This window comes from Antarcticirhabdus aurantiaca (genome assembly GCF_009765365.1).
Lineage (GTDB): Bacteria > Pseudomonadota > Alphaproteobacteria > Rhizobiales > Rhizobiaceae > Antarcticirhabdus > Antarcticirhabdus aurantiaca.
Genome location: NZ_VTOM01000035.1, coordinates 1 through 46090, shown reverse-complemented (window position 1 = coordinate 46090; position 46090 = coordinate 1). Strand labels below are relative to the sequence as shown.

Below are 46090 nucleotides of genomic sequence, written 5' to 3'. Positions count from 1 at the left end.
AAAGCATCGCCCCGATCGGCGATGATCCCCTCGTCAGCCTGCCAACCCTCGCAGTCTGATCTGCCCGGCCCAAGCCGGCAACCGTGGTGGCCCTTCGCGAGCTACACCACGCCAAGGGACACGACCCTCGGGATCAGTTACGCACCGGTCAGCTGGCAAACTATGACTCACGACAACTGATTGCCCGCCACCGGCGTGGCCTCGAGCGTGCCGGCTTCAACAAGGCGCAGATGTTCTTGATCGGGGGCCTCGATGGGGAGTGGGACGCCGGGCGGGAGTCGTACCAGCTGCATCATCATCTGATCGCCTGGAACGTCCCCGACGACGTTTTGAAGAAGGTGATTGCGCAGTGGCCAAGGGATGCTGATCGCGTCCGCGTGCGTAAGCGCGCCCAACCGATCACGGACCTACCACGTGTGATTGCGTATCTCGACAAAGCCTGGTGGCCTCGCATGCACCGAGGAAGCGCAGACGATGGGCGGCTGTTCACGCGCAAGTGTCGGCTACCGCCAGAAATCGAATGCGAGTTCCTGACATGGATGCACGCCAATCAAAGTCGTGACCTTCGCCTTTGGCTTGGTGTGAAGTCCTACAAAGGAACGATCCGCCGAACTTGATCTGTTCACACTAGATCGCTCGAAATCACCCACACGTAGGGTGAAATCATAGCCAAGAGGCGCCTTGCATAGCTTAATGGTGCCTTTTGGTAGAATTTACTGTAGCTACAATGACAAAACTAATAAGCCTCGAGAGCCATGATCAACATCAAATCAGGAGAATATACATGGAAGAGAGTGTGAAAGTGCCCGCCCGTTCACATGTGCAGAAGCAAGGCGACCCAACGGTCGTGCCGGTTCGCCAGCGTCACTCAACCAAGTGCGCAGTGCGCGGTGCGCAGTTGCCGGATTATGAACTGCGCACCGGTCACAAGCTGACCGACATGGAAGCAGAAGCCCAAATCGGCGCTTCGCCGGCGTCGGCGGTGAGCGTCATTGAGTTCATCGAGGACATCGACTTCCCTGCATATAGCTCCAGCCCGAGCATCGACGTCGTCCTTCGGTTCCGCCACTACAACGGTCGCGACGAGACCCTGCGCTTACCGCGAAGCGAGCTTGCGAGCCCGAGCAAGCTCATTCCGCGCTTGATTGATAAGGGGGCCGCCCTCTCCAGCAGCGACAAGGATGCCCTCGCCAACCTCGAGTCCCAGATCCCGCTCGCTCGCCGAAAGGTCACGCGGGAAACTGGTTGGCGCAACGCGTTCTCCTGCTTCGTTCTTCCGCGGCGCACGATTGGTCAGGATCGCAGCCTCACCTTCGATCTGGACAGCTTGATGGAGCCGAGTCACCGCGGGAGCGCTCGCGGAAGCCTGAAGGCTTGGAAGAGCGAGTTGGAGGAACCATTCGCGGCGTCCTCCTATCTCGTCTTCGCGGCGGCTCTGGCCTTCGCGGCGCCGGTCGTAGCCCTCCTCCAAATCGATGAGACCGCCGTTTTCCATGTGTTCGGCGAGAGCAACGCGGGCAAGACCCTCATGCTTCGGGCTGCCGAGTCGGCGCTGGGCCGGGCGTCGGAGGACGATCTCATCCGCTTCAACCAAACTCATGCCGCCTTCAACGATGTCATATCCCGATACAACGGCACCTTGGCGCCGATGAACGAAATGAAAACGGTCGCTTCCGCTGACCTTCGCAAGATGCTCGTCAACATCGCCCATGTTGTCACGAGCGGGAGCGGTCAGAACCGCTCCAATTATGCCAAGCGTGATCGCGAGTTGCGGCTGAAGAAGTGGCACGTCATCGGCATGACGAATATGGAGCAGTCTCTCGATGCTTTGATGAGCGGAAAGCGAGACGCGGGAGAGCGCGCGCGCCACGTCGACGTGCCAGTGCCGTCGGTGGGCGAGGGTGGCATTTTCGACCGGGCGACGAAAATGAAAGGTCGTCCGCGGAATGCCTCGACTTTAGCGCAGCAAGTCGAGCGTGCAATCGAGCACAACTATGGCGTCGCCTTCCCGGCGTTCCTCTCGTTTCTCATCAGGTATCGAGGCACGAGTAAGCCTCGCTTCCAGAAGGATACTGAGACCTTCATCAAGAAGTGTGCTGTCGCCGGAGGTGCTTGGGAAGAGCGGTTCGCGCGGAAGTTCGCCTTCGCCTATGCGGGCGGTCGCGTCGCTATCCGCGCCGGCGTGCTGCCGGTGTCGGAACGCCAATTGGCGCATTCCTGCCGCTCCCTTTACAAACGGGCGAGAGCATCCTTCACCACCCCCTCCGAACAGGCCGCGAAGGCGATGGATGAGCTGCTTGGGTCGCTTGATGACGGCCGGCGCTTTCCCGTCCTTGAGAAAAGCTCGGTCTTATCGCCCGACCTCGCGTCCTCCTGCTGGGGGGTTCGGCGCACGCTGCCTCGTCTCGGACCTTGCCTCGTCGTGCGGCCCGAGCACTTCCAACGCCTCGCAGGCAGCGATGAGGCAAAAAAGTTGATGCTGGCGGAGTTGGCTTCTGGAAACGCTTACGTGCCCGGTCACAATGGGAAGTCCACGCGCAGCGTTGAGCTCAAGGGCATGGGTCGGAACCGGCATCTCGTCTTCGTGATGGCTGCCCTCCGGGCTCTTGCCGAACGGAGGACGAGCGCCGGCTGACAGGTCGACTGAATCGCCTGACCTCGAGGTGGCGCATCACGGCTCGTTCGAGGTCAGGCAGCTCTGAGGAGTCGCCTTTTCAGTTCGATCATCGCCGGCGTAGGCAAGCGCCGCCGTCGCTGCTTCCAACCATGAGCGACGACAGCCAATGCGAGGCCGTCGATCCCACGCCCAGTCAGGGGTGCGACATGCAGCCACTCGTATAGGGATCTACATCCTCGAAAATGGCCATAGAGGCTTTTAGGAGCGCGTTCGACGTTCGGGAGGGCCCATTCGAGCTTTCATCGCTTCTCGCCCGTCAGCACCTCTCAGAAGCCTTCCAGCTACGCCGTGGCTGTTGATGCGGCTGGGCGGCGCTGCCACTGGCTCGGGAGCGAGGCATACGGGTTGGGGCGGCGTTCCAGGGCGGAATCGCCTTCCGCCCTCATCCGGAAGCGGCCGCGCCGGCTGGGAGGGCAGCTGCAGGAGAGCGAAAAGATCGTGAAGTGCTTGGTCGCTCTCCTTCCCTGCCCATGCCCTCGGACACCCGCTACGAAAAGCCGCCGTCAGCATCCTCGGCGTCCTCTGCCTCGCCGCTTTCCCTGAATGGATCAAGCGCGCTTGGGCCCTAGCTGTCTCCCACGGAGGTGCTACACTCACTCAAAGATGTGGCTGGCGCGATCCTGGGGTAGAAGCAGGATCTGATCGCCGCTGACGCGTCCTCGGCGGATCGATTTCAGCACATACTCGGTGGCGGTTCCGGGGGTCCGGAGGATCGGTTCGGCGTGAAGCCGGCAAAGCGGAAAACCCGGTCTGACATAGAGTGCTTGATGTGCGGCGAAATGCTGATCCAATCCCCCGGTCAAGCGGGAGGTCGGCGGCAGGAGGGCGATGGCGTGCATGTGAAGTCCTCCGTTGATGGTGACGTCGCCGAGGCTGGTTTTGGCATGCTTCGGCACGGGGAAGTCGGGGACCACGATCCATCGGGGGAGACGGTCGCGCTCGCACCGCTGTTGCGGCCGGCGTACAATTCGCGTGAGGAGGGTGCGATAGACCCGGACGACCTCCTTCTCCATCTGATCGATCTGAGAGGCCGCGCGCCCTGGAATGTGATCAAACATGAAGGTGATGATGTAGCCCTCCCATCCCTTGAATATGTGGTCTGTGACCCATGTTCCCCAGGCCTGGTGCATACGCGCAGTATGGCTGTGGCTATGTAGTGGTGATTTGGTGTATTTGGTTGAATGATGTCTCATTTGGCCATAGCCTCTTCATATGCGCGCCATGGAATGGCGAACATCTGTTTGCGATGAGGCAGCGGCAGACAACAATGGCACCTCCAAAGTTCCTGCGCTTGCTGCGATTATAATTAGTATTTTATCGGACAGGTTTTTCGCTGCGGAATCTCGAAGCGCCCACACGGACCACCGGCGGAATACAAAGGCACTCTTCGGATTGGCTCGATAGACACTTCGTCTACGCTGGGCCGGCACCAGGACGCGGTTCCAATCGCCTTGGGGCGCCTCATCGTGGTTGGGGACCTCTCGCTCCCGCTCCCACCTTCCGGCCGTCGCGCGTGAGCGCCCAATCGGGCCCAGACGGGACGATGTCGACGTTCGCGGCGCGAGCCTATGGCGCAAACAATCGCGCCGGCCCTCTCGCCAGCGGCCACGCCACGCGGAATGAAGCGCCCTCCAACATGGATGCTGCGCCGAGGTCGCCGGCCGGGACGCAGCGTGCGGCAGCCTCTAGGAACGGCTCTCGGTGCGGCCGGGGCCCTACCGGGTATCCTGCTCCTAGATCGCGCCTGTCGAGAAGAGCCGGGAGTGCCGTCAAGGCGGAGGCTCCGGTGCTGGCGGTCTCCAGCGACGGCGAACACCGGTCCAGCGGCTCGCATTGGGAGGCGTCCAGCCGGTGGAAGAACGGTGCGTCGAAGGTGGCGCCCCTGTGGGCGGGACGGAGCATCACCTCTCGCGCGTGCGTCGCAACCCGAGGTAGCCAATCCTGCGGCATGGGCACCTCATCCATGCCGAGCCTCTGGTGGAGCTGGCCGCCTTGGATTGTCGCGGTCCTCCAGGCCGGCACGTGCCTGCGCCTTGACCCCAAAGTGGGAAAGAGCTGAGGGGGCTTCGTAGCCCCTGGTTCAGATCAACTGCTTCTAGGACGGACGGTGGGCGAACTGGTGCACAAGGCTGACGTCGTGGGGCCGGGAAGGCACGGCGCTGCCGGGCGACGGCATGCATGTCGACCTGCCGATCCCGCCCGCCGAGTGGTTGCAGCCTGCTTGAAGAACAGCCTCATGCCGCTGAGGCCCGGCAGCTGCACTGCCTTGAGACCTGGAATTGATTTCGACTTTCTGGCAAGCAGGGTCATGAGCGCGCCCGACCGCATCCTTCGCGTGAAGATCCAGCTTGATGACTGGCGGCCTGTCATTTGGCGGCGCGTCGACGTGCCAGCGACCGCCTCACTGAAGGCCCTACACGACCTCATCCAGGCCGTGATGCCGTTCGAGGGATATCACCTCTTCGAATTCCGCGCCGACGACAGGCGCTACGCCATCCCCGATCCCGAGTGGGACAGCTTCGGCACCAAGACCGTGTCCGCCAAGAGCATCAGGATCGGCTCGCTCGTCGAACGCGGCATCTCGCAACTCGCATACACCTACGACTTCGGCGACGATTGGCGCTTCACGATCATGGTCGAAGCCGATCAGGAGGCCGACCCCACGCTCGAATACCCGCGCTTCCTCGACGGCGAAGGACGTGCGCCGCCTGAGGATGTCGGCGGCCTATCTGGTTTCGAAACATTCCTGGAAGCCATGGCCGATCCGCAGCACGAGGAGCACGAAGACGTCCGGCGCTGGTACGGCGGCCCCTTCGATCCGGCCGATATCGGCCATGCCGAAATCCTCAAGCGCGTGGACAAGCTCGCCCGGCGCAGAGTCCTCGGCAAGGCAGGATTTGCGAAAAGCCGCGGCCTCATCCAGTAGCCGATTTGCATGCGGCTCGAAGGAAGGGTTTTTGCCGCTGGTACCTCACCGAAGAATGGTCGACGATTGCATGCTGTGGGCGTTCCCGCCTGCCAAACCAATGGATGGCTCATGCCCGTCACACTCTACGATCTCGTGGGATCCGACGCCTCTCGCCCGTTCTCTCCGCACTGCTGGAAGGTCCGGTTGGCGCTCCTCCACAAGGGCCTGCCGTTGCAAGCGGTCCCGACCAGCTTCACGGCCATTCCGGCTGTTGAAGGCGGAGCCTCAACGATCATCCCGGTAATCCGAGACGGGGACGCCGTCGTTTCGGACTCCTTCGCCATTGCCGAATACCTCGAGCGCACCTATCCGGATCGTCCCACCCTGTTCGGCGGCGAAGGCGGCCGGGCGTCCGCGCGCTTCGTGGAAGCCTATTCGAACACGATGCTGCATCCTTTGATCGCCGTCTGCGCGGCTCCGGACATCCACGACATGCTGGATCCTGCCGACCAGATCTATTTCCGACAGAGCCGCGAGAAGCGCTTCGGCCGGCCACTGGAAGCGTTGCGGGACGGGCGGGCGGAGGCGCGCGAGGCGTTACAGGCACGGCTCGGGGTCGTTCGCGAGGTGCTGAAGCGCCAGCCCTTCCTAAGTGGCGACGCTCCCTTGTTCACAGACTACATCGTCTTCTCGGCGTTCCAGTGGGCGCGGATCACCACCCCTTTGGAGCTTTTGGACGCCGATGATCCTGTCTTCGCATGGTTCGAGCGCTGCCTGGACCTGCATGGCGGCGCTGGGCGGAGCGTCGACGCCGCGCAGGACCGAGAGGCGGCTTAGCTCCCCACCCCCGGCCGGCCGCTCCAAGCCTCCAAGACTCTCGTTCCATCGTCGCAGAAGCCGTTCGGCATCTGGAGCGGTCCAGACGGTGCGGCTCGCTGCCTCACCCGACGGAGTTTGAAAGAGGTGGGCATCCTGCAGCGGTACGCGCTTCAAGCGCTTCGTTCAGGTTGGCGGACAGATCGGCCATGCGCGTCTGGTGAGTGGGATGGGTCGAGAGGATCTCAGGCACCGATTGGGGCGCCTCCTCCATTCTCTCCCAGAGCTCAGGTGCAACACGCGGGTCGTAGCAGGCCCTTGCCATTAGCAGCATGCCGATGCGATCCGCCTCGCTCTCGTGGCTGCGAGAGAAGGGCCGCAGAAGGCCGAACTCCGTTCCCAACCCAAACGCCTCCAGGATGAGCACCTGGGCCGCCGGATCGATGTCGCCCACCAGAAGAGAGGCGGTGAACTGACCGAGCCTGGCAAACTCCTGCTGCGTCAGGCGCTCTTCGGGGTGGCGGGCAATGACGTGAGCCATCTCATGGCCGATCACGGCGGCAAGCCCGTCATCCAGGCCAGTGATCGGCAAGAGTCCAGTTTGAACCGCTAGGTTGCCGTTGGGCAGAGCGAATGCGTTAGGGGTTGGGTCCTCCAGAACGGCGAAGTCCCAGTCGACCTCCTGGTCCATAAGTTCCTTGGCGTGAGGTGCGAGCCGGACCAGCACGCGCTGAACGGCATCGATGTCGGGTCCTTGCGTGAGGGCAGCCTTGTTGGTGAGCACTTCATCGAAAGCCTGCTCTCCGAGCGTGGCAGAGGTTTTGGCATCAACGCCGATCAGCTGCCAGCGTCCGGTATGGGGAACCGTCTGCCACCCTGACACCAGCGTCCAAGCTGCGCTGAGAACGGCAATGATGAAGGTGATGATGTACACGGTCTATATCCTGCCAGCGACGATCATGATCGAGGAGGGATGTACATCCAGCGGGACGCGGCGTCCCCGTTAAAGTGCTGCAGGACGACATCGTCCCGTGCCATCCCAGAACACCAGCTTGATCCGGTCGGCCCGCTTGGCGCGGAACACGTAGACCGCGCCGGAGAAGGAGTCGGAGCCCATCGTCTCGCGCACCAGGGCCGCCAGACCTTCGGCGCCCTTGCGGAAGTCGACAGGCCTGGTCGCCACCATCACCCGGACCGCACCCTACGGGCCGATCACGACGAGCCCTTCACGGACGATTTTTCTGCCCCCCTAAGGGCACGTGCGAAGCGTTGAAGGCTTAGGGGCTAGCGAAGGCGCGACAGGCGTTTGGAAAGTGCAACGGCAATTGCGGTCAAGCCCATTCGCATGTCCTCGTTGCCGTCAGGCTCGAGGGCGTCTCTCAGCTCTCCTTCGAGCAATCCATAGAGCTCACGCACCTCCGCCTGCATCCGCGATCCTTCCTCCGTCAGATGAAGGACCGTCACGCGCCCGTCCGCCGGCGATTTGCCGCGCAACACCAGCCCCTTCTCGGCCAGCTTGTCGGTCATCTTGGAAAGGGTCGAGGGTCGAACATTGAGCTGGTCGGCCAGCTTGCTGACCAGGTTGGAGTTCGTCTCGGTGATCGCCAGGAGAAGCTGATCCTGACCGACTTCGAGTCCGATGCTCTGAAGCTTGAGGTCCATGAGAGCGCGGAAGTTCTTGCCAAGCGGCAGGAGCGTCGGGACGAACTGGAGGCCCACGATCTCAAGGGATACGATCTTGGCATCAGCGCTCGTCATGTAGATGACCCATCCGGCTCAATCTTAGTTGAGTGGCAGGCTAGCAACCCTCATGCTCTTCGCCAAGGCTCAAGTTGCTGGCGGCCGCCAGTCAGCGAACCGCTTGTGCGCATGTGGAGGCGATCCTGTGCCGCAGGTGAAGCGTGATCAGCCCAGTGTTGATCCTGGCAACCATGCCTCGTACCGGCCGCACGACCAGAAAGGAGAGGCTGCTCGCCCGTTGGCGCGCCATGAGCGAGCCGCGGATTATTTATCCCGAGGCCTGCTCACGCGTGTTAGCTCGACGGTTGTGCGAGCCGAAACGGGATGGTCTTCGCGCGATGAGGATCCAACGAGCGAGCTGGAGTGATGTGGTTGTTCCAGCGCAAGCCTCTCAGCCGCAGCCCATGAGCTCGTGAAGCGCCTGGATGACCTCGGCGTGACGATAGGGCTTTCCAAAGAACCGAGCGTTGCTCGGAAGGTCTCCGCGTCCGGGACGTCTGCGCCCCGACATGACAATGACCGCAGCGTTAGGGTATCTCTCGTTGGTGATGCGAGCCAGGGCCACGCCGTCAACTGAGCCGGGCATCTCGATGTCGGTGAGGATTGCCTTCAGGTTGGGATGGCGCTCGATCTCGCGCAAACCCTCGTCGCCGCTTTCCGCTTCCAAGACATGGAAGCCTGCGTCCTCAAGCTCTTCAACCATGACTATGCGAACGAGTGCCTCGTCCTCCACGACGAGAACCGCCGGTGCACGTTCCTTGCTTCCCGTCATCATTGGATCGCTCCCGCAGTCGCCACGCGCACCAACTGCGCTGCTCACGTGCCAAATGCCTGATCTGAGTGACCGTTCCTAATCCGGTGCCACCTGCGAGCCTCCAGACATCGAGCTCGGGCTGCTACGGACGGTTTGTGAACGACGGAGGAGGTAGCGTCCACGTTGGTGGTGGAAATTGGTGCCGCTGAAGCGGTGTAGGAGAAGGTGGCCATCGAGGTGGTCGGATAAGGTGGGGTGCGCGGACTTCAACCTTGCCGACACGAAGACCGCGATGGGCAAGGGCAGCACCTCAAGAGACGCGGTGGGCCTCGAAGCTGGAATGCTCACGCGGGAGGAGCTCGCATCGTGCTTTCGGCTGGTCAGCCGCCGGCTTGCAAGGGTTGATCTCGGCTGGCGCCGATCAGTCTGGTTCCGGTTGATCGCACGAGGTTGGACATTGCAGGCCAAGCTGAACAACAAAGACGGCTGACGCCAGCTCAGGGCACAGCTTCGCTTAACCAAGCACGAGCATTATCGCGGCGCTTGGGTCATCGTCGCCCATTTCCAAGCTTGTTCCGCTCTTTTGGAGCCTCCATGCGCCTCACCGTGACAGCCAAGATCCTCCTTGCTGCCGCCGCCAGCATCACGTTGACGGTTGGCGCCACCATGGGCTTCATCGCGTACCAGGCGGCCGGCCAAGCCAAGCAGATGGTCGCCACGGCCACGCACTCCGAGGCGGAAGCAATGGCCGGCCTCGTGACGACGCCAGTCGTGGAACTTGCCGGCGCCGCCCGCTTCATGGCCAACTCCATCGGTGAGCGCCATGCATCGGGTGACCAGGACAGGAAGCGGCTCGGTCAGAGCCTGCGCCCGAACCTCGTTGACCATCCCTTGTCGGTCGGGAGCTGGTTCATGGAGGCCGAAGACCGCCCCTATGACGGGCAGACCATCACCGACGTGCCGGAACTAGGCGCCGACAAGGATGGCTACTTCAACCCGATCTGGACGCGCACGCCCGACGGCTCGGTGGTCTACGGCGCCTACGACAACACCTACCAGGACGCGTTCTGGACCCTTCCCGCCAAGACCCTGAAGGGAGCTGCGACCCCTCCTTACCTCGACACCTCCGCACAGGAGCCGCAGCTCATGTTCAGCGTTGTGTTCCCGGTTCTGTCTGGCTCCAACTTCCTCGGCGTTTCCGGCATCGACATCAGCCTGTCGAAGATCTCCGAAACTCTTGCCGAGATGCGGCCGCTTGGTAGCGGGCGCGTGTCGCTTCTGTCGGGGGAGGGAAACTGGATTGCGCATCCCGATGCGTCTCGCTTGACCAAGACCTATGGCAGCGAGGTAGGCGCGGAAAGCTTGGCCGCAGCACTGAAGGACGGTCAGCCGCATACTGTCAGCGGCGTATTCGGCACCTTGGCGGAGCCGAGCGAACGCACGTTCCTCCCCTTCGACCTGCCGGGCCTGAACGCTCGCTGGGTGGCTGTGATCGACGTTCCCGAGGCAATTACGACTGGTCCGATCCAGAGGGAAATCTGGATGATGGTCATGGGTGGCCTCGTCATTCTCGCCTCGACCCTTGCCTTGCTCGCATTGATCATCGAGCGCATCGTTCGACGGCCGCTCGCCTTTGCCATGCACCACATGGCAAAGTTCCGCCAAGGCGACATCTCCGAGCGCATCCATCACAACCGCAATGACGAGATGGGGGATCTTTTGACCGCCATCGCCCAGACGCGGTTGAAGCTCAACGAGGTTGTTGGCAATGTGCTCGGCTCTGCCGCTCAGGTGGCGTCCGGCTCGCGCCAGTCGGCGGCGACCGCCGAGCAGCTCTCGTCCGGCTCTTCGGAGCAGGCGGCCGCCTCGGAGGAAACGTCCGCGGCGGTCGAGGAGATGACGGCCAACGTCAAGCAGAACGCAGAGAACGCTGCCCAGGCCGAGAAGACCGCCAAGCAGGCTAGCGACTTGGCGGAGGACGTGGCGAGCGCCACGGCACGAGCTGTCGAGGCGATGGGCAGCGTTTCCGAGAAAGTGCGGCTTGTTCAGGAGATCGCTCGCCAGACGGACTTGCTCGCACTCAACGCAGCTATCGAGGCCGCCCGCGCCGGGTCTCACGGCAAGGGCTTTGCGGTGGTGGCTTCGGAAGTCCGCAAGCTCGCCGAGCGCGCGCAAGGGGCGGCTGTCGAGATCGGCGAACTGTCGGCCGGCACGCTGGACGTGGCATCGGGCGCCGGAGAGAAGATGTCGGAGCTTCTCCCCGCCATCCGCCGGACGAGCGAGCTTGTATCCGAGATCTCGGCAGCGTGCCGGGAGCAGTCGATTGGGATCGAGCAGATCAATCAAGCCGTGGCCCAGCTCGACCAGGTGACCCAGCAGAACGCGGGTGCGGCCACCGAGATGACGGCGACCGCCGAGGCGCTGTCCGGCGAAGCCGTGTCCCTCAACGAGCGCGCCGCCTTCTTCAAGCTGGAAGTGGCTGCTGTCCCCCAAGGCAGCGGAGCGCAAGTTCGCCATGAAGCTCCCGCTGCGTTGCCGATCAACGCTGTTCCAAGCGACGTGCGTGCTCTTCAGAGCCGTGCTCAGGGCTTTGCCGCAAACAGTGCCACGGCGACAAAGCCGATTAGCACCGTGATGAGCGCAAGCGAGGGTGGTGTCCGCCTCGATCTAGATGAGGATGCCAGGTTTGAGCGCATGAGCGGTTGATAACCATTCACAGAATGTTGGGCCATTAACTCGGAAGGTCTGAGTCGCAAACAAGCCATAGCTGGCTTGTCATCGGGCGGCCCGGTGTCTCCAAGCTACGTAGATCTCCTTAGATCTTTAACTACTTGGATAACTCACTTGCAATGATTAATCAGCTACGAGTGAGGGGGCATCTTCCGAGGCCCCCTGCATGCGCAGCTTCTCAGACCTCATCCGCTTGGCCACAGATCGGCGCGGCAACTTCGCCGTCATCTCGGCGCTAGCCATGGTGCCGCTCCTCCTGTCGCTCGGCGGGGTCGTAGACCTCGCCATGCTCCAGCGCGACAGATTCATGGTTCAGGCGGCACTCGATGCCGCAGCTCTCGCGGCAGCCAAGCACTATCCCCTCGACACGACCGATGCCGGGCTTACCCGCGTGGCGCAGATGAACTTCGACGCCAACACCTCCGCTCTGGCGCGAACGACCGCGTCCATGCGCTTCGAGGGCACGGGCATGACGGCGTCGGGGGATCGCCAGGTCCGCCTCTCCTCCTGCACCACCTACGATCCGGTCTTCCTCAAGCTCGCGCCCATCTCCTTTCCGGGTCTTGTCGGATCGGCGTGCGCACGAGCGGAAAGCGACGTGATCGTCAGCATGACCGCCGTCGAGATCGCCCTCGTTCTGGACACGTCCGGGTCCATGAACAGCGCTCCTGCGACCGGCGGATCCACCAAAATCTCAACTCTCAAGACGGTGGCGGTCAATGCCGTCGAGACGCTCTTTGGCGGGTCGTCTTCGACCGGCGACGTTGATCCCGTGAAGATGGCCGTCGTGCCCTTCTCGGGCGGCGTCAACGTCGGCCCGTCCTATCTTGACGCCTGGTGGATGGACCCGAAGGGGCAATCGCCCATTCACCACGAGAACTTCGATTGGTCGACCTACAGGAACCCGCTGACGGGGCTCGCCGACGCGGTCAAGTCCACGCTTTATCCCGGCGCCTGGACCATGATCTCCAGCCCGACGACGTTTCTGACGCGCCAGCACATCTACAAGAAGCTCGGTTCGGTGAGATCGAGCTGGTCCTACAAAGGATGCGTGGAATCCCGCCCCGCGCCGTACGGCATCACCGACGTGGCGCCCGATAGCGCCAAGCCCAGCACGCTCTTCGTGCCCTACTTCGCGCCCGACGAATCTGACCAGCTAAATGCCACTTGGACCAACAGCTTTCTAAGCGACAGTGCAACGTCCAACTTCAGCGCCCGCACGAAGGACGTGCGCAAGTACTACGCTCCCAGCCAGCACTATGCCGTGGGCAGCAACTACCACTTCAGTCCCAGCTGGCTGTGCGACTCCAACCCGCTCCTGCCGCTGACTACAGCCAAGAGCCAAGCCTTGTCGGCGGTGAGCGCGCTGGTGGCTACCGGCTCGACAAACGTCGCGCAGGGCGTCGAATGGGGCTGGCACGTCCTGTCCAAGAACGAGCCATTCGCTACCGGTAAAGCGTCAGGTGACGAGAGCGTCATCAAGGCAATGATTGTCATGACCGATGGCGAGCACACCTACTATCAAGACTCGTACAACAGCGCGGCCAACAACCCGAACCTCTCGGCCTTTGGCGCCTACGGCTTCACAGCCACGAACCGGATCTTCGACTACAAGGCGGGTGTCTCGACGACGAAGTCAAACGACAACTACACGCTCGCTATGGACGGGCGCTTGGCGGCGATCTGCGAGAATGCCAAGAAGGACGGTCAAATCACGCTTGAAGCGCCTGATGGCTCGGCGCTCGTAGACGAGAAGGGGACGGTGAAGCGCGACGGCATCGTGATCTACACCATCGCCTTTGACATCCCGGCGGCGAGCAAGACCCGCGTCGACGCCCTTCTGAAGGAATGCGCCTCCTACACGATGGGAGACCTGCGCGACACGACCAAGCCCTACTCGGCCAAGGCCAAGTACTTCTACAGCGCGTCGAGTTCGGCCGAGCTGACCAAGGCCTTTGGCGACATCATGGCCACCCTGTCCTCTACACGCGTCGCGCGATGATCTCGGTTAACGAAGCGGCTTGTTGATCTGACATCAACATGCGACGGTCCTGACTCGTTGGGGATCAACGCGCAGGGATCGGCAGGGCTGATCAATTGCAAGGTGCCAGACATTTCCTCCGAGCTGAACGAGGAGCGGCGCCGGCCATAGGTCAGGATCGTGGAAAGCGTCCTGATCCCAGCCGTGCAAGGCATTGTGCGTTGGCGGCAAAAGGATCTGGCGCGATGAATATTCGAGAGGTTCCAGATCTCGCTGTACGTGACGACGGTCGGGCGCGAGCTGAAACGGCCGCGCTGCAACCTCGATTGCGACGTGGAATCGATGATCACGCGGTCACCGCGAAAGGGCTGGAGGCGAGGGCGATCTGGTTGCGGCCGTTCTGCTTGGCAACGTAGAGGGCCTCGTCCGCCGCCTTGAAGAGCCTCTTGAAGCTTACCTCACTGCCCCGGTCGCCGGCGACGCCGATGCTGACGGTCACGGCGAGGCTGCGGCCGGTCTCGCGCGGGATGATCTCCCGGATCCGGTCGACGATGGCCGAGGCGGCGGCCGCGTCCGTGTTCGGCATGGCGACGACGAGCTCCTCGCCGCCGAAGCGGGCCACCGCGTCCTGGCTGCGGATGTTGGCGCGCACGATGTTCGCCACCTGCTTCAGGACGACGTCCCCGACGTCGTGGCCGTAGCGGTCGTTGACCTGCTTGAAGCGGTCGATGTCGATAACGAAGACAGACAAGGCACCTTCGCCGCTGCGCGTCTGCCGGATCATGGGCGCGACGACGCGATCTGGCATGCGGCGGTTGAGCAGCCGCATTAGCGGACTCACGAAGGCTTCAGCCGCAAGTTCGTCTTGCCGGTCGATGCTGCGGCGCTCCTGGCCGAGGGCTGGTACGGCGGCCATTTCGATCCGGCCCACTATCCGCCGCGCTGAAATCCGCAAGCGCGTGGGCAAGCTCGCGCACCGCAGGGCCCTGAGCAAAGCCGTCTTCGCGAAGAGCCGCGGCCGGGTTCAGTAGCCGCTGTGCATATAGTTGGCGATGAGGAACTGCCCACTGGCACCTCATTGAGGGATGACCAACGACTGTACGTTGCGGGCCGCTTGAGCTTGCCAAACCAACGGACACCTCACGCAGGTTGCGCTCTATAATCTCGTAGGAGTCAACGCCGCTTCGCGCTTCGCGCCTGCAGCCGGAAGTTCATCGAGGCCCCCAACCACCTAACTGGGGGCCTCGGCAAAGTGGCTCACGCTTGGATGACGTAGACGATCTCAAGGACTTGCGGCTTGACGATAATGATCGTGCCGTCTTCCAAGACGAAGTAGCGGTAACCGCGATACTGCGGCACGATCTCGATCACCCGAGGCGGTAGGTCGTAGAGCACCACGGTGTCTGGAACACGCGTGCCGACGTTGAGCTCGATGTCGATGTCAACTGCGGGCTCGATGTCTTGCTCAACGATGGTCTGCCGGATCGTGGTCTGCTGCTCGGTATTGATCTCGACCGAGGTCTCGGCACCCTCCTGGACGTTCGCCTCGCTCTCGGTTGACGCACCCGCCTGGCCGCTCTGCGACTCACTGGTGCCGCTGGCCGACCCGCTGGACTGCGACTCCGGTTGCGACTGAGCCGCCCCGCTCTCACTCGATGTTGCGTCGGAAGCATTGCTGTCGGAGGCATCAGCGCCGTTCGCGTCATCCGTTCCGCCGCTCGACGCAGCGTCGCCGTCCGGGGTCGCGTTAGATGAACCCGACGACGAGTTGGATGATGCATCAGCGCCGCCGGACGTGTCCGAGGAGGCATTGCCCGCCTCGGCGCCCTCTGCCGAGGTGCCGCCGTTGCTGGTTCCGTTGCCTTGGCTCAACGATCCCGAGCTGTTCGCATTCGCTCCCGACGTACTCGCTTCCGAAGAGGTTGAACTCGCGTCACCGTTGGTCATACCCGAGCCGCTGGTCGTGGCGCCGCTTGTCGATGATTGACCCGCGGCGCCCGCACTGCTGTCGGAGCTCGAGCTGGATCCCGAGGCGCCTGAGCTACCAGATCCTGCGGAGCCAGATGTTTCAGCGCCGCTGGACGAGCTGGACGTGCCGCCCGACGATCCTTCGCCACTCTCGGATGATGCGCCCGAAGAGGACGATCCCGACGGCGGGAGGATCTGGCCTTCCTGAGCGCTGATGGTGGTCGTGGTAAAGATGCCTCCGCCAAGAACAAGCGAGAGAGCCGTGGCCGTGAGTAGTCTCCGTTTCATCAAAGACTCTTATGGAAAAAGTGCGCCCTTCAGTCCTTCAAAGATCCAGGCGGCGCCGGGGTTCCGTGTGCCTGATGTTGACGAAGAAACGTGCTCCTGAGCGAAGCGCGCTCCCAACCGGCCGTTCCACGAGATGAAGGCGCTCAGTAGCAGCCCCTGCACCACCTGAGGGGCAACCATTTCGGTTGATGCACGTTGTCGATCCACTCGCATGGAAGGGACATCCAAGTTGAGTGAACCATCATGAAGAAGGCTATCCTCTTCGCTTCGGTCGTCCTTGTTGCCCTCGGCGCTCCCGCCATGGCGCAGACCGCGACCACCGAAACCACCACCACACAGACGACGACCACCACCACCGTTCCGGCGGAGGTTCGCACCTACGTCACCGGCCAGGAGGCGACGTCGGTCTCCATCGACGGTGACGTCGTGGTGGGCGAGGCCCTGCCCGAAACCGTCACCATCACGCCGATCCCCGACAACGCTGAGTACGGCTATGCCGTGGTGAACAACAAGCGCGTGGTGATCAACCCGACGACCCGCACCGTCATCGAGGTGGTGGAGTAATCCACCGCCCAACCGCGCAAGTCGTCATCCGCTCATATCCTGGATTTCAATCGTTGATCGATCCGGATGTCGCGGCTTTCGGCGCCGCCAGAGGCTCCACCAACCTCGGCGCCGGACCCGCATGACATCATTTGGGAGAACCATCATGATCAAGCACATCCTGGCCGCTTCGGCCCTTCTCGCCTTCAGCTCGGCCGCCTTTGCCGAGGACGGAGCGGTCACCGGCGCGGCCGGCGGTGCCGTCACCGGCGCAGTTGTTGGCGGCCCTGTCGGCGCCGCGGTTGGCGGCGTCGCGGGTGCGGCGGTGGGCGCTATCCTTGACCCGGCCCCCGAGGAGGTCCGCACCTATGTCACCCGCCAGAGCGTGCCGTCCGTGAAGGTCGAGCGCCAGGTGGTGGTCGGCGAGGCGCTGCCAGAGACCGTCGAGATCCACACCGTTCCCGACAACGACCGCTACGCCTACACCGTCGTCAACGAGCGCCGCGTGATCGTTGATCCCCAGACCCGCACGGTCGTCCAGGTCATCGACTGACCGCAATGCGCTCGCCTCCAAGCAACGAGAGAGGGCGCTTTGGCGCCCTCGTCTTGTTTGGTGGCGAAGGGGATCGTGGCGATCCCCTGATCCTTCGAGCGCGAGCTATGGAACTGGTCGTCAACAGCTACATCTCACGAGATCATCATCCCGAGCGCGAGAGACGCGAAGCCGTCTCGGCAGAGTGAAAGAGTTGTCTATGTCTGATCCCTACGCCCGCGATACCCGTCCCCTGGACCGGACGGTCGTCGTCAACAACGGGGGAAGCCATCGCGGCGGATCCGGATGGTTCCTGGCCGGCATCCTTGTCGTCGCCCTTGTGATCGGTGCGTTGTACCTCTTCGGCGGAGGTCTGTTCGGAGGCGGTTCGGGCGGGGGATCCGCGGCTGGGGGCGGTGATACCAACATCACCGTCGACACGCCTGACATCGACGTTCCGGACGTCAACGTCGAGGCGCCTGCGGCTTCCTCCGGCGGCGCGCCCGCGCCTGCCAACTGATCGGCAGACCCGATAGACTTCCGGCTGGTGCGTGTCCTGTGCTCCAGCCGGTTCAGAGACCTTCAAGAGTAGGCCAGAACGACGCCCACCCCGGCTGAAGGCTCAGGGCAGCTAAGGGAGAAGGCCTGAGCACCGGCGCAGAACCCGCGCCCGCTTCGTGCCAGCGGCAGAACGAGGATCGATGCGGGACAAGACGGAGGAGAGCGAGGCAACGCCGGAGCCCACTCGATTGGAGCAACCTCCAACCGGGAGGATCTCCGAGAAGGTCGCTTTGCCTGATCCTGGGGCCGCGGGTGGCACCGGAGCGGCACTGCTCGCGCTCGGGCAGGCTCTGTCGGTCGACGGGCGCCGCCTTGCCCGGTATCTGTTCGCGCTCGCGTCGCTCGGCTGGGCCGTCGTTTATCGAGAAGTGCCGCGGCTTGCCCGCAAGGTATCGGAACGTCTGACACTGCGCCGAAGCGCTGCTTCCGCGGGCGAGCGGAAGATGCCTCGGCGTCGTTCCGCCGTACGGCTGCCAGGGCGCCTCGCAGCCGCGCTGAAGCGCGCGAGGATACCTGCGGGCTTGGGCCTCCGGCGGCGACCTTGGACGGGACGGCGCATCGCCAAAACTGTCGTAGCTACCGCTCTCGCCGTAGTCGCGCTCGTCGGCGCCTTTGCCTACTCCATCCTCCACGACGTTCCCTTCGACGCCATCCTTGCCGGATCGAGCGAGCCCATCGTCGTTCTGCAAGCGGCCGACGGCGCCGCCTTGATCCAGAAAGGCCCCTATCAGGGCGCCTATGCCACGCGCAGCGAGTTCCCCGACCACCTCGTTCAAACCGTCCTCAGCATCGAAGACCGCCGCTTCTTTGACCATGGCGGCATCGACTATCGCGGCATCGGACGCGCCCTCGCGCGCAACGTCATGGCTGGCGAGGTCGTGGAGGGCGGCAGCACTATCACCCAGCAGCTCCTCAAGATCCTGTATCTGGAGCGCGAGCGCACCTTCAAGCGGAAGGCTCAGGAGCTGTTCCTCGCCTACTGGCTGGAAGGGCAACTGTCCAAGGACGAGATCCTGACGCGCTACCTCAACAACGTCTATCTCGGCGCGGGCGCGACAGGGATGCCGGCGGCCGCGCACGTCTACTTCAACAAGACGGTGGGCGAGCTGAACGTTGCCGAGAGCGCCCTTCTTGCCGGCCTCATTCGCGCTCCTTCCCAGCTCAACCCGTTCGAGAACCTCGACGCAGCCAAGGAGCGCGCGCGGGTCGTCCTGTCGGCCATGGGAGAGACAGGGCACCTCAGCGAGGCCGAAGCGGCGGCTGCAATCCTGGCCTCGACCAGGCTCGACCCGGCACCGGCCGAGGGGAGCGGATCATGGTTCGCCGACTGGGTCATGACGGAGGCTCGCGAGATTGCGGGTCCCTTCCGCGGCAGCATCGAGGTTCGAACCACCCTTGATCCCCGCTTGCAGGCTTTGGCCGAGGAGATCGTCGCGCGCGCTCTTCAAAGCAAAGGCGATGACCTCGGTGCCAGCGAGGCGGCGCTGGTGGCGCTTCGACCTGATGGATCGGTTGCCGCGATGGTTGGTGGACGCGACTACGCGGCCTCGCAGTTCAACCGGGCGTCACAGGCGCGCCGACAGCCGGGCTCGACCTTCAAGCTGTTCGTCTACTATGCGGCCTTGCGGGCTGGGATGGGACCTCGTGATCGCGTGTCCGACAGGCGCCTCGAGATCGACGGCTGGTCTCCGCAGAACTATGGCGGGCGCTACCGCGGCCGGGTGAGCTTGGCGGAGGCTTTCGCCCGCTCCCTCAACGCAGCAAGCGTTCGCCTGGCCATGGATGTGGGCCTGCCGGCGGTCGTGGCAGCCGCTCGCGACCTTGGGATTGATGCAGAGCTGCGGGAGACGCCGAGCTTGGCACTCGGCACCTCCGAGGTGACGCTGCTGGATCTGACCGGCGCCTATGCCTCCGTTCGGGCCGGTGTCGCTCCCATCGAGCCTTGGGGTATTGCCGCGTTCAAGGTGGAGAGCGCCGGCCAGACCTTTCGGATTGGGCCTGCAAAGCGCCCGGACCTCGACCTTCGGCCACACAGGGATACGCTGATCGGCCTCTTGAAGCTCGTCGTCGACAAGGGGACCGGACGAGAAGCGGCGCTCGACGGCTTTGCGGCGGGCAAGACGGGCACGAGCCAGGACTCGCGGGATGCGTGGTTCGTCGGCTTCAACGAGACGCTGACGGTGGGCGTCTGGGTCGGCAACGACGACGGCACGCCGATGAAGGAGGTCACCGGTGGCGCCCTGCCGGCCGCGATCTGGCGGGAGTTCATGGAGCGAGCGACGACCACTCCGGATCCTGCGGTGGGAGGAGTGGAAGTCGCCGCGCCGACGGCACCGCGGAAGCCCGAGGAACAAGCGCCTTCGGTGCCCACCAGCATTCGGGAACTGGTGGAAGGACCGGCGTCCGATCCCGCGCCGCAGTGCAACGTGCGGGCCTGCGCGCGTGCCTACCGCTCGTTCCGAGCTTCGGACTGTACCTTCCAGCCTTATAGAGGGTCCCGCAGAATCTGCGACCGGTGATGGACAGCCGCGTCACGGAGGATCGGAGAAGCGGAGGCAACGAGTCCTGGTCTAAGGTTCAGTGTCGCTCTTTGAGGTCTCTTCTGAATACCGCAGGATGAAGCGCCGACAGGAAATATCGCCTCATACTGTGCGTCCCATTTTAGAGAAGCTATACGAATTAAGATTATCTTAACCTATCGATTGACGGCGGAATGCCGTTGCGTCGTCATGAACTCATGACCATTCAGTTTGCCGATCTCACTCTTGAGCAGCGCCGCGTCGTGCTTGATCCGGCGTTTGGCTCCATCACTGATCACGCCGGCTTCGCACTCGACGAGTTGCCCGAGTGGCAGCTCCACGCTTGTCGCTGTCTCGCGCGAAAGGGGGTGATGCACGTTGTTGGAAACGCCGATCACTCCCTTCGCTACGTCCTCACCGAGACGGGCCGCGAAATCGTCAGACCCCAACTCGACCACGCAAATGGCGTCGCCGTTCACGTCGGTGCCCTCGATCACGGTCCGCTCCCGTCACGATGCTGAGCGGATTGCGGCTGTGCGCTTGATTGACTCCGATGAGGTCGACGGCCGCATGCTCCTTCGGCTGGGCGAGGGCAGCACCTCAAAAGACGCCGTGGGCCTCGAAGCTGGAATGCTCACGCGGGAGGAGCTCGCATCGTGCTTTCGGCTGGTCAGCCGCCGGCTTGCAAGGGTCGATCTCGGCTGGCGCCGATCAGTCTGGTTCCGGTTGTCCGCACGAGGCTGGACCTTGCAGGCCAAGCTGAACAACAAAGACGGCTGACGCCAGCTCAGCCAGCTGCACAAACAGAACGGTCCGATCAGTTCGCGCTCTGAAGCACGGCGATCCGGCGCGTGCGGTCCCAAAGCTCCACGGCGCAGCCGTCGGCGAGCTGTTCTGCCCGCTGAAGCGCTATTTGGTCGGTTGAGCAGTCGAGTACGTGACCACGCAGAATGCTGCCGTTGGTAGCTATGATGAAGGCTCTATAGACCGGACGATCAATCATCCTCCATCCTCCTCCTTCTCAGCTTCTCTGAGCGTGCCTTGCGCTGTTCGTTGCGGATTTCTGCCAGTTGAGCTGCGTTGTTCCTCGAGGCATCTTATCTGCAGGTGGCGCTCCTGCTGACCCATGATGCAGGTTCGCTTGTCCTCATCCTGCAGCAAGCTGGAGAGGATTCCGTTGCGCGTCGGCTCATGATGTGGCCTGCGGAGATCTAACGCTTTACAGATCAACCCTTTACCGAAAAGCTTGCCCGAACCTGGACGGGTGAAATTCGATTGCGTGGTTCTGATCCGCACCCTGACTGCCCCGGCGGCATCGCTCCTGCCATTGATTTCCCTTGCCGCCGATCAAAGGTGCGCGACTCAAGCAAGCTTCATAAACATATATGGATGACGTAAGGGCACGTAAGGGAGCAGAGCAGCGTCGAACGACCCACAGGTGCGGGAGGAAGACGTGCCGGTGTCAACGAGCTACACCTTCTTCGGCGTCGTGGAAGACGCCTTCGACGGCGAGTTCCTCAGGATCGATCCTCAAGCCTTCGGCTATGCGGCGCGCCAGACAATCACCGGCAGCCTCGCGCTGTCGGGCTCGCTGGCCGCTCTTTGGTCGAGCCTGCCCGAAGCGGAGCGCGTCCTATCCACGAACGACATATCGGAGCTCGACCTGTCCTTTGCACAGGAAAGCACTGGCAACTGGACGGAGGCGGATCTCGTGACGCCGCTCACGCTCGTCTCAACTAGGGATGAGCGGCCGCTCGATCAGCTGAGCGCGACGCTCTTCCATTCCGACCAGCCGGATGGCCCGACGCTGCGGCTCGACCAACTCGAACATGGCGGCGCCCTGCTGACGAACGACGACGACAGGTCCGCATACGTTTACGGCGCGTGGGTGCCGGATGAGGTGAAGCCGACGCTCGTCTACGGCACCTCGGTGGAAAACCGGATGTCTCTGACCGGCGAGTTGACGCTCGCCTGGGGCGGGCGCGGCGAGGACACCATCCGCGTGATGGACGGCCAAGCCTTTGTCTGGGGCCAGCAGGGCGACGACCGGATCACGGGCGGCGACGGGCGCGACGTTCTCTATGGCGGGATCGGCGACGACACGATCCGCGGCCAGGGAGGAGACGACGTTATCCGCGGCGACTGGGGCGACGACATCCTCAAGGGCGGGGCGGGAAACGACCGCATCAGCGGAGGAGCCGGCGACGATCTCATCGAAGGCAATGGCGGCGCCGACATCCTCGATGCCGGCGGCGGCGTGGACATCGTCCGCGGCGGGGCGGGGGACGACGTCATCCTGTCCGGCACGGGGCGCTTCGACGAGAGCTTCGAGCTGGAGCGGTCGATCAGCGAGGGCGGCTCGGGCAACGACACGATTATCGCAACTTTCGACGCGATCCTGACCGGCGGTTCAGGCGCCGACATCTTCCAGGTCGGCAATCCGGCCGGCGTCCTTGACAACATCGGCGGCCTTAACATCACCGACTTTCGGCCAGGCGTCGACAAGCTCGCCGTCTACGCAGGCGAGCCAGGTCAGTATGACAGCTTCGAGGAGATCATGGCGAGAGCGACCGAGATCAGCGGAGATCTGGTGTTCGACTTCTTTCCGACGAGCACGAAGGACCTGCCGTCACTCGTCCTGGAAAACGTCAAGGCCAGCCAACTTACGAGCGGAGACTTCCTCTGGGATGACTTCCTCGTGTGATGCCCTTCAAAGCCGAGTTCTGATGCTCGGGCTGGATGTTCAGGCTGGAGGTTTGGCAGCAAGCATAAAAGCACAGGCATCGAAGATGGCTGGGCCATTGTAGCAGGCACGTTGCCAAGGAGCTACGTGAGATGTCGACCGTGGACATCGAGACCGACTTTACGCTGTGCCGTATTACTATGCGTGCAGCATCAGCTCCTGCAGCTTATTCGCTAGGGCATCCATGGCGAAGGGCTTTGTCATGATGTGCATCCCCGGCTCAAGATGGCCGTGGTTCAGCACCGCATTCTCGGCATAGCCAGTGATGAAGAGGACCTTCAGGTCTGCTCTTTGTGCGCGCGCCGCATCCGCCAGCTGACGCCCGTTCATACCCCCGGGCAGGCCTACATCGGTGATCAGCAGGTCCAATCGCGCGTTAGACTGAAGAACCTTAAGGCCAGCAGGGCCATCGGCTGCTTCCACAACGGCGTAGCCGAGCTCTTCCAGCACCTCGGCAATCAGCATGCGCACGAGAGGCTCGTCGTCGACGACAAGCACGGTGCGTCCCTGTCCGTCATGTGCCACATCAGCAAGCCTGTCAGGCGCGTCGACATCCTCGGCCTGTCCGTAGTGCCGCGGCAGGTAAAGGCATATCGTCGTGCCCTGCCCGACCTCCGAGTAGATGCGCACCTGCCCACCCGATTGGCGCACGAAGCCGTAGATCATCGATAAGCCAAGACCCGTGCCCATGCCGATTGGCTTCGTGGTGAAGAAGGGGTCGAAGGCCTTCTCGATGACCTCCGGCGTCATGCCCGTGCCCGTGTCAGACACGCAAAGAGAAATGTATTGCCCTGGTGGTAGGTCGCGCTCACGCGCAGCACGATCATCGAGCCACTTGTTGGCGGTCTCGATGGTAATCTTGCCGCCGTCGGGCATGGCATCGCGCGCGTTGATGCACAAGTTGAGCAGGGCGTTCTCCAGCTGGTTTGGATCAACGAGCGTGGTCCACAAGCCCCCGGCTGCAACAGTCTCAAGCTTGATCTGGGGGCCGACCGTGCGCCGGATCAGTTCCTCCATCTCGGAGGCCAGCTTGTTGACGTTGGTAGGCTTGGGGTCGAGCGTCTGCCGTCGCGAGAAGGCCAGGAGGCGGTGCGTTAGAGCCGCCGCTCGCTTGGCTGCCCCCTGAGCAGCAGAAACATAACGCTCGATGTCGTTATAACGACCTTGAACAATACGGTTGCTCATCAGCTCAAGGCTGCCGGAAATGCCGGCGAGGAGATTGTTAAAGTCGTGAGCTAGGCCGCCCGTTAGCTGGCCGACAGCCTCCATCTTCTGGCTCTGGCGCAATGCCTCTTGGGTCTGCTGCAGCTCTGCCGTTCTCTTCTCGACGACAGCCTCCATGGCATCGGCCGCGATGCGAGCTTCGGTGATATCGACGTTGCATCCAATAAAGCCGAGGAAGCATCTGTTCTCATCATGCCGAGGCACGCCCTCGCAACGGAGCCACCGTAACTCACCGTCCTTGTTCCAGACGCGAACCTCAACAAGGATGCGCTCGCGTTTGGATAAGGCTTCTAGGAAGCGCGCGTGGAAGGCGCCAACATCATCCTCATGAACGACCTGCCTCCATCCATCTTGAAGAAGCTCATCCGGCGATAGTCCGAAGTCAGTCTCATAGCGGCGATTGGCGAACGTAATCCTGCCCTCAGCGTCGGATGCCCAAATCAGCGCCGGAGCATTATCTGCCATGTGGCGGAAGCGGCTCTCACTCTCGCGAAGGGCACTCTCCGTTCTTCTGCGCTCGGACAGCTCGTGCTGTGCTGAGCGGAAGAGGTGCGCGTTGTCGATTGCTGTAGCGGCTTGACCGGCGATGCCGACCATCAGCCGCTCATGGCGTTCGGTGAACCGACGCGCTTCAGGATGCCCGAAGAACAACCCGCCCAGCACCTCGCCAGATCGGGATATCACGGGCACTGCGAGGTAGCTCCTCACTGGCAAGTGGCCTTTTGGCATGCCGAAATGAGGATCGTTCTTGCCATAGCGGGGATCGAGGAGAATGTCGTCCGACCGAACGATCCCGTCGCCTTTGAAGGTCGGCTCGAACACCGCTGTCGCGCGGGGATTGCCAAATCGCTCAAAGTCCGCGCGATCAGCCCCGGACAACGTATAAAGTAGGAAGCTCTCACCGGACTCATCGAGGACGTTGTAGAAGAACGCTCCAAACTTAGCCCCGGTGAGCTTCACCCCCGCATCAGTGACCATCTGAACGAGGCGGTCCAAGTCAAGCTCAGCGGCGATATCGGCTCCGGTGCTATTCAGCACCTCGAGAACGCGACTTTCTTCCCGAAGGGAAGCCTCTGCCTTCTTTTCTGAACTGACGTCACGCACCTCGATGATGGTGCCGACCGTTTGTCCAGACTCATTCTGAAGGGGGCTGGCGGTGTAGGCCACTGGGTAGAAGCTGCCGTCTTTATGAACAAACACCTCCTCCCCTCGCATCTGACTTTTCTCCGGAAATGCTCGATCAATCGCGCATTCCTCGATGGGGAAGTGTCGGCCGTCAGGATGAGTGTGGTGGACCACATCGTGCAGAGGTCGTCCTTGCGTCTCCTCGAAGGAATAACCTGTTAGAGCTTCAGCCGCTGCGTTCATATAGACGCAGTGTTGACATTCATCCATCAGGAAAATGGACACGCTGGCATTGTTCAAGACAGCGTTCAGCTTGCGCTGCGATTCGCTCAGTGCCTGCTCACCAAGGACGCGCTCGGTGATGTCGGTTCCCTCGATGAATATGCCCTCGACGCTACCCTGATCATCTGTCACTGGCTGGTAGACGAAGTCGACATAGCGATCTTCAGCAGACTTGCCCGCTTCTCGCTGCAGGCGGACCTTCATCGAGGTGCCCACGAAAGGCTGGGCGGTCTCGTAAACCCGCTCGAGCGTTTCAAGAAACCCTTGTCCCTCGAGCTCAGGAAGAGCGTCTCGAACGGATCGCCCGACGAGCTCACGCTCGCCAACATGGCGGATATAGGCTTGGTTCACGAACTCGATGACGAACTCGGGGCCGCGCACCATGGCCATGAGGCTCGGGGCCTGCGAGAACATCTGCACGAGGCGCTGACGCTCACTCAGGGCACGTCGTTCGGCCAGAACCTTGCGCGTTGTCTCGCTTGCGGCGCAGAACATGCCACAGACGGCGCCGGACTCATCGCGCAGCGGCGTGTAGGAGAAGCTGAACCAAGCCTCCTCTCGGAAGCCACGCCTCTCCATGGGAATAAGGAGATCCTCATGGAACGAGGCTTCCCCTGCGAGGGTCTGCTCAACCAGCGGCTGGATCTGCTGCCAGATATCGGACCAAACCTCGGCAAACGGTCGGCCGAGCGCGCGCGGGTGCTTGTCACCGAAAATCGGCGCATAGTCATCGTTGTAGAGGAAGGCGAGCTCAGGTCCCCAGGCGACGAACATCGCCTGCTTGGCATGCAGCATGAGCCCGACAGCTGTGCGAAGAGATTGCGGCCATGTGCTTGGGCAGCCGAGCGGTGAGAGCGACCAGTCGAGTGCCCTCATGCGAACGCCCATCTCGCCACCACCTTGCAAGAAGCTGAGGGCCTCGGGATCGCTAAGGCCTGTGTCCATCGCTTGCCGCCTCATTCCTTTGGTAGGTCAGCGGCTTAGCGCGGACGACGCCAGATTGCTACCAACCTGCGCTTCCAGGCATCCCGCATTGTTCGGGAGCGGGCTTTCGCTGCATCGATCTGCGCCGCCGTTCTTCGACCAGGCGCGGCACCACTGATGGGACATACCATTGATGAGAGCCGTTCCCGGCTTCTGATCAAAGGCGACCTCATACGAGGTGATGGCCGCGCCGAGGCCGCCGCCGACAGATCAGAGGTGGCCCTTATCCCTTCGAAATCAGCGAGCCACGATCCGGTCGCGCTCCCCCTCGGCTGCGGCCTCCTCTCCCTCGATCTCGCGCGAGGCCTGCGCCCAGAACTCATGCTCGCGGCCGAAAGGCCGGCCGGCTTTCTCCCATAGGTAATAAGCTCGCTCTCTGACAGCTTCGTCGTGGTCGCGAATGGCCAACTCCTCTCCTCACGCTACGTACCAGCCTGCGCCCGTCGCCTCCTCACGACGCTGGATGCAGCCTCCTATACACAACAGGTAGCCGGAGTTTCGGCGTTGTCGATGCGGCACGCCCCTGATGTTGGGGGCGAGTACGACAGCGCGAACAGCCTCGCTCCGCGCTCGCTTCGCTGCGCCTCAGCCTCCCCACCTCCAGCAGCCAGCGGCAGTTACCTCGCCAGCTCTTGCACGAACAGGAAGCGTGCCACCACGCTGTTCACGTGCGTCACTGCCCACCTCTGCCGAACTCGTACAACGGCGTTGAGCGCGGGTGAGGCATAGCCCAGCCGCGCTCTGTCCGCGAACAACCGCCGCGCGAGCAACGCCGTTCGGATGGAACATCGAGGCAGGCCGGACGTTCGCTGCCAGCCCCATTGTTGAGGATTATCGGATATGGCTGACACCCCCCGCTCGCTCTATGCCGTCGCGCTGCGCAACACTCATGCGATGGAAACGCAAGGCTTGCGGCAGATGGAGAGCCAAGTGAAGGGGCTGGAGCATTACCCCGACTACGAGCGGCTGCTGCGTGAGCACATCACGGTCACCAAAGCCCAGGTTCAGCGGTTGGAAAGCGCCATGATCGACCTGGGCGAGAGCACGTCCTCCCTGAAGGAGGCCGTCACCAACACAGTTGGCAAGATCGGAGCTGCCGTTCACGCGCTCGCGCAGGACGAGACGCTGAAGAACCTCTATGCCGGTTACGCCTACCAGTACGAGCAGGTCGCCGCTTACCGGTCGCTGATCGTGTTTGCCAAAGGGGCTGGTCAAACAGCGCACACGGCCGGGTTCCAACTGGCCATCGATGAGGAGCGCCGGGCCGCGGAAGCGGTCGACCGCTTGATCGAAGAAGTGACGCAGAAGTACATCGCACGCACTCTCCAAGGCAAGAAGGCTGATAGCTGACGGCCCAAATGGGCGTTTATCCAGACAAAGAGCGTCAACCAGTCCAGCTCGGACCCTAGGGATCCAGTATAGCGCGTGGTGAGGCTTTCGGCCTGGAAAGCGAGCGCGTCGTCGTAAGCTCGGCGAGAACGTGTTCCACTCTCAAAGAAGGGCGCCGCGACCTTGCCAGATACGGCGCTCCTCATCAGCCTCTGAAGGTTACACCCGGTTCGGGCCAGATGCATGGTCATCATGTTCAATCACGCCCGCAACGACAAGGGGTGCAGGTTCGCCAATCCCGTAACATCGTCGCGATCCATCGGTCGTGTCTGGCCTGGTGGTGTCAACATGCGGCGGCTCTGACGCGTCAGGGACTCCCAGTCCCGTTGTGATCTGAGTCACGGCGGCAAACGGAGATTTGCCATGTCGACGTCCATTCCGCTTTGGGCGGACTTGTGGTCTCGGCCTGCGCCACCACGCGCAGAACGAGGTCGTGGTGGCGGCTTTCAAAAGGCTTGCGCCGAGCTGATGGGCATCCAAGCCAAGCTCCCATAGGGCATTGAGACCGAGATCGAGCTCTGGTGGGCCAACGAGGCCCGTATAGGCCGAAAGAGCAGGCTCACCCACCACCGGGCCCGCCGCGGCACGAGGCCCTCGGCCCCGCAGGGCTTAGCACACGATGTGGACCTACATCTTCGACACCGATCCCGGCGCTCATGCCGTGCTGATCCTGGATCGTGCCGGCTGGCACAGGACGCCCAAGCTCGTCGTCCCGGCCAGTATCACGCTGCTCTTCCTGCCGCCGCGAGCGCCCGATCTGAAGCCGGTCGAGAACGTCTGGCATTTCCCGCGCGACAACTGGCTCTTTAGCCGCATCTTCGCCAACTACGACGACATCGTCGCCCATTGCTGCCACGCCTGGAACAAACTCGTCGATCAGCCCTGGAAGATCATCTCCATCGGCATGAGCGACAGGGCCCATCGGCAGTGATCAAAGCTTGTTGATCTTACAGCCTGCTACCCTCCCGCAACACACCTCCCCAAAAGTCAGAATTGGTGCCATGCTGATGCTCACCGTCGCGGGACGCTCCCGGTGTCGGGGACGATTGGTTGAACGCAGGAGGCGAATGCGATGACTGCGATGACGTCGACCATCAAGATGAAAAGGTTTGATAACCCCGATCAGATGCTCGATATGAAGGAGCACGGTCGCATCTCCATCGTCAAGCTAGCCGACGGCACAGCTGGGATGCACGCGATCTTTGAGCCCGGTTGGACTTGGGAAGCCGATGAGAAGCCGCTTCTTGGCTCGCCGGACTCATGCCCCATGCGCCACATCGGCTATTGCATCGGAGGCAAGCTCGTTGTCCGAATGGCCGAGACAGGAGTTGAAACTCGCATTGCTGCTGGAGACTTCTTTGATATCCCGCCCGGCCACGACGCATATGTTGATGGCAGTGAGCGTGCCGAGCTGATCTTGTTCGCGGGACCAGAGCACCAGCATCAGAGCGGCATCCGCTCAAGCTGCGTCGCATCGTAAGCGTCCGGCGAGCCAGCCTTTGAGATGTGGCCAAAATCGAGCTTAGATGCGCGGCGCTCGGCACCTACTCTGCCACCATCTCCCCGGTACGAGCAAAGGCGATCTTCCAGAACTCCGGCTCGTCGGCTTCGCGGGCAGCGATCACCGCCCACTCCAGGAGCTTGGTGGTGATTTCTTCCACCGCTACGCCCCGGCTCAGCATGAGCTCGACCGACTTTCTCAAAAGCCGGTCGGGGATCTCCTCCTCGGCAAAGCTCCGCGCCACGGCGTTATGAAGAGGCGAAGTCCTTGGTTCGTCAGGCATCAGTTCACAAGGGCGACTGCCAGCGCGTGACGCCGAGTCGCCTCCGTAAGACCCGTGACCTGCGCAACATCCATCTGAGCTCCCAGATAGGCTGGGTACGTGCCGGCAGCCGCCCTCAGGGCAGCGACGTCCTGCACCAGGATGCGTCCACGTTCTGGCACGAGAAGTCCTTCCGCTTCTAGCTGCTTGAGGGTGCGGCAGACACTGATATGCGTGACGCCGAGTGCGTCCGCCAAGTCGGTCTGGTTCATAGCGAGCGTGATCGTGTTGCCTAACACCAGACCGAGAGCCTCCAAGCGCCACGTCAACTCGCTGAGGAGCCGGACGAGACGCTGTTCCATTCCGCGTCGTCCCATGTTCACCAGCCATTCGCGCGAGATCGCATCATCGACGTGCCTCGCCAACGAGAAAGCGCGGGCAAGTGCCGGCCGCCGGTATAGATCCTGCAAGGCTGTGCGCGAGAACGTCGCCGTGCTGCCGCAAGCCAGCGCCCCGACGCTGAAGTCATAGGGATGTTCTGCCCAGAAACTGGAGTCGCACAGGTCGCCCGGCAGGAGGATGGCAAGGATCTGGCGTGAGCCGTCCGCCAGAAGCCTATAGCGGCAAAAGAGCCCCGACACCACGACGTGCAGGTCACGGCGCCTGTCACCCTCGCGAAAGACATCCCCTTTCGGTCTGTGGATATGGGAATGGTGAACAAGCGCTCGCAGAACTTGCTTATCGTCAGCACCCAAGGTGCCGAAGCGCTCAAGCCGATGAGCCAGAACTCTGGCAGCTTCAGATAGCATAGAACCCTCTCCGCCGGACAAGATCCGGCGGGCCTTCGCGACGTCCCCAAGCTCGCAACATGAGGAGGCGGCATTCGGCTCCATCCAGCCGCCACATTAATGCCTTGTTTACCTAACGATCAAGTTGCGGGCGGCGCCAGAAAAGCAGTTGCCTTTTTGGCTGGGCGGCTTCTCGCCCGGACTCGTGCGCCGCCGCGCCTCGCATACACCGACATGTGTATCGTTTTAGAACAGCTTTATTCATTTCGCGCAACGATGACCTCTCGAACCTGTGATCTCTCCTCGCAGGTGGATCGGGGCGGTAAAGCCTGTAGCGGAGCGCGCATTGGTTATCTTCAAGCGTGTGCTTGTCTGCGGCAGCGACCGTTTGGGGGACTGGCAAGGCATATTCGACGCGCTCGATGCCTTGGCTGCTCAGTTCTACGAGGAGGCGACTCAGCTGGGCGCTGCGACCCACATCATCATCATCCATGAAGGGCGAGGCAGAGGTGTCGGCGGCTACGCCGACGGATGGGCTGTTGCGAACAGAGCCTCTGTCGACGAGTACCCGAGCGAGTGGATGCCAGCTGGAACGGCGCGCAACAAGCGCATCTTCGAGCTCGCACAGCCCGACGTGGTTCTCGCCTTCTCTTGCGATAGTCGTTGCCTGCACATGGTGAGCTTGGCGCGCAAAGCAGGCATCGCCGTTCACGTGCTCGCGGCTTCGGGTCGCAAGCGCCCACAGAGGCGAGGCAGGCAACAGCATAGATCGTGATGTGGGCGGCTATCAGCCTCGGGCTGATAGCTGCGGCCAAGCCTCCTACTGGCTCGAAGAGCCAACACTCGCCACATCATGCTGCCAAAGTTGACAGGTGCGTTGATTAGTAAAAGAGCCCGCTCCTACCTTTATCGGCAGGAGCGGGCTTGCGGTGCAGGAGAAGGGACGGGACCCTGCACCGCTACCGACATGGGGCAGCTCAGGGCAGCCGACGATAACAGCTGATGGCGATCTCCGGCGCAGTGGTTAACCCATCGCGCAAGTGACACGGAGATGTCACACGACGCGCCGCCGCGCTCGGGATCACCCTTTCGACCGGTCTGCTTCGGCTCGGCGCGAGCATATTGCCTCACCTCGTGCAGCGCGTTTCCCCGGGCACAAGGCACACGGCGCCAGCGTCGTGATGCGGCAGGGGCATCATCCCGCGCGCATCATGCACGCACGGCCGCAGCCGCCGTAGCCTTCGGGGGCAGCACCATCTAGGAAGGCGAGCGGCCCTTGGCCTATCGACTATCCTGCTGACTTGAGAATGCGCGTGAATGAACTGGTTGAGGTTGGGACGTGGGTGCGGCTCAGGCGGGATCCTCACCGTTTCGGATCCATCGGCGTCATCGTTCGCCAGGAGCCGGCCTACTTCATCATCCAGACCGACGGGACGCCGCCCAGCGGCCTGGGCGTCACGCGGCAGGACTTCGTCATCCTGGAGGATCAGGTGTCCCCGCATGAGTTCTTTCCCATGCGCAAGACGCTGCCCTACGGCGCCTTTCACTGCGCTGACGGCTCGCAGGTCCTCTTCAACCGCGACTTCAAGCTCATCGCTCGTCGAAAGCCGGGGCACATAGACCTGCCCTGTGAGCCCGGCGAACAGATCGCCTATGTTCGGGAAGAGCGCTTCTACGCGGCCGGGAACGAGCCTTGGCGCAGCGAGGAGGCCTATATGGAGTGCATCATGATCCTGCACGGGATCTGAGCTGCGCGCGTGGTGGCGCGTCATAGCGCCTCGCGTCGTGCCAACCCCTGGCGCGAGCTCCTCGGTCAAGATGCCGGCTTTCTGCCAAAGGGTTGAGGCCAAGCAGAGGACGGAAACAGATCCAGCATGAGACACCTCCACCTTGCCCAAGCACGTCAGCATCCGAAAGGGCCACCAGATCGCCGCCGTGCCGCTTCGGCTTGCCGAAAATGGCGCCATGCAGGTTCTCCTGGTCACATCACGCGAAACCCGGCGCTGGATCCTCCCGAAGGGCTGGCCCATGAAGGGCATTAAGGATTATCGCGCGGCCAAGATCGAAGCTCACGAAGAGGCGGGCGTGCGGGGGCGCGTTCTGTCGCAGCCGGTCGGCACCTACAGCTACTGGCGGCGGACCCGGTGCGACTTCCGCTTGAGCGAGGTGCGCGTCTATCCTCTCCTGGTCAAGCGCGAGCTGAAGCGCTGGAAAGAGGAGGGGCAGCGGGACCGGTGTTGGTTCAGCATCCTCGACGCGGCCGATCACGTGCTGGAACCTGAGCTGAGCACTTTGATCGTCCGCATGCCTCTCGACGAAGCACTGCAAGGTGCGCTCACGATGCGGAGCAGCTCGGTAGCTTGAGGACTGTCAGCGCGGTAAGCTGCTGATCGACATGCCGAAATTGAGGACAAAAAGCCGCCAAGCAACATCTGAGGTGAGGCTGTCCAGGTCCGAACCTGCTGGTCCGCCGTCGGCACCACACAGCGTTCGGTCGGCGTACGACGCGTTTACCGCATTTGTTACCATGCGTCCCTACGAGACCAGAACGTCGACCTGCCGCAGCTTCGCGACGACCTTTTCGGGCCTGGGTCGTCCTATCATGTCCGCCTCGTTTGAGATTAAAAGCCATACTTCAGGGCGGACAATTCTATTGGAGGCGCATCACGGCAATACAGCTTGATCGCCATCCTTACCGCGCATACAGCAGGTTCGGGAGAAACGAGCCAAGCGAGGGGAAAACGTAGTACAGCAACATGGAGAACAGTACGATCATCAGGAATGGCGTCATGCCGGAGAAGATGTCTGTCAGCTCCACCCCCTTTGGGGCGACACCCTTCAAATAGAAGGCCGACATGGCCATGGGTGGCGACATGAAGGAGGTCTGGATGTTGAGTGCAATAAGAACGCCGAAGAACAGGGGGTCGATGTCGTAGACCGCAAGGAGCGGCAGGAAGATCGGTACAAAGATGATGATGATCTCTGTCCACTCTAGCGGCCAGCCGAGAACGAATATGATGACCTGTGTCAGGAGCAGGAACTGAAGCGGCGTCAGCGACAAGGCCTCGAACCAGTCCTCCACCACGTGATGCCCGCCGAGCAGGCCGAAGGCCGAAGCGAAGATCCAGGAACCAACAAAGAGCCAGCACACCATGGCCGTTGAGCGGGCGGTGAGGAAGACCGACTCCTTGAAGCCCTGCCACGTCAGGGACTGATAAGCGAGCGCCAGGACGAGCGCACCGAGCGCTCCTATGCCCGCGGCTTCGTGAGGGGTGGCAAGGCCGAACAGGATCGCTCCGAGGACAGAGGCGATCAGCGCGAACAAGGGCAGGAACGAGGTCGCCACGAGCTTGATGACCGTGGCGAGAGGGACGTCGGTCTCCTCCTTCGGCAGCTTGGGGGCGAGACTCGGGTTCATCATGGCACGAACCATGACGTAAACGATGTAGAGGCCAGCCAGCATCAGTCCTGGGATGAGCGCGGCAGCGTAGAGGCGCACGACGGATACGCCGGCCATGGCGCCGTAGAGGATCAGCATGATCGAAGGGGGAATGAGGATCCCCAGACAGCCTCCCGCGCAAACGACGCCCGAAGCCAGCTTCTTGTCATAGCCAGCGTTCAGCATGGCCGGCAGGGCGAGCAATCCCATCAGCGTGACCACTGCGCCCACGATGCCCGTGGCCGTGGCGAACATCGCGCAGGTGAGGAGGCTCGCCACGGCGAGTGAGCCTGGTACGTTCTTGGCGGCGAGCTGCAGGGCTCGAAAAAGCCGGTCGAGAATATTGGCTCGCTCGATCAGGTAGCCCATGAACAGGAAGAGTGGGATCGAAATCAGCACGTCGTTGGACATGACGCCGTAGGCCCTCTGCACCAGCAGCGGGAATATGGCGTCACCAATGGCATAATATCCGAAGATGACCGACAGGGCGATGAGGGTGAAGGCGATTGGAAAGCCAAGCAGGATCGTGAACAGAAACACGACCAGCATCAGGATGCCGACTTCTGGATTGGTCATAGCGTCTTCTTCTCGGGCATCTCGGTGTCAGCTTGGGCGCCGGGCGCTTCCTGGACCTTAGCGAGGATCTGGGCTTCCAATTCCTCGACGTCGTGCGGTCGGCGCGGCCAAGCGCCGGTGCGCAGGGCGATGATGGCTCGGATTGTTTCGGCGAGCCCCTGAAGGAAAAGGAAAGCCCCTGCGAGCGGGATCAACGTCTTGAAGTGGTAGAGAGGCGGTCCGTTCGGACTGAAGGTCGAGTGCTCGTTGATCATCCAGGATAGTCGGGCGAAGCCGTATCCCGAATAAACGAGGGCGATGATACCCGGGAAGAAGAAGACCAGGTAAAGGACCAGGTCGAGCCCGGCTTGGGCTCGGACCGACAAGAGCCGGTAGACGATGTCGGCACGAACGTGGCTGTTGCGAGCCAGTGCGTAGGCTCCGGCCATGATGAACAGCGTGCCGTACATGATGTACGACATGTCGTACGCCCAAGTCGTCGGGCGGCCGAGCGCGTAACGAACGAACACCTCATAGCACACGACACCTGTCAGGATGACGATGCACCAGGCGAAAAGCTTGCCGACGGCGGTGGATACGCCGTCGATGAAGAACAAAAAGCGCTGCATGTTGGACATCTCGCAGGAGGCGGCGAAAGCGCCGTCGCCGGGAAGTGGCGACGGCGCGCGTCATACACCTCGAGTGGGCAGGAGTTCGTCCACTCGAGGCTTGGTTTGGTCGCCTTGTGAGCCTGCCGACGTCAGGCTTGCGGGAAGAAGTGCTGGTAGGCGAGCGTCCGGGGTGTCTCCCATTCCTGCTCGAAACCAACCACGCGTCGCGCCCACTCCTTCTGACTGTCGACGACCTTCTTGAAGAAGGGGTCGGCGGAGAGTGTCTCGATGACGCGGTTCCACGCTTCGAGCTGCGCCTTCAGGACGTTCTCGGGCGTCGGCACCACCGTTACACCGGCATCCTTGATCTTCTGAAGGTCGGCGGAGTAGCGGTCCATCGCCTTCCACGACATGTCGGCAGAGGCGGCATCGGCCGCGTAACGCAGAACCTGCTGCAGCTCCTCGCCGAGTCCATCGAATTTTGTCTTGTTGAAGATGACCTCGAAGCACTCGCTGTTCTGGTGAAACGAGCGCACCATGTAGACCTTCGCGACGTCGGGAAAGCCGAGCAGGAGGTCAGACGACGGGTTGTTGAACTCGGCGCCGTCGATGAGGCCACGATCCATCGCCGGGACGATGTCTCCGGCACCCAGGATCGTCACCGCGATGCCCATCTCCTGGCTCATGTCGGCGGCCAAGCCGTTGGTGCGATATTTTAGTCCGTTCAACTGGGCCGGATCGTTGATCTCGCTGGCGAACCAGCCGAGCGGCTGGCTCGGCATAGGGCTCGATAGAATTCCGACGAGGTCGAGGCCGAGAACTTGCTGCACGAGTTCGTCGTAGAGCGCCTGACCGCCGCCATACCGAACCCAGCCGAGCATCTGGTTGGCGTTCCACCCCCAGGCCGGCGGGGTCGCGAACAAGGAGAAAGCCTTGTTCTTACCGTACCAGTATCCCGCGACACCGTGTCCGCCGTCGAGTGCGCCGGCAATGATCGCGTCTTGCAGCTGCAACGCGCCCACGACCGCGCCGGCCGGCAGCAGCTCCATGGTCAGCCGTCCACCCGACAGCCTGTTGACGACGTTGACGTAGTCGCCGGCAAATTCGTGGAAGATGTCCGTCGAGGGCCACGTGCTCTGAAACCGCAGCGTCGTTGTCTGAGCCCGCGACACGTTGGGCATGGCGAGGCTGACAGCGGCGGCCGCGGCGCCCGTTCCGATGGCACTCTTGAGAAAGCGGCGGCGCGACGAAGCGTTCCCCGGACTCGATCCGGAGTTGTTGTGTTGATCAGTCACTACTTTCCTCCCGTCCGCTTTCCGCGGCTCTACAGTTGCCAAGCTGCCATGGCGATCATCCTCCGCGCAAGTCGGAATGCCAAAGATACCGATAGTGACAAGCTGAAACAGTGCACAATGCTGCAACCGGTTCGACCGCGGGCGCGCGGGTGGATGTGATCCGGGATCGCGCAAGCCATGGCACGTCCGCACATATCGACGATGCGCGAACGAGACTCAAAGGCCCGCACCAGCATGTATGCTTGCTACTCTTCCCATCTCCTCCGCCAGAAGGATCAGTCCTGCGGGAGTTTGGCGGAGATCTTTATTGCGGAGTACCAGGCGGCGAGGTCGGCGATGTCCTCGTCGGACAGGCTTTGGGCGATCAGCGTCATCTGAGGGTGCTGGCGCTGGCCGCCGCGAAAGGCTTTGAGCTGCGCATCGACATAGAAGCTACTGTCGCCCGCAAGATTCGGCGCGTCGGGCGCCTTGGCGATGCCGTCGAGTCCGTGACACGGCACGCAGCTCGCGGCCTTTTCGCGGCCCGCCCGAATGTCTTGCGCCGCAGCGGCGCCGAAGTTTGCTAGAGGTGTGCCCAGAAGGAGTGCGGCGGCAAGGGCGAGGTGCGGCGCGAACTTCGGCCAAAAGGACATGGCACGGCCCTTTCTTATCATGCGGGATGAGGAAATGGCTGGTGTCCGGCCGCAGAAGGCAATTGGTGCCTCCTGCGACCAGGCGATAGACGGCGATTATTCCGAGTAGGAAATGCGATAGATCGCGCCGACGAGATCGTCTGACACGAGCAGCGAACCGTCCCGCATCTGGGCGACGTCCACCGGCCGCCCGAGGTACTCGCCATTGTTGTTCAGCCAACCTTCGGCAAAGACTTTCGTGTCGCCTGCCGACCCGTCAGCTGCGACCGACGTGAACATGATCCTCGCTCCTATCGGGGTCGTCCTGTTCCAGGAGCCGTGCTGCGCCGAGAAGATACCGCCCCGATACTCCTCGGGAAAGCTCTGGCCGGTGTAGAAGTCCATGCCGAGATCTGCGGCATGAGCGTCCATTTCGACCTCGGGCAGTCGTGCGCCGGCAGGAGGCTCCTTGCTCTCGTATTCCGTCGTGCGCACGCTGCCGCCGCCGAAGAAGGGAAAGCCGAAGTGCTGGCCCGCTTCCGTCGCGCGGTTGAGCTCGCCCGGCGGCTTGTCGTCCCCCATGCCGTCGACCTGATTGTCGGTGAACCAGAGGTCGCCGTTCGCTGGGTTGAACTGCATGCCGACCGAGTTGCGCACGCCCAGTGCGAAGACTTCTCGGCCAGTGCCGTCGCGGTTCATGCGGATGATGCCGCCGATGCCCTGCTCGGCATAAAGATCGCTCTTTTCGGGCGGGGGCACGTTGTAGGGTTGACCGAGCGAGACATAGAGCATGTTGTCGGCTCCCACGCGGCATACGCGCGCCGTGTGGTTGAACGACTCTTCGGAGGTCGGGACGAGGTTGCCCTTCTTAATCACCTCACCGAGCGCTACATCGGGGCTTTCGTAGAAAAATTCGGCGGCCGGGAAGGTCAGGACGCGGTTCTGCTCCGCAATGAACAGGAAGCCGTCCGGCGAGAAGCAGACGCCGTTGGGAATGGTGAACTCGACCGAGGGCGCGAACTCCTTCACCTCGTCGGCGACGCGGTCGCGGTTTCGGTCGGTGACGGCCCAGACGTTCTGCTTGCGGGTGCCGACAAAGGTGACGACGCCTTGCGGTCCGACGGCGATATGCCGTGCATCCGGAACGACAGCGTAAAGATCGATCTTGAAGCCATCCGGCAATGTGATGGCTTTGAGGTTCTCGCGGATCTGCGCCGCGTAGGCGTCGGTCTGCGGGACCGTGACAAAGTCCATCGACGTGCCCGTCGACTGCATGCCCTGGAGTCGCTCCATGTTGCTCGCGGGCTCGGCGCCCTTCCGCGCCTGGGTTCCCGACTGTTCCGGCTCGGGGTTCCCGGCCGGGTCGGCTGCAGCGGCTGGAGAGGCTGGAGCCCCGGCGTCCGCCGGGGTTTCGGGCGTTTCGGGCGCCGACCCTTGGGCAAGCGCCGCCGTCGCGATGGCCAGTCCGGCCACCGTCGTCAAAAGCAGTCTGCGCATATCTTCCTCCCACTGCCGGGTCGTTGCCTCGGCTGCGCACCCGTCTCCCAACAGATGTCAGATGAATTGCTTCCATAGAGCGCGAAGGCTGTCAATTATCCGCTTGCTCATCACTTGGTATGGCCGATATCGATCATAGCTTCGTTGACGGGACGATCCATTTACGTGCGGGCCCCAGCCGGAAGAAGGCCCACGCGGCCCAGCGATTGGCGACCGGCAAAGACTTAGGGTGATGACATAGAGCGCCGGCGTCCATTCCTTTCCAAGCTTTACGGCAACTGCGGCGTCGTGCGTTGCCCAGGCTTGGATATGGTCGCGTGGAGTTGCAGGCCAGGCACTAGCTCTCGATGACGATGCATACTTCCGCGAGGCTAAAGAACATCTCGCTATTCAGCAAAATGTTCCAGAGCTTTGAGTTGACGCCCCGTGAGCCACGGTTTTCCGCGAGCCCGGTTCGAAGAACACGGTACTGGCGCCGACCAATGCGGTCCGCCTCATGGCGCCAGAAGCGGGCGCTCGTTGCCGACATCGAACTTGACGATATCCGCTGTCACGCGCCCCTGCCAGCGCGCCACCAAAGCGGCTGTGTCCTCAGAGGCCGGATGGGCGGTGAGCACCGCCTGGTCGCACCAGCGCTCCGCAACGAGCATGCGGCCTTCTCGTAGGTCGTCGGGCGCGACGGCGAAGAAGAGGCAGCCATCGCGGGTGCGGGCCGTGCGCGCGAAGTCGGCAGGTCGTTGATGAAAGCAGCCGCGTCCGAGGGCGCTACGTGGGTGTATCCGCTCACGATCAGCATGATCGTCCTCCTTCCCCGCAGCTTGTCACCCGACGGTGAGGACGATCTTGCCCTGAATGCCGCCGAGCCGCCGCACCAACCCAGCGGTGCGCGCCTTCCTCGCAATGCTGCAGGAGACCTTTAGCGAGCACATGAGCACAATGGCGCGCAGTCGAGCGCCGTCGTCCCGGCCGCTCTTCGCAGGCCATCCGTCCACATCCATGCTTATTCGTAGGTCATGCGCTGATGACGCCGTTGATCGTATGCATTGCTCCGGTGACGAAACCCGCCTCCGGCCCGGCGAGCCAGGCCACCAGTCCAGCGACCCCTTCGGGCCTTTCGTGGCGCTTGATCGCCCTGAAGCTGTGCGCCAGATCCCGTGAGTGTCCGTTCGCCGGGTGGACCTTTGCAACACCTACGTGATACTGCTACACTGTTGCTACAGACGAGGCAGCTCGCGGCCATATAGAACAATGCTTTAGCGCACCCGGCATCGCTTCCTTTCGGGCGCGCCACTTTTTCCAATCGCGGCAGGCGGTTAGATCAGATCAAGACGTTAGACGTTCGGACGCGTTAGAAGCGCGTTAGGACGCTCGTCCAAACGCATAATGGCCCCGCCCGGCTTTCGCCGAGCGGGGCTTTGCATTTTCGGCGGAAGAGAGTGGCGAATCGCTCCGCCTCCATGCTCCACGTTCCTCCTCCGTTCACGTTGGAGGATCGACATGGAAACCGCGTCCGACGAGCGCCCCTTCCGCTATCGCTGGCGCCGGGGCGAGTACCATCGCCCGCTTTTCTACGCGTACGACGGCGACCTCTGCATCGGCCAGATGGGAGAAAAGCCTCTGACGGGCCGCGATGCGCAATGGCAATGGAGCATTCACGTCCTGCGCCTGCCTTGGGGCAGCGGCGGCCTGACAGGATCAGCCAGCGGGACGCCTCGGGATGGAGCCCGGTCATTCGAAGATGCCTTCGACAACCTTCTCCCGAAAGCTTGCAGTACACACCTGAAGCTGGACGCGGAGATCGCGCTCTTCCAGCGGCACGGTCTTCCCCTGCCTCCGCGGGTGGCGTTCAGGAAGCGCGTCTTCCGCGACGGCCATCCCTTCCCCGCGCCGGACGATCCCTACGAGACCGCGGCCGAGTGGATCGACACCGAGCACCGCTGGATGTGGGGGCGGCTCCTGGATCAGGAGAAGCTCACGACCACGCAGATGAGGGAGGTGTGGGCGGCGCGGTGGGCAGAGAGGATGAAGCTGCGGGGCGTCGAGGGCGTGGCGCCGCCGCCGTTCGGATGCCCACGGCCCCTGGCCGAGTTCCGGGACGAAATGGCGAGGCTGAGAGCGCAGGGCTGAAACGCGAAAAGGCCCAGCCGGCAGGGCCCGAGCGGGGCACGATAATTTTCGCCGGGTGAGAGGAGGCGGTTGCGAACAGTCGAAGTCCCCGGCGTTGCCTGAGGGCGTGCGCGCGTCCCTGGCATTCTGCACTTCCGCGGGGTCAAAGCCCCGCTCGGCCAGCGAAGTCCAGAAGCTTCAGTTCGTGCGGCAGAATGAAGTCGATCAACCCCATGAAGAAGGCCGGCTTCTGCGCATCTGCGCGCAGCGCTGCAAGCGAGAAAACACTCGGAGCTCGTCAGCGAAGCCGCGACAAGCGTCCGTTTAGGACCGCGGCCACTAGATCGAGCGTCGCTGGCACATTCGCCTGCACGTTTGATCCCTTCAGTCCAGCTAGCAGCTCTGCCTCCAGCTTCGTCCGGATCTCACGAACCTTGGCCTGCCTGTCCAAGCCGAGCGGCGTTAGCCGCAGGCGGGTCCGTCTTGCGTCCCCGTCATCAGCCTCCCGCACGACCCATTTCTGAGAGACCATTATGTCAGCCATCTTCGAGACCGTGGATGGTCGGACGTTGAGCGTCTTCGCCACGAGGCTGACGGTCATTGTGTCCTCCAGCCTCAGGAGATCCAGGAACGAGTCCTGCCCGACAACGACGTCGATCTCGGCCAGCTTCAACTGCATGAGTTGCCGAAAGGCGCGCGACAGGGACAGAAGCACCGCCACGAGACTGGCAGGCCCCCCTGGCACATCCTGGCTGGGACCTTTGTCATGCTTTCGCACAGGCGCCCCCCAACGGCGACCGCAAACTAGGCTTCAGCGTATTGCTCCTGCTGGCTGATAATGGGCCAGCTAGCGGAAGTTCGTCAATAATCAAGTCGCGACTTCTTTCCAAACCGCTGGTTGATCATAGTAATCCTGCCTCGGCGGTCAGCCACGCCGGAGCGGAAGCAGCAACCGTAAGATATTCTCCGCGTCCATCGGCTTCTGGCAAACAGCGATATCGTCGAGTTCGTTCGGCATAAACCAGTCGTCATAGCCGGTGACGAACAGCATCGGCACGCCATGTTCGCGCAGACAGGTCGAGACGGCGAAAGACGCCTCGTCTCCAAGGCTGATGTCAAGGACGGCGGCATCGGGCAGCCCCTCCTTCTCGACGAGCTCGAGTGCTGTCGCGACGTCGGGAACAGGTCCGATTACATGTCCGCCTCTGCGCTGTATGGCGTCGGCTAAGCTCGTGGCTTGGATGTAGTCGTCTTCCACGACGAGAATGCGCTTGCCTTCAAGGTTTTGGGCTTCGAAGGCGAATGACATTCCTGATCCTGCAACAAACCGTGGACGCGAAGCTACTTGGCGCATTCTATGAACAAGACAACTCGCTGATGCCGCTGCGAACGAAGTTGTTTTGCCGTCGTTCCGCAGCTGCCGCTTGGTTGGAACGAAGGGCTGTGAAGGTGGGCGGCACCGGAAGACTCGACGAGGCGGCGGAACGTGTCACGAGGTGTCAGCGACTTGGCATGGCTATCATGTGCCGCAGCTCAGGGCGGGGAATCCGCGGCGCCCTACCCGCGCTTCCCGAGCTCAGCCACCCTTGAGCTGCTCGTCAGCCGCAAGGTCCGCGGCAAAGGCATTACCGTGAAGCGAAAGGCTGCGCAGTATGCATCGCAGGGCGTCCTTGAGGACCTGCCGCTGCTCAGCGGATAGTTCCACGAGCGCATTCGCCTGCATCATGCTTGATGCGGGAGCGAGGCTCTCGAACACTGCAGTAGATCGAGCCGTCAAATGGATGCGGCGCGCACGTCGATCTACCTGATCAACCCTGCGCTCGACGAGCTCGCGCTTCTCCAACGTTTCGATCAGCTGAGACATGGTCATGGGCGCGATGCCCATCAGGTCTGCCAGATCCTTCTGCCGTGCTCCTTCAAAGCGTCCAACATAGGTCAGGGCTCGAAGCTCAGAGGCCGTCAGGCTCATATCGGCAAGAAATAAAGCGCGCTCCATCGTCTGGCGCCAAAGTCGCGCCGCATCACCGAGAAGGAAGCCCAGCTCGCTTCCGGGAAGAATTTGGTCCACAAAGCACCTCCGGCTTTGACCCGTGGACACCTCAGGTCTGCTCCGCACTCGGCGCCAGCCCTTTGCCGGTTCGCCATGGAGCGCCTACGTGGCAGATCAAGCTTGCGCGGCGCCGTTCAATCTAGAACCTAGGCGACTACGAGCATGCGTTGTGAGTTGCAGGTCTTGAGCTTGCCGCAGACGAAAACGCCCCGCCGCGGCGAACCGGGCGGGGCTCTGAACTGTGGCGGTCGAGGTGTGCGGCTCTCAGCCGCTCATGCGCTCGAAGCCGGCATCACCATCCAGATCGAGGCTGACGCCGCTTGAAGGTGCGCTCTTCATGCTGCGTGCCGGCTTCGCCGCCGCAGGACGGCTTGCGGTGAAACCCTGCGCGCGGCTCTGGAGTGCACGCACGTCGCTTTGCTGAGCCTCGACCAGAAAGGCTGCCGGAGCTTCATAAGCGTCTTGCACTCTGCCCCCATGAGCCCTGGCGGCCGCATCAAGCTTGAAGAAGGCGGCGCGCTCGTTGAGGGAGACGGCCTCGCCCGACAGCGCCTCCGCCGTCGCCGTCATCTCGTTGGCGGCGCCCGCGTTCGCCTGCGTCACCTGGTCGAGCTGCACCACGGCCTGGTTGATCTGCTCGATGCCGATCGACTGCTCGCGGCAGGCCGCCGAGATCTCCGAGATCAGCTCGGCCGTGCGATGGATGTCGGGAAGCAGGCTGTCGAACTGACGACCGGCTTCTTCGGCAGCGTCCAGGGTATGGGTGGAGAGCTCGCCGATCTCAACGGCCGCCTGTTGCGAGCGCTCGGCAAGCTTCCTCACTTCTGAGGCGACGACGGCGAAGCCCTTGCCGTGGGCGCCGGCACGCGCGGCCTCGATCGCCGCGTTCAGGGCCAGGAGGTCGGTCTGGCGCGCGATCTCTTGAACGATCCGCACCCGCTCGGCGATCGTGCGCATGGCTTCCAGCGAGCCGGTGATGGCTGCCTGACTCCTCTCGGCGCTGGTTGCGGACTGGGCGGCGATCTTCTCTGCCTGAGCCGCATTCTCGGCGTTCTGGCGCACGTTTGCCGTCATCTCCTCGACGGCGGCCGAGGTTTCCTCGGAGGCCGCAGCCTGCTCGGTCGAGCCCGATGAGAGCTGCTCGGCCGTTGCCGCCGACTGCCGCGAGCCGGACGCCACCTGCGCGGCCGAGCCGAGGACGTCGCCGACGATCTCGGACAGCTTCCCGCTCATGGTGTTCATCGAGCGCAGAAGATCGCCGATCTCGTCCGAGCCCTTCGCCTCCACGCGCTGAGACACGTCGCCGGCCCCGATCGCGTCGGCAAGCGTCACCGCACGGCTCAGCCCACGCGAGATCGACAGAGACAACCAGGCGGCAGCGGCAGCTCCAAGTGCCACAGCCACGAGCGCGAGAACGATGAGCATGTTGCGGGTCGAGGCGTAGCTGCTCTCAGCCTGCGAGAGGTACTCCTTCGCAGTCTCGGCGGCGCTCAGATTGACCGCGTTGAGCCGCTCGTCCAGCGCCGCCGCGACCGGCGCGAACTTCTCCTGGTTAAGCTGCAGAGCGCGGCCGAAATAGTTGTTGAGGCCGTACTCGACGTGCTTCGTTGCAGCGCTGCGTAGGAGATCCCACCCCGCTCTGCTCTGATCGACGAGATCCTTGTGGCGTCGCCCAGCCGAACTCGTCGCGAGCGCGTCAAAGCGCTGATCGATAGTGCCGAATAGCGTCTTGATGTCCTTCTCAATACGCTGAAGCTGAGCCGGGTCGATGCGCACCACGCCAGCGATCGCCGTCGTGCGCCCGCGCAGAACATCGACCTGAAGCTCCGATAACATGCCAAGGGCAGCGAACGCGTCAGGACCGCCATCGGCGAGGAGCGCCTCTCGCAACTCGGCGGTAGCAGAGATGAAAGCATCGGAGCCGGCTTTCGTCTCATCCATGGCCGCGTTGCCTGCCGTGGGATTAGCTAGTTCAGCAACTGCGGTCATCTCGGCGGCGGCGGCCTTAAGAGCCTCGACCTGCGGCTTGATATCCGCGACAGAGGCTTTGTCTGCCTCAGGCATGGAAGCGATCATCTCACTGAGATTGGCATCTACATTCTGCCAATCAGTCTCGAGGTCTGCCTTCGCCTTCTCCGTATCTGCCGGATCGAATGAGAGGATCAGCCGGAGCATTGCACGCCGAGCGTCGGTGACAGACTCCTGCGTCAGGGCTCCATGCTCTACCTGTTCAAACGGACCATCCGCGAAGCTATTTAGAACTTCGTTGGTCTGGGACAGGCTGGACACCCCGAAGTAGCCTGAGACTCCGAGGAGAACGAGCACGCCGCCAAAGGAGGCAGCAAGTTTGGCTTTGATGGAGAGGCGCACTGTCTTACCTTAGAAGTAGCGCAGCAGTAACTTTTAGTTGCGCTCAGAAGTTAAAATGCTGCCGAAACATGCGTCCAAAATGTTTCTTCCTGCTTAAGACCTTGCGTGAAGCATTCGCTGAGGAGGGACGTAAACAGCCAACCTGGATTGCAGGAGTGGACTGCCCCCATTAGGTGGCCCGGTTCAAATCTAATGCATGGTGGGCTTGTCGGCGACGGTTGAGGTGGCCGGCGAAGCGGGTTGGGGTGGCGCAGCCGGCCATGGCACAGCGGCTGGAGCCGGTGGACGGTAGCCAAGCGAGGAGTGCGGTCGCTTCGTGTTGTAATGCTGCCGCCAGCCTTCGATGACGATGCGGGCCTCGGCAAGGCTGTAGAAGATCTCACCGTTCAGGAGTTCATCGCGGAGCTTGGAGTTGAAGCTCTCGCAATAGCCGTTCTCCCAAGGTGAGCCCGGCTCGATGAAGGCTGTTCTCGCCCCGACTGCCGTGATCCACTCGCGCTCTGCCTTAGCGATGAACTCCGGGCCGTTGTCGGAACGGATGTGTCCCGGCACGCCGCGCAGGATGAAGGGGTCCGACAGGACATCGATGACGTCCGAGGACTTAAGCTTCCGATCGACACGGATAACCGGGAGGCCCGCCGCCACGTCGAAGACGAGGCTCGGCTGGTAGTGGACGGCGACGTCCGCCTGGCCGGCGGCGAGGAGGCGCGGCGGCGAAGTGCGTCAACGGCCGCCGGCAGCGACGGGCCAGAGCGAGTCTGAGGCGACGTGCACGAAGCCACCCGGCACGGAGTTTCGTTTTTCTTTCGCTTTTCAGCATGGCTGGCGATCGGACCGGCAAAGAAGGCGGCCGACAACCGACCCCTTGCCGGAATGACGGGCCTGGCGGCTCGCCATTCCGGTTTTGCGGTGGACTCTACGATCCTTCGAAAACGAAACCGCGTTCGATCCGGGCTTCCGATTCGCGCGCCTCACGCAGCGCGAGCCCGCGTTTTGCCTCGGACATATTTCGTTTGATGTGCGATTAAGCTTCGTATAGCCTCCACATTGTTCGCAGTCGCAATTGAAATATTGCAGCGCGAAAGAGGATGGCATGCAGGGCGGATACGACGTTTTCATCGTCGGTGGTGGGGTCAACGGCTGCGGCGTGGCGCGCGACGCCGTCGGTCGCGGCTATTCGGTCGGCCTCGCCGAGATGAACGACCTGGCATCCGGCACGTCCTCCTGGTCCACCAAGCTCG

44 protein-coding genes and 2 pseudogenes are annotated in these 46090 nt (G+C 62.6%); 21 read left to right on the top strand and 25 right to left on the bottom strand.

Annotated features, from left to right (window positions below; translation table 11 throughout):
* The first annotated feature begins 83 nt into the window (after window positions 1–83).
* Window positions 84–617 carry a hypothetical protein gene (locus FZN60_RS27225; protein ID WP_158877320.1) on the top strand — a complete coding sequence of 178 codons (534 nt, stop codon included), beginning with the start codon at window positions 84–86 and terminating at the stop codon, window positions 615–617.
* A 167-nt stretch (window positions 618–784) separates the two neighbouring features.
* On the top strand, window positions 785–2635 hold the full coding sequence (locus tag FZN60_RS27220; protein WP_158877318.1) for a DUF927 domain-containing protein: 1851 nt from the start codon (window positions 785–787) through the stop codon (window positions 2633–2635).
* 635 nt (window positions 2636–3270) lie between these two features.
* Here FZN60_RS27220 and FZN60_RS27215 read toward each other — a convergent pair.
* On the bottom strand, window positions 3271–3807 hold the full coding sequence (locus FZN60_RS27215; protein ID WP_158877316.1) for a hypothetical protein: 537 nt from the start codon (window positions 3805–3807) through the stop codon (window positions 3271–3273).
* A 1178-nt stretch (window positions 3808–4985) separates the two neighbouring features.
* Between FZN60_RS27215 and FZN60_RS27210 the strand changes: the two genes are divergently transcribed.
* Together FZN60_RS27210 and FZN60_RS27205 are read left to right on the top strand one after the other, a co-directional pair.
* Window positions 4986–5603: a plasmid pRiA4b ORF-3 family protein gene (locus tag FZN60_RS27210; RefSeq protein WP_158877314.1), complete on the top strand. Its 618-nt coding sequence runs from the start codon at window positions 4986–4988 to the stop codon at window positions 5601–5603.
* A gap of 111 nt (window positions 5604–5714) precedes the next feature.
* Complete coding sequence (locus tag FZN60_RS27205; protein ID WP_158877312.1) at window positions 5715–6422, top strand: glutathione S-transferase family protein; 708 nt, start codon at window positions 5715–5717, stop codon at window positions 6420–6422.
* Window positions 6423–6525: 103 nt separating this feature from the next.
* Here FZN60_RS27205 and FZN60_RS27200 read toward each other — a convergent pair whose 3' ends face one another.
* The 4 genes from FZN60_RS27200 to FZN60_RS27185 all read right to left on the bottom strand — a co-directional run bounded on the left by FZN60_RS27200 (window position 6526) and on the right by FZN60_RS27185 (window position 8916).
* The gene (locus FZN60_RS27200; protein ID WP_158877310.1) at window positions 6526–7335 is read right to left on the bottom strand and encodes a M48 family metallopeptidase; all 810 of its coding nucleotides are present in this window, start codon (window positions 7333–7335) and stop codon (window positions 6526–6528) included.
* Window positions 7336–7404: 69 nt separating this feature from the next.
* Window positions 7405–7587 carry an IS66 family insertion sequence element accessory protein TnpB gene (gene tnpB / locus FZN60_RS27195; protein ID WP_158877309.1) on the bottom strand — a complete coding sequence of 61 codons (183 nt, stop codon included), beginning with the start codon at window positions 7585–7587 and terminating at the stop codon, window positions 7405–7407.
* A 98-nt stretch (window positions 7588–7685) separates the two neighbouring features.
* On the bottom strand, window positions 7686–8159 hold the full coding sequence (locus FZN60_RS27190) for a MarR family winged helix-turn-helix transcriptional regulator (protein WP_158877307.1): 474 nt from the start codon (window positions 8157–8159) through the stop codon (window positions 7686–7688).
* Between the two features lie 373 nt (window positions 8160–8532).
* Complete coding sequence (locus tag FZN60_RS27185) at window positions 8533–8916, bottom strand: response regulator (RefSeq protein ID WP_158877305.1); 384 nt, start codon at window positions 8914–8916, stop codon at window positions 8533–8535.
* A gap of 271 nt (window positions 8917–9187) precedes the next feature.
* Here FZN60_RS27185 and FZN60_RS27180 point away from each other — a divergent pair, with 271 nt between their 5' ends.
* From FZN60_RS27180 to FZN60_RS27170, 3 genes are all read left to right on the top strand, one after another.
* Window positions 9188–9385 carry a hypothetical protein gene (locus FZN60_RS27180; protein WP_158877303.1) on the top strand — a complete coding sequence of 66 codons (198 nt, stop codon included), beginning with the start codon at window positions 9188–9190 and terminating at the stop codon, window positions 9383–9385.
* Between the two features lie 104 nt (window positions 9386–9489).
* Window positions 9490–11601 (top strand): methyl-accepting chemotaxis protein, encoded by a 2112-nt coding sequence (locus tag FZN60_RS27175; protein ID WP_158877301.1) that lies wholly within the window; start codon window positions 9490–9492, stop codon window positions 11599–11601.
* Window positions 11602–11791: 190 nt separating this feature from the next.
* Window positions 11792–13627 (top strand): pilus assembly protein TadG-related protein, encoded by a 1836-nt coding sequence (locus FZN60_RS27170; protein ID WP_158877299.1) that lies wholly within the window; start codon window positions 11792–11794, stop codon window positions 13625–13627.
* A 325-nt stretch (window positions 13628–13952) separates the two neighbouring features.
* On the opposite strand, the gene FZN60_RS27165 is transcribed toward FZN60_RS27170, so the two are convergent.
* Both FZN60_RS27165 and FZN60_RS27160 read right to left on the bottom strand, forming a co-directional pair.
* Window positions 13953–14573, bottom strand: coding sequence for a GGDEF domain-containing protein (locus FZN60_RS27165; protein ID WP_158877297.1), 621 nt, complete (start codon window positions 14571–14573; stop codon window positions 13953–13955).
* 290 nt (window positions 14574–14863) lie between these two features.
* A complete protein-coding gene (locus FZN60_RS27160) occupies window positions 14864–15478 on the bottom strand; it encodes a DUF1236 domain-containing protein (protein ID WP_158877295.1) in 615 nt (204 codons plus the stop codon).
* A 627-nt stretch (window positions 15479–16105) separates the two neighbouring features.
* On the opposite strand from FZN60_RS27160, the gene FZN60_RS27155 reads away from it, so the two are divergent.
* From FZN60_RS27155 to FZN60_RS27140, 4 genes are all read left to right on the top strand, one after another.
* Window positions 16106–16426, top strand: coding sequence for a DUF1236 domain-containing protein (locus FZN60_RS27155; protein WP_158877293.1), 321 nt, complete (start codon window positions 16106–16108; stop codon window positions 16424–16426).
* Window positions 16427–16574: 148 nt separating this feature from the next.
* On the top strand, window positions 16575–16958 hold the full coding sequence (locus FZN60_RS27150; RefSeq protein WP_158877337.1) for a DUF1236 domain-containing protein: 384 nt from the start codon (window positions 16575–16577) through the stop codon (window positions 16956–16958).
* A 199-nt stretch (window positions 16959–17157) separates the two neighbouring features.
* Window positions 17158–17457, top strand: a complete 300-nt coding sequence (locus FZN60_RS27145) for a hypothetical protein (RefSeq protein WP_158877291.1) — start codon at window positions 17158–17160, stop codon at window positions 17455–17457.
* Between the two features lie 484 nt (window positions 17458–17941).
* Complete coding sequence (locus tag FZN60_RS27140) at window positions 17942–20017, top strand: PBP1A family penicillin-binding protein (RefSeq protein ID WP_158877335.1); 2076 nt, start codon at window positions 17942–17944, stop codon at window positions 20015–20017.
* Window positions 20018–20193: 176 nt separating this feature from the next.
* Here the strand turns inward: FZN60_RS27140 and FZN60_RS27135 are convergent, their stop codons facing one another.
* Window positions 20194–20514 carry a hypothetical protein gene (locus tag FZN60_RS27135; RefSeq protein WP_158877289.1) on the bottom strand — a complete coding sequence of 107 codons (321 nt, stop codon included), beginning with the start codon at window positions 20512–20514 and terminating at the stop codon, window positions 20194–20196.
* Between the two features lie 43 nt (window positions 20515–20557).
* Here FZN60_RS27135 and FZN60_RS27130 point away from each other — a divergent pair, with 43 nt between their 5' ends.
* Window positions 20558–20797: a hypothetical protein gene (locus FZN60_RS27130; RefSeq protein WP_158877287.1), complete on the top strand. Its 240-nt coding sequence runs from the start codon at window positions 20558–20560 to the stop codon at window positions 20795–20797.
* A 37-nt stretch (window positions 20798–20834) separates the two neighbouring features.
* On the opposite strand, the gene FZN60_RS27125 is transcribed toward FZN60_RS27130, so the two are convergent.
* Window positions 20835–21020 (bottom strand): hypothetical protein, encoded by a 186-nt coding sequence (locus FZN60_RS27125; protein WP_158877285.1) that lies wholly within the window; start codon window positions 21018–21020, stop codon window positions 20835–20837.
* A gap of 450 nt (window positions 21021–21470) precedes the next feature.
* On the opposite strand from FZN60_RS27125, the gene FZN60_RS27120 reads away from it, so the two are divergent.
* On the top strand, window positions 21471–22721 hold the full coding sequence (locus FZN60_RS27120) for a calcium-binding protein (RefSeq protein ID WP_158877283.1): 1251 nt from the start codon (window positions 21471–21473) through the stop codon (window positions 22719–22721).
* Window positions 22722–22898: 177 nt separating this feature from the next.
* Here FZN60_RS27120 and FZN60_RS27115 read toward each other — a convergent pair whose 3' ends face one another.
* Both FZN60_RS27115 and FZN60_RS27110 read right to left on the bottom strand, forming a co-directional pair.
* Window positions 22899–26336, bottom strand: coding sequence for a PAS domain S-box protein (locus tag FZN60_RS27115; RefSeq protein ID WP_246727255.1), 3438 nt, complete (start codon window positions 26334–26336; stop codon window positions 22899–22901).
* Between the two features lie 276 nt (window positions 26337–26612).
* Window positions 26613–26783 (bottom strand): DUF2934 domain-containing protein, encoded by a 171-nt coding sequence (locus FZN60_RS27110; RefSeq protein ID WP_158877281.1) that lies wholly within the window; start codon window positions 26781–26783, stop codon window positions 26613–26615.
* 432 nt (window positions 26784–27215) lie between these two features.
* On the opposite strand from FZN60_RS27110, the gene FZN60_RS27105 reads away from it, so the two are divergent.
* The 3 genes and pseudogenes from FZN60_RS27105 (at window position 27216) to FZN60_RS27095 (ending at window position 29244) form a co-directional block, all read left to right on the top strand.
* Complete coding sequence (locus FZN60_RS27105) at window positions 27216–27725, top strand: DUF892 family protein (protein WP_158877279.1); 510 nt, start codon at window positions 27216–27218, stop codon at window positions 27723–27725.
* Window positions 27726–28274: 549 nt separating this feature from the next.
* Window positions 28275–28695, top strand: a pseudogene (locus FZN60_RS27100) (transposase); the annotation flags it as partial.
* Window positions 28696–28836: 141 nt separating this feature from the next.
* Window positions 28837–29244: a cupin domain-containing protein gene (locus FZN60_RS27095; protein ID WP_199266665.1), complete on the top strand. Its 408-nt coding sequence runs from the start codon at window positions 28837–28839 to the stop codon at window positions 29242–29244.
* 64 nt (window positions 29245–29308) lie between these two features.
* Here FZN60_RS27095 and FZN60_RS27090 read toward each other — a convergent pair whose 3' ends face one another.
* Both FZN60_RS27090 and FZN60_RS27085 read right to left on the bottom strand, forming a co-directional pair.
* Entirely contained in the window at window positions 29309–29548 is a 240-nt protein-coding gene (locus tag FZN60_RS27090) for a hypothetical protein (protein ID WP_158877275.1), read from the bottom strand.
* Entirely contained in the window at window positions 29548–30336 is a 789-nt protein-coding gene (locus FZN60_RS27085; RefSeq protein ID WP_158877273.1) for a Crp/Fnr family transcriptional regulator, read from the bottom strand. The genes FZN60_RS27090 and FZN60_RS27085 overlap by 1 nt, the downstream gene beginning before the upstream one ends.
* Before the next feature lie 325 nt (window positions 30337–30661).
* Here FZN60_RS27085 and FZN60_RS27080 point away from each other — a divergent pair, with 325 nt between their 5' ends.
* The 3 genes from FZN60_RS27080 to FZN60_RS27070 all read left to right on the top strand — a co-directional run bounded on the left by FZN60_RS27080 (window position 30662) and on the right by FZN60_RS27070 (window position 32679).
* Window positions 30662–31090, top strand: coding sequence for an SLOG family protein (locus tag FZN60_RS27080; protein ID WP_158877271.1), 429 nt, complete (start codon window positions 30662–30664; stop codon window positions 31088–31090).
* Window positions 31091–31622: 532 nt separating this feature from the next.
* Window positions 31623–32063 carry a hypothetical protein gene (locus FZN60_RS27075; RefSeq protein WP_158877269.1) on the top strand — a complete coding sequence of 147 codons (441 nt, stop codon included), beginning with the start codon at window positions 31623–31625 and terminating at the stop codon, window positions 32061–32063.
* A gap of 142 nt (window positions 32064–32205) precedes the next feature.
* Window positions 32206–32679, top strand: coding sequence for an NUDIX hydrolase (locus FZN60_RS27070; RefSeq protein WP_246727254.1), 474 nt, complete (start codon window positions 32206–32208; stop codon window positions 32677–32679).
* Between the two features lie 328 nt (window positions 32680–33007).
* Here FZN60_RS27070 and FZN60_RS27065 read toward each other — a convergent pair whose 3' ends face one another.
* The 6 genes from FZN60_RS27065 to FZN60_RS29380 form a co-directional block, all read right to left on the bottom strand.
* Window positions 33008–34330 (bottom strand): TRAP transporter large permease, encoded by a 1323-nt coding sequence (locus tag FZN60_RS27065; RefSeq protein ID WP_158877267.1) that lies wholly within the window; start codon window positions 34328–34330, stop codon window positions 33008–33010.
* Window positions 34327–34938: a TRAP transporter small permease subunit gene (locus FZN60_RS27060; RefSeq protein ID WP_158877265.1), complete on the bottom strand. Its 612-nt coding sequence runs from the start codon at window positions 34936–34938 to the stop codon at window positions 34327–34329. Before FZN60_RS27060 ends, FZN60_RS27065 begins: the two co-directional genes overlap by 4 nt.
* Window positions 34939–35069: 131 nt before the next feature.
* Complete coding sequence (locus FZN60_RS27055; protein ID WP_246727252.1) at window positions 35070–36389, bottom strand: TRAP transporter substrate-binding protein; 1320 nt, start codon at window positions 36387–36389, stop codon at window positions 35070–35072.
* Window positions 36390–36490: 101 nt separating this feature from the next.
* Window positions 36491–36868 carry a c-type cytochrome gene (locus FZN60_RS27050; RefSeq protein ID WP_246727248.1) on the bottom strand — a complete coding sequence of 126 codons (378 nt, stop codon included), beginning with the start codon at window positions 36866–36868 and terminating at the stop codon, window positions 36491–36493.
* A 75-nt stretch (window positions 36869–36943) separates the two neighbouring features.
* Entirely contained in the window at window positions 36944–38119 is a 1176-nt protein-coding gene (locus tag FZN60_RS27045) for a PQQ-dependent sugar dehydrogenase (RefSeq protein WP_246727258.1), read from the bottom strand.
* A gap of 698 nt (window positions 38120–38817) precedes the next feature.
* Window positions 38818–39102, bottom strand: a complete 285-nt coding sequence (locus tag FZN60_RS29380; protein WP_199266666.1) for a putative quinol monooxygenase — start codon at window positions 39100–39102, stop codon at window positions 38818–38820.
* Window positions 39103–39820: 718 nt separating this feature from the next.
* Here FZN60_RS29380 and FZN60_RS27035 point away from each other — a divergent pair.
* Window positions 39821–40450 (top strand): hypothetical protein, encoded by a 630-nt coding sequence (locus FZN60_RS27035; protein WP_158877263.1) that lies wholly within the window; start codon window positions 39821–39823, stop codon window positions 40448–40450.
* Between the two features lie 142 nt (window positions 40451–40592).
* Here the strand turns inward: FZN60_RS27035 and FZN60_RS29375 are convergent, their stop codons facing one another.
* The 6 genes and pseudogenes from FZN60_RS29375 to FZN60_RS27005 all read right to left on the bottom strand — a co-directional run.
* Window positions 40593–40697, bottom strand: a complete 105-nt coding sequence (locus tag FZN60_RS29375; RefSeq protein WP_158877321.1) for a DUF3572 family protein — start codon at window positions 40695–40697, stop codon at window positions 40593–40595.
* 30 nt (window positions 40698–40727) lie between these two features.
* Window positions 40728–41108: a MarR family winged helix-turn-helix transcriptional regulator gene (locus tag FZN60_RS27025; protein ID WP_158877261.1), complete on the bottom strand. Its 381-nt coding sequence runs from the start codon at window positions 41106–41108 to the stop codon at window positions 40728–40730.
* Between the two features lie 246 nt (window positions 41109–41354).
* Window positions 41355–41738, bottom strand: a complete 384-nt coding sequence (locus tag FZN60_RS27020; RefSeq protein ID WP_158877259.1) for a response regulator — start codon at window positions 41736–41738, stop codon at window positions 41355–41357.
* A gap of 267 nt (window positions 41739–42005) precedes the next feature.
* Window positions 42006–42497 (bottom strand): MarR family winged helix-turn-helix transcriptional regulator, encoded by a 492-nt coding sequence (locus tag FZN60_RS27015; RefSeq protein ID WP_158877257.1) that lies wholly within the window; start codon window positions 42495–42497, stop codon window positions 42006–42008.
* 246 nt (window positions 42498–42743) lie between these two features.
* Complete coding sequence (locus tag FZN60_RS27010) at window positions 42744–44849, bottom strand: HAMP domain-containing methyl-accepting chemotaxis protein (RefSeq protein ID WP_158877255.1); 2106 nt, start codon at window positions 44847–44849, stop codon at window positions 42744–42746.
* 189 nt (window positions 44850–45038) lie between these two features.
* A pseudogene (locus FZN60_RS27005) lies at window positions 45039–45557 on the bottom strand (integrase core domain-containing protein); the annotation flags it as partial.
* 385 nt (window positions 45558–45942) lie between these two features.
* On the opposite strand from FZN60_RS27005, the gene FZN60_RS27000 reads away from it, so the two are divergent.
* Window positions 45943–46090 (top strand): FAD-dependent oxidoreductase (locus FZN60_RS27000; protein WP_158877253.1); only part of this gene is annotated, 148 nt, incomplete at its 3' end.

What these genes read in the sequence shown, in the direction of transcription:
- FZN60_RS27185 (WP_158877305.1), bottom strand. Translation starts at nt 8,916, where the DNA reads ATGATGACGGGAAGCAAGGAACGTGCACCGGCGGTTCTCGTCGTGGAG.
- FZN60_RS27035 (WP_158877263.1), top strand. Translation starts at nt 39,821, where the DNA reads ATGGAAACCGCGTCCGACGAGCGCCCCTTCCGCTATCGCTGGCGCCGG.
- FZN60_RS27215 (WP_158877316.1), bottom strand. Translation starts at nt 3,807, where the DNA reads ATGCACCAGGCCTGGGGAACATGGGTCACAGACCACATATTCAAGGGA.
- FZN60_RS27025 (WP_158877261.1), bottom strand. Translation starts at nt 41,108, where the DNA reads ATGCAGTTGAAGCTGGCCGAGATCGACGTCGTTGTCGGGCAGGACTCG.
- FZN60_RS27075 (WP_158877269.1), top strand. Translation starts at nt 31,623, where the DNA reads ATGCGCGTGAATGAACTGGTTGAGGTTGGGACGTGGGTGCGGCTCAGG.
- FZN60_RS27145 (WP_158877291.1), top strand. Translation starts at nt 17,158, where the DNA reads ATGTCTGATCCCTACGCCCGCGATACCCGTCCCCTGGACCGGACGGTC.
- FZN60_RS27105 (WP_158877279.1), top strand. Translation starts at nt 27,216, where the DNA reads ATGGCTGACACCCCCCGCTCGCTCTATGCCGTCGCGCTGCGCAACACT.
- FZN60_RS27190 (WP_158877307.1), bottom strand. Translation starts at nt 8,159, where the DNA reads ATGACGAGCGCTGATGCCAAGATCGTATCCCTTGAGATCGTGGGCCTC.
- FZN60_RS27095 (WP_199266665.1), top strand. Translation starts at nt 28,837, where the DNA reads ATGACTGCGATGACGTCGACCATCAAGATGAAAAGGTTTGATAACCCC.
- FZN60_RS27170 (WP_158877299.1), top strand. Translation starts at nt 11,792, where the DNA reads ATGCGCAGCTTCTCAGACCTCATCCGCTTGGCCACAGATCGGCGCGGC.
- FZN60_RS27090 (WP_158877275.1), bottom strand. Translation starts at nt 29,548, where the DNA reads ATGCCTGACGAACCAAGGACTTCGCCTCTTCATAACGCCGTGGCGCGG.
- FZN60_RS27050 (WP_246727248.1), bottom strand. Translation starts at nt 36,868, where the DNA reads ATGATAAGAAAGGGCCGTGCCATGTCCTTTTGGCCGAAGTTCGCGCCG.
- FZN60_RS27085 (WP_158877273.1), bottom strand. Translation starts at nt 30,336, where the DNA reads ATGCTATCTGAAGCTGCCAGAGTTCTGGCTCATCGGCTTGAGCGCTTC.
- FZN60_RS27175 (WP_158877301.1), top strand. Translation starts at nt 9,490, where the DNA reads ATGCGCCTCACCGTGACAGCCAAGATCCTCCTTGCTGCCGCCGCCAGC.
- tnpB (WP_158877309.1), bottom strand. Translation starts at nt 7,587, where the DNA reads ATGGTGGCGACCAGGCCTGTCGACTTCCGCAAGGGCGCCGAAGGTCTG.
- FZN60_RS27140 (WP_158877335.1), top strand. Translation starts at nt 17,942, where the DNA reads ATGCCTCGGCGTCGTTCCGCCGTACGGCTGCCAGGGCGCCTCGCAGCC.
- FZN60_RS27060 (WP_158877265.1), bottom strand. Translation starts at nt 34,938, where the DNA reads ATGCAGCGCTTTTTGTTCTTCATCGACGGCGTATCCACCGCCGTCGGC.
- FZN60_RS27210 (WP_158877314.1), top strand. Translation starts at nt 4,986, where the DNA reads ATGAGCGCGCCCGACCGCATCCTTCGCGTGAAGATCCAGCTTGATGAC.
- FZN60_RS27155 (WP_158877293.1), top strand. Translation starts at nt 16,106, where the DNA reads ATGAAGAAGGCTATCCTCTTCGCTTCGGTCGTCCTTGTTGCCCTCGGC.
- FZN60_RS27205 (WP_158877312.1), top strand. Translation starts at nt 5,715, where the DNA reads ATGCCCGTCACACTCTACGATCTCGTGGGATCCGACGCCTCTCGCCCG.
- FZN60_RS27180 (WP_158877303.1), top strand. Translation starts at nt 9,188, where the DNA reads ATGGGCAAGGGCAGCACCTCAAGAGACGCGGTGGGCCTCGAAGCTGGA.
- FZN60_RS27125 (WP_158877285.1), bottom strand. Translation starts at nt 21,020, where the DNA reads ATGATTGATCGTCCGGTCTATAGAGCCTTCATCATAGCTACCAACGGC.
- FZN60_RS27115 (WP_246727255.1), bottom strand. Translation starts at nt 26,336, where the DNA reads ATGGACACAGGCCTTAGCGATCCCGAGGCCCTCAGCTTCTTGCAAGGT.
- FZN60_RS27020 (WP_158877259.1), bottom strand. Translation starts at nt 41,738, where the DNA reads ATGTCATTCGCCTTCGAAGCCCAAAACCTTGAAGGCAAGCGCATTCTC.
- FZN60_RS27220 (WP_158877318.1), top strand. Translation starts at nt 785, where the DNA reads ATGGAAGAGAGTGTGAAAGTGCCCGCCCGTTCACATGTGCAGAAGCAA.
- FZN60_RS27065 (WP_158877267.1), bottom strand. Translation starts at nt 34,330, where the DNA reads ATGACCAATCCAGAAGTCGGCATCCTGATGCTGGTCGTGTTTCTGTTC.
- FZN60_RS27045 (WP_246727258.1), bottom strand. Translation starts at nt 38,119, where the DNA reads ATGGAGCGACTCCAGGGCATGCAGTCGACGGGCACGTCGATGGACTTT.